The organism is Nocardia sp. NPDC055321 (assembly GCF_053645575.1).
On sequence record NZ_JBSHMS010000010.1, the window covers coordinates 126558 to 184228 of the forward strand.

Consider the following 57671-nt stretch of genomic DNA (forward strand, 5'->3'; position numbering starts at 1 on the left):
CGCCCTCATCGAGTCGTGGGTTCGCTCATATCAGACTTCCTTCCCCACCCCGTATTATGTTAAAAGCGCGGCCGTCTAATTCGACGGCACCGCTTTTCGTTGTCCGGAGGGCACCCGGGCCGGGTCATGGGCTCTCGCTCACCCGCGGGCGAGCGAGAGCCCGGGTATCAGCTACCCGCCTTCTCGTAGGCGTCGACCGCGCGCTGCAGGTTCTCCAGCGCCTTACCCAATTCGCCCAGATCGCCCGACCGCTGCGCGTTGCCCACGGTCGCGAGCGCGTCGTCGATCTGCTTGATGGCCGCTTCCTTACCGGGTGCCGGGGCCGTACCGCCGTTGTTGTTCGGCGGCGTGGTCCCCTGGTTGGGCGGGACGACCACCTGCCCCGGTTGATCGGTCGCCGCGCTGCCGCTGCCGGGCAGCACCTTGTCCAGGGCCTCCTTGACGGTCGCGCCCATGCCGACCTTGTCCTGGTAGCTGGCCAGCACCTTCACCAGCTGCGGGAAGGACGGCGCGTTCGAACCCGCCGAATTGCGTTCCAGATACCAGGGTTCGACGTAGAGGATGCCGCCGTCACCCACGGGCAGGGTCAGCAGATTGCCGAACCTGATCTTGTTGGTGTTGCCCGTGGTGAGCAGGTTCCTGGCCTGTGACACTTCGCCGTCGGTCGTCATCGAGGTCTGTGTCTGCCCCGGGCCCGGTGTCTGAGAGTCGTTGGGCAATCGCAGGATCGTGAGCTTGCCGTAGTTCTCCGGATCCGAGTTGGCCTGGATGTAGGCCGACAGGAACTGCCGCTTGTAGCCCACCATGGCACCGGTCAGCGTGAACTGCGGCTTACCGGTCTTGGTGTTGCCCAGCAGCACGTAGTACGGCGGCTGATGCGCACCCGCACCCGCGCCCTCCGCGGTCGGGTCGTTGGGAACCGACCAGAAGGCGTTGTTGGTGAAGAACTCTCGCGGATCGTTCACGTGGTACTTCGAGAGCATCTCGCGCTGGACCTTGAACAGATCCTCCGGGTAGCGGAAGTGCGACCGCAGCTCGTCGGAGATCGCGCTCTCGGGCTGAACGGCGTTGGGGAACACGCCCATCCAGGCCTTGAGCACCGGATCGTTCTTGTCCGTCTCGTACAGCGTGACGGTGCCGTCGTACGCGTCGACCGTGGCCTTCACCGAGTTCCGGATGTAGGACACCTCCTTGCGCGGCAGCAGCCGGCCGGTGGTCTGGTCGATGCTGTCCTCCACCACGCCGTCGAGCGAGGTGCGCTGGGAGTACGGGAAGTTGTCGAGCGTGGTGTAGGCGTCCACGATCCACTGGATGCGACCCTCGACCACCGCCGGGTAGATGTCGCCGTCCGTGGTGAGCCACGGCGCGACCTGCTCGACCCGCTCCTTCGGGCTGCGATTGAAGATGATCTTCGAATCGGGTCCGATGGCGCCGGAGAACAGGATGTTCCGCTCGGCGTACTTGGCCGCGAACGCGAACCGGTTGAACCAGTTGCCGATCGCCACGCCACCCTTGCCGGTGTAGGTGTTCTGCTCGGTGGGCGTGTCGTACTCGCGCGGCGCCTGACCGTTCGCGCCGACGATGGCGTAGTCGGCATCGGACTTGGCGATCAGCTCGCCGTAGTAGATGCGCGGCTCGTCGACCGGGATGGCCTGCTTCTCCTTCGGAATGAAGGTGTCGCTGACGGTGTCCAGATCGCCGACCTTGAACACCGGGTAGCCGTACCCGCCGCCGGACTCGCTCGCCCCGGCGGCCTGCTGAGCCTGCTTGTCCTCCTTGGGCGGAGCGGCGTTGACCTGGTTGGCCGGGGCCGCCACGAAACCGTTGCCGTGCGTGAAGACGGTGTGCTTGTTGATCCAGTCCGTCTGGTTGCCGGACAGGTTCTGCGGCACCAGTTCACGCGCGGTGACGATGAAGTCGCGCACCTCGCCGTTGATCGTGTACCGGTCGATGTCCAGCGGATCCGGGAAACCGTAGAAGTTCTGCAGCTGCTGGTTGCGCTGCACGAACGTCTGGGTCATGAGATTCGGATCGAGCAGGCGGATGTTCTTGATGGTCTCGGTGTCCGCGACCGCGACCTTCCCGCCGGGGGTGGTCGACTGTCCCACACCGCCGTACGGCACGTACTCGACCTTGTCGTCGGTGAGCCCGTACGCCTGCCTGGTGGCCTCTATGTTGCGCTCGATGTACGTGCTCTCCTTGGTGGCCGCGTTCGGGCGCACCGAGAACTGCTCCACCAGCAGCGGCCACACCGCGCCGACCAGCACCGAGGACAGCACCAGCAGCGCCGCCGCCATGGCCGGAACTCGCAGATCGCGCAGCACGATTCCGGCGAAGAACGCCAGCGCGCAGATGACCGCGATCGAGAGCAGGATCAGCTTGGCGGGCAGCACCGCGTTGATATCGGTGTACGAACCACCGGTGAACGTGGGCTCCTTGCGCTGACTCGACAGCAGCGCGTACCGGTCGAACCAGTACGCAACCGCCTTGAGCAGCACGAACATCCCGGCCAGGACCGCCAGCTGCACCCGGGCCGCAGTGCTCAGCGTGCCCTCGCGCCCGGCCAGGCGCAGCCCGCCGAAGACGTAGTGCGTCACCAGGTTCGCGAAGAACGCGATCACCACGGCGACGAACAGCCAGTTCAGGACCATGCGGTAGAACGGCAGATCGAAGGCGTAGAAGCCGACGTCCAGATTGAACTGCGGATCCCGCACCCCGAACGAACCACCGTGCAGGAACAACTGCACCGTGGCCCAGTTCCCCTGCGCCACCAGCCCGGACAGCAGGCCGATCAGCAGCGGTATGCCGATGCCGAACAGCCGGAGCCTGCTCATGACGGTCGTGCGATAGCGGGCGATGGGATCGCCCGGTCCGGCCACCGGCACGAAGACCGGGCGGGAACGATATGCCAGCAGCAGGGCGAGCCAGATGATCGCGGCCACGATCACCGTCACCGCCAGGAACAGCAGGACCCGGGTGAGCAGGACCCGGTGGTACACGCCCCGGAAACCCACCTCCCCGAACCAGAGCCAGTTCGTATAGGCGTCGGTGAGTCGAGGCCCGACCAGTAGTAGTGCCGCCAGCGCCAGAGCCGTCACCAACAGCACACGGCTGCGGCGTGACAGCGAAGGTAAGCCTGTCGGGGGGCGCATGCCCACGATGCCACTCTCCCAGGGTCCGGCGAGCCCGCGCCGGAAATACCGACCGGGGCAGCGCAGTCCGATGATGCGAGTCGGTCCCAGGGGACCTTTCGCGCCCCACTCTACGTAAATCGCCCGCCGCAGGGCCCGACACCTCACAGGACTGTCCGCGCGAAGCCGGAAAGATCGACTCTCGACGCCCGGACTGCGGCGAAACCCCGGTGTCGGGACGGGGTCGCGCGCTTGGGAGGATTGCCGGGTGAACCCTGAGCAGTGGGCCGCGTCCGCCCTGTACCGGTGTATTCGTGAGATCGCCGAATACGCCGACGGTGAAGGGTGGGATCGGCCGCCGCAGATGTTCGCGCTGGTGCCCACCGCCGATCTGGTGGCGGCCGAGCCGGCGCTGCTCGATCAGCTCGACGCCGAGGGCGCGCTGACCCCGATCGCGCAGGATCCGTTCCCGGAGGACATCTCCGGTGATCACCCGCGAGCGCTCGACGAATTCCTGGGCACCACCAGCTGGCCGATGGCGGTCGAGGGCTGTGTGCTGGTGCAGCAGATCGTGGTGCTGCCCCCGGCCGCCGAGCAGACCCTCGACGACGCGATCGCGCCGCTGCTCGCGGACCCCGACGCCGCCGACGACGCGGGCCGCCGCGCCGCGGTCGCGCATCCCGAGCGCCGCGACGCCCGGCTGTACGCCGGTGTCCTGCGCGACGGCACCTCGCTGTCACTGCTGCAGGTGCGGCCCGCCGAGGACGAGGAAGACCCGTTCGGGGATCTGGATCTGCGCACCGCGCCGAACCTCGCGCCCAATCTCATCGAGGCGCTCAAGCAGACGCTCGAGAACGAGCCCGAGGAGTAGGACGGGCGAACGGCCGCGCCCGCCGTCCGGGGACAGCGGGCGCGTCGCGTGCCGGATCAGCTGCAGCCGGCCGTTTCCCGGCCCGCGTTGATGTCGTCCAGGGATTGCACTGCGCCGGACAGGTTTTCGATCTTCACCAGGCGCAGGCCGTCGGGCGTGCGCTGGGCGGCCTCGTTGCAGTTGGCGGCGGGGACGAGGAAGGTTTCCGCCCCGGCCTCGCGCGCGGCCATCATCTTGTATTGGATGCCGCCGATCGGGCCGACCTTGCCCTCGGGGTCGATCGTGCCGGTGCCCGCGACGAACTTGCCGCCGGACAGTTCGCCCGGGGTGAGCTTGTCGATCAGCGCCAGGGTGAACATCAGGCCCGCCGACGGACCGCCGATCTCGGCCAGGTTGAAGTCGACCTGAATCGGCCCGGACGAGAATTCACCGGGCGTGATGCCCAGGTAGCCCTTGCTCGCGTCGTCGGGGCGCGCGCCCAGGGTGATCTCCGCGCTCTGTTGCACGCCGTCGCGGCGGAACACCACCGGGATCGCGGTGCCGGGCTTGGCCGCGGACACCGCCGCCACCACGTCCTTGGCGGTGGCGATGGGCTTGCCGTCCACGCTCACCAGTTCGTCGCCCTTGTGCAGCACGTCCTTGGCCGGGCCGTCCTCGGTCACCGCGCGCAGACGCACCACGGTCGGCATCTTCAAGTAATGCAGCGCCGCCAATTCGGCATTGTCTTCCGAATCCTTGAACTCCTGCTGATTGGATTCGTCGATCTTCTCGCGCGTCACTCCGGGCGGATACACCTCCGCGCGCGGAACCAGACCGTGTTCACCGTCGAGCCAGAGGCCGAAAGCCTCGAAAATATTCAGCTGATCGCGAACTGAGACGGTCGTCATGTTCAGATTGCCGGTGGTCGGATCGACCGGCACATCCCGCACCTCGACCACCTGTTTTCCGTTCACCTCACCCAAAGTGTTGAACGTCGGCCCAGGTCCGAGCGCCACGAACGGAACGGTGACGACGCTGCCTGCGATTCCCAGCACCAGAATGGGTATCAAGGCGGCGAGCAGGGTGAATATCCGACGGTTCACGCGGCCAAGGGTACTTGTCATGCACCCGATTGCCGCGCTCCGCTCGGCGGTTCGCGCCATCCGGGGCTCCAGTACCGTAGTGACTATGAGTGATTCTTCGTTCGGATTCTCGAACCGTGACGACGATCCGGAGCGCAAGCCGGGCGACGGGTCCGGTGGTTCCGGTGCGAACAATCCGTTCGGCTTCGGACCGGGTGGCTTCGACCCCTCGCAATTCGGGGGCGCGTTCGACCCCTCCAAGCCCGGCGGCGGGTTCGACCCCTCGCAGCTCGGTCAGATGCTCAGTCAGCTGGGTCAGATGTTCACCAGCATGAGCCAGCCCGGCGCGAACTCCGGGCCCGTCAACTACGACCTCGCCAAGCGCCTGGCCCGCCAGCAGCTCGGGGCCACCGTCGCCCCGATCTCCGCGGGCGCGCAGAGCGCGGTCACCGATGCCACGCACCTGGCCGAGCTCTGGCTCGACGCGGCCACCACGCTTCCGGCCGGCGCCACCCGGTCGGTGGCCTGGACCCCCAACGACTGGATCGAGGAGACGCTGCCGACCTGGAAGCGGCTGTGTGATCCGGTGGCCGAACAGGTTTCGGGCATGTGGACCGCGACGCTGCCCGCCGAGGCCCGCGAGTTCGCCGGCCCGATGATGGGCATGCTCTCGCAGATGGGCGGACTGGCCTTCGGCTCGCAGCTCGGCTCGGCCCTGGGTCAGCTGGCCAAGGAGGTGCTGACCTCCACCGATATCGGCCTGCCGCTCGGCCCGGACGGCACCTCGGCGCTGCTGCCCACCGCCATCGCTGAATTCAGCGCCGGGCTCGAGCAGCCCGAGAGCGAGATCCTGGTCTTCCTGGCCGCGCGCGAAGCTGCGCATCAGCGTCTGTTCGCCCACGTGCCGTGGCTGCGCCAGCAGGTGCTGGGCGCGGTGGAGGACTACGCGCGCGGTATCAAGATGGACTTCTCGGCCATCGAGCAGGCCGCGGCCGGGCTCGATCCGATGACCCTGGCGCAGGATCCGTCGAAGCTGGAGGAACTGCTCGCGCAGGGCACCTTCGAGCCGCAGACGACCCCGGAACAGAAGGCCGCGCTCGAACGGCTGGAAACCCTGCTCGCCCTCATCGAGGGCTGGGTCGAGACCGTCGTGACCGACGCGGTCGGCGACCGGCTGCCCGGTGCGGGCGCGCTCGCGGAGACCCTGCGCCGGCGCCGCGCCACCGGCGGGCCCGCCGAGCAGACCTTCGCGACCCTGGTCGGGCTGGAACTGCGCCCGCGCAAGGTGCGCGAGGCGGCCGCGCTGTGGCGGCGGCTGACCACCGACGCGGGCGTGGACAAGCGCGACGGGGTGTGGGCGCATCCGGACCTGCTGCCCGATTCCAGCGATCTGGATTCCCCGGCCGGGTTCATCGACACCATCCTGGGCGGCGGCACAACGGCTTTCGACGATCCGCTGGCTCAGTTGGCGGCGACCGAGGCGCGGGAGAAGGCCGAGCGCGAGGGGCGCGGGGACAAGCCGGAGGCCGGGACGGCGGACGACGGCAAGACCGACGGTGGCAAGACCGACGGCGATGAGCCGGAAGGTAATTCGCCGGGCGCTGCCTGACGGCGGACGCGCGGGTCGGTAGCGCGGGCGCGCCGCCGATCCGTCGACGACGCGGGTCGCTCGTGAGCGACACGGCCTGTGGATAACGCGGGCAAGCCCGATCGTGAAGTTGTGGACAACCCGGGAAAGCGCTGGTGATCAAGCGTTTCCCCGGGTTTTCGCGTTTCGCGGGGCGCGCAGACTCGGAGCCATGACCACACTCGCTCGGACCTCGGGGCCCGCATTGGATCCGCGCATCACCGTGCTGCGGCGCACCGACGGTGCGGTGCAGCTGGGCTGGGATCCCGAGCACGCGCTCGTGCTGCGCGCCCCGGGCCCGCCGCACCAGCTCTGGGAGCTGCTACGCCTGCTGGACGGCATGCACACCCGGGCGCAGATCCGTTCCGAGGCGGCGGCTTTCGGCCTGGCTCAGGAACTCACCGACGCGCTGCTAGACGAGCTGAGCGCGGCCGGGCTGCTGCACGACGCGCCGCAACCCGCGCGGCTGCGGTCGGTACGCGTGCACGGTCGCGGGCCGCTCTCGGACGCGCTACTGGCCGGGGTGCAGCGAATAGGGTTGCGGCCCAGCAGATCCCACGATGTGCACGGTGGTGGTCTACGCGACGCGCACCAGGTCGGCCAGCGTGGCGGCCCGCCCGAGCCGCCCGGCCTCGTGGTGCTCGCCGACGCGCTCGTGCCCGATCCCGCGCTGACGCAGCAGCTCGTGCGCCGCCGCATTCCGCATCTGCAGGTGCGCATCCGCGACGGGCGCGGGGTCATCGGGCCGCTGGTGCTGCCGGGTACCTCCAGCTGTCTGCGCTGCGCCGATCTGCACCGCTGTGATCGAGAGCCGCAGTGGCCGCACCTGTGCGCACAGCTGCTGGGCCGGGCCGGTTACGCCGCGCCGGCGGTGATCGCGGCCACCGCGGCGCTGGCCCTGGCGGAGATCGCGGCGATCGTGCACGGCGCGGCCGATCGCCCACCGGTGACACTGGACACGACGCTGGAGCTGGACCCGGAGATCTATCGCATCGCGCGGCGCCCGTGGCCCGCGCATCCGCGGTGCGGTTGCCGCGCGTTCCAGCCTCGCTCCCAGCCGAAATCGCAGTCCCCGACCCCGAACCGGCCGCGTGCGGCCATAGCCGGAAGGCTCGGATGTGATGGATCCCACTTACCGCTCCGACCCGCGAGAACGGTCAATTCCCATGGCGAGCCGTCTGGGACATCGGCATGATGGTGTCGTGTCAGAGATTGTGAGCAAGCGCTCCTCCCGCAATGCCAAGTTGGCCAAGATTCCGCTGGGCATCGCGGGCCGGGCCGCCGTGGGATTCGGCCGCAAACTCGCCGGGGGCGACAAATCCGAGATCAACGCCGAGCTGAATCAGAAGGCCGCCGAACAATTGTTCGCGGTACTGGGTGAGCTCAAGGGCGGCGCCATGAAATTCGGGCAGGCCCTGTCGGTCTTCGAGGCCGCGGTGCCCGAGGAGTTCGGCGAGCACTACCGCGAGGCCCTGACCAAATTGCAGGCCGCCGCGCCCCCGATGCCGACCGCCGCCGTGCATCGCCAGCTCGACCAGCAGCTGGGCACCGGCTGGCGGCAGCGCTTCAAGCACTTCGACGACGCGCCCACCGCCTCGGCCAGCATCGGCCAGGTGCACAAGGCCGTATGGTCCGACGGTCGCACCGTCGCGGTGAAGGTGCAGTACCCGGGCGCGGACGAAGCGCTGCGCTCGGACCTGAAGACCCTCAATCGCATGGCCGGCATGCTGGGCGCGCTCATCCCGGGCGCGGACGTGAAGCCGGTGCTGGCCGAGATCAGCGAGCGCACCGAGGAAGAACTCGACTACCGCATCGAAGGCGGGCATCAGCGGCAGTTCGCCAAGGCCTTCGACGGCCATCCGCGCTTCCTGGTGCCCAAGGTCGTCGCCAGTGCGCCCAAGGTCATCGTCACCGAGTGGCTGGAGAACGCCACCCCGGTCTCCAAGATCATCGCCCGGGGTATGGAGGATCCGGCCGGCACGCTGGAACTGCGCAATCGCGTCGCGGCCCAGATGGGCGAGTTCCATTTCTCGTCACCGGCCATCGCCGGTCTGCTGCACGCGGATCCGCACCCGGGCAACTTCATGGTGCTCGAAGACGGCCGGCTCGCGGTCATCGACTACGGCGCCTGCGCCCCGCTGCCCAACGGCTTTCCGCCCGAGCTGGGCCAGATGGTGGCGCTCGCGGTGGAGGAGCGCTTCGACGAACTGGTCACCCTGATGACGACCAATGGCTGGGTGATCCCCGGAAAAACGGTGACGCATCAGGAGATTCAGGACTACCTGCGCCCGTTCACCGATCCGATCAAGACCGAGACCTTCCACTTCACCCGTAAGTGGATGCAGCGCGTGGCCGGCAAGGCCACCGACATCTCCAACCAGGAAATGGTCAAAACCGCTCGCGCCCTGCAGCTCCCGGCCGAACACGTGATGATCTTCCGCGTCCTGGGCGGCTCGATCGGGATCTGCGCCCAGCTCGACGCCGAACTCCCGTTCATGAAGCTGATGCAGGACTGGGTTCCCGGCTACAAGGAATACCGCACCGCCAGCTGAAAACCCTTCAGACGCAAAACGACCCGCTTACGAAGACGTAAGCGGGTCGTATGCGTTCAACTCCCCCGGCGCTTGGGCCGATCATGCCACCGCGACCTTGCGCGGACGGCCGCGAGGCCGCTTGCGGGCGATGACGACACCCTGATCGAAGATCTCGCCGCCCCAGACACCCCAGGGCTCAGCGCGATCGATCGCGGCGGTCAGGCAGCCCTGACGGATGGGGCACTCGGCGCAGAGCGTCTTGGCCTCTTCCAGCTGGGCGGGGGACTCGGCGAACCAGAGATCGGGGTTGAGACCGTCCCGGCAGGGCAGAGTGGTGGTGACGCCCCGACGGATTCGGGGAGTGGAAGCCACGGTGTTGCGGCATGTCACGCGGTCACGGGTAACCGTGTTGGACACGTCGTGCTCCTTCAGCTCGTGCAGTGGTCGTCTTGTGGAAGACATTTGCGGTGGTCGTTCCGCGAAACCGGTGCCGGTGGCTGAGGCCGATATAAATATGGCCACGGTTTCGCGGTGTGCGATCCGTGGCCAGGGGTGTGGGGGTTGTCCCCTACCTGAGTCGACTTCGGTGTCGACTCCTGATCACGTTCGCTCGGTGGGTGTTACGGAGGCGGGCGGCCCGCAGACTAGCCGGGTTGGCGCCGGCTTCATCCGCGAAGACACCGGTGGCCGCATACGCGACTGCCGAATGCCAGCCCGCCTCGGGCTTGTCCTGATCAACGATCGTCTGCATCGCTTGGGCTTTGGTTGCAAAACCCTTGAGACCAAGATCGCCGCCGCCGGACACACGAATCCCCTGCTGCATGCCGAGGACTCCCCGGGAGGCGGACGCAACGCAGACAGCAGACGTCGCCACCAGATCGCCGGTAATCCGGACGGACAAGGTGTTCACGTAGTTGTTCATTGCTCTGCCTCCCTCCTGCACTCGAATGCCGATCAGTTACCCATGCACACCCGGGAGCCCTCCCGGTTGCATGGGAACTACCCTAGGTACATATACGCGAGCACACAACCTATTTTTGACCTGCGGTTTTATGGTCTTGCGGACAGCAAATCAGAAGCGAAGAGCCGCAACGCGGTTGGAGCGGGCGGCACGGTGCCGCGTGACGGAGATCAACACCGGCGCAAACGTGCGAATTCGGGCTCGGGCGGCGCCGGGACCGGGCCCGACGCGCATCGGGGGTACCGCGGGTTCAGTCCCGCCTTCGCTCGCGCACGATCGCGAGCACGTCGGCGCCGTAGGTTTGCAGCTTCTTCGCGCCGATGCCGGGGATGGCGACCAGCCCCCGATCATCGGTCGGGCGCTGTTCGGCGATGGCGGTCAGGGTGGTGTCGCTGAACACCACGAAATGCGGCAGGGACAGGGCGTCGGCCTTGTCCTTTCGCCATTCGTGCAGGGCCGCGAGCAGTTCGGTGTCCACGTCGGCCGGGCAGCGCGTGCAGCGGCCCAGCATGGTGGCCTGGGTGTTGAGCAGCGGTCTGCCGCAGACGCGACAGGTCGGGTGCACGCGTTTGGGGCCGCGGCGATCGGCGGCGGGCTGGGCGATGCGCGACGCCGGGGAATCGTCGGGGACCAGACCGATGAGGAAGCGGGAGCGGCGGCGCACCTTGCGCCCGCCCTCCGAACGTGCCAGCGCCCAGGACAATTGCAGGTGTTCGCGCGCGCGGGTGACGCCGACGTAGAGCAGCCGGCGTTCCTCCTCGAGCCCCGCCTCGTCCGAGACCGCGGCGTCGTGGCCGAGCACGTGCTGGATGGGCATGGTGCCGTCGGCCAGGCCGACCAGGAACACCGCGTCCCACTCGAGGCCCTTGGCCGCGTGCAGCGAAGCCAGGGTGACGCCCTGCACGGTCGGTGGGTGCCTGGCCTCGGCCCGGGCGGCGAGCTCGCGCAGCAGACCGGTCAGCTCGAGGTCGGGGTCGTGGGCCGTCAACTCCTCGGTGAGGGCGACCAGGGCCACCAGCGCGGACCAGCGTTCGCGGGCCTGCGCGCCGACGGGCTCCTCGGTGGTCAGGCCGATCCGGGCCAGGACCGCCCGGACCAGGGTCACCAGTTCGGGGCCGCGGGCGTCGGGCAGGTCGTCGCGGGCCCCGGCCTGGCGCAGGGCCTGCACGGCCTGGCGGACGTCGGGCCGGGCGAAGAACCCTTCGCCGCCGCGCACCTGGTACGCGATGCCCGCTTCGGTCAGGGCCTGCTCGTACGCCTCGGACTGGGCGTTGATGCGGAACAGCACCGCGATCCCGGCGGCGGGCACGCCCCGGCCGAGCAGGTCGGTGATGGCCTTGGCGACGGCGGCCGCTTCGGCGGGCTCGTCGTCGAATTCGGCGAAGGACGGTTCGGGACCGTCGGGGCGCTGGCCGATGAGTTGCAGGCGGGTGCCCGCGATCCGGCCGCGCGCCGCGCCGATCACGCGGTTGGCGAGCGAGACCACCTGCGGGGTGGAGCGGTAGTCGCGTTCGAGGCGGACGACGGTCGCCTCGGGGAAGCGGCGCGAGAAGTCCAGCAGGTAGGACGGACTCGCGCCGGTGAAGGAGTAGATGGTCTGGTTGGCGTCGCCGACCACTGTCAGGTCGTCGCGGTCGCCCAGCCAGGCGTCGAGGACGCGCTGCTGCAGCGGGGTGACGTCCTGGTATTCGTCGACCACGAAACTGCGGTAGCGGCCGCGGAATTCCTCGGCCACCGCGGCGTAGTCCTCGAGGGCGGCGGCGGTGTGCAGCAGCAGATCGTCGAAGTCCAGCAGCAGGCCCTCGGAGGTGGTCTTGAGCGATTCGTACGCCGCGTAGACCGCCGCCACCTTGGACGCTTCGTAGGGCGCGTCGCGTTGCAGTCGGGCGACCGCGCCCGCGTAGTCCTCGGGGGCGATGAGTGAGCCCTTGGCCCATTCGATCTCACCGGTCAGGTCGCGCAGGGTGTCGGTGTCGGTGGCCAGTCCCGAACGGCCGGCGGCCTGGGCCACCAGCGGGAACTTGCGGTCGATGAGCCGCCACGGCACGTCCCCGACGACCTGCGGCCAGAAGTATTTGAGCTGGCGCAGCGCGGCGGCGTGGAAGGTGCGGGCCTGGACCTGTCCGGCTTCGCCGCCGAGGCCGAGTGCGCGCAGCCGCCCGCGCAGCTCGCCGGCCGCGCGCGCGGTGAAGGTCACCGCGAGCACCTGGTCGGCGCGCACGTGCCCGGCCGAGACCAGGTGCGCGATGCGATGGGTGATGGTGCGCGTCTTGCCCGTTCCCGCGCCGGCCAGCACGCAGACCGGGCCGCGCGGTGCGCGTACGGCTGCCGCCTGCTCGGCGTCGAGGTCGTCGAGCCGGAGTTTGGCCTGCTGTGCGGAGGCGGCAGTCACGCGCACCATCATGACAGTGCCCGCCGACAGCGCGACGGCAGTGCCGTCCGACACCGCGCCGGCGGTGCCCGCCGGGCCGAGTCCGCGGGGGCCGCCGGACCGCGACCACCCATCCCCCACTCCACCGGAATGCGTCGGCGCAAGCCCTTTCACCAGGCCGGTCGCACACTCACCCGAGTGACATCGGAACCGCCGTCGCCCGGACCGAGCCGGGCGCCGGACTCGTTTTTGCCGACCGCGATTCGCGGTGATAGAACTCGTTCCTCTATTGCACGAACGGGGTGGGAATGAACAAGCGCGATTACTGGGGTCCCAATAGTTTTCGGGTTCGCCGCAGCAGATGGAAGGCGGCCGCGTTGCGGCCGTTCGGGATCCACACCGCGGTGTACTCCGAGATTCGGACCATCCCGTTCGAGATCGGGGACGACGGCGAGCTCGTCATGGAACCCGGCGCCCTGTTCGGACCCACCACGCCCGAGCAGAAGGCCAGGATCGACGCGCACGAGACCGGGTGGGCGGAGTTCCGTGCCGCGTTCGTCCGGACGCTGTTCACCATGCCGACGGGCAGCAAGCTGATCGTCGGCAATCTCCTCGCCGAATACGCCCGCACGCCCGGATCATTGGACCGGTACGCGTCCTTCACCGTTCTCGACGACGACATCCTCGCGGTGACCTCCTGCACTTTCGACCTCGATCACCTGCCACCGTCGAGACGCCGCGGCCTGATCGATCTGTCCATGAACGGATGGGCGCCACCCGCGCCCGAGGAAGGTATGCAGGAGTGGTTCCGCTTCGCGGACCGGGCGGCGCCCGACAGCGAACGCGCGCGGCTGGCGAGGGCGACGGAGAAGCTGTTCGTCCTCTACAGCCAGGCGTCGCTGCCGGACGAACTCGTCTTCGAGGCGCTGGTCGCGGAAACCGGTGAGCCGTTGCGGTGCCCCGAGCTGGAACTGCTGGGGATGAAGAGCGCCGGCCTCCGCGACGAGATTCCACCGCGCCGTCCGGTGCGGCAACCGGACCTGGACCTGGACGACGACGAAGACGACGAGTTCGATTGGGACGACGACGAATACGACGACGAAGACTTCTTCGACGATGATCCCCATCCGATCGTTCGAACGCTGCTGCGCGATGACGCTCATGCTGTGCGAGCCCGTCTGGGCGATGTCGACGGCCTGTCGTACCACCAGCCGATCCCGTATGTGACCTTCGCGCTGGTGGGCGTGATCGCGATGCTGTACGCGATCGGCGCCGCGCAGGCGCACAGCGTGTGGGATTCCCGCGCCTCGTGGGTGAACACCCACGCGTCGCTCTGGTTGCCGAGGGTGGCCGACGGCCAGTGGCACCGGGTGCTCACCAACGAATTCGCCCACACCCGGTGGACGGGCGCGGTGGTCGCCGCCGTACTGCTCTTCTTCGCGGGCCGTGAGCTCGAGGTGCTGATCGGCAGGTCACGTCTGCTCGCCATCCTGCTCGCCTCGACGCTGGGCAGCTCGGCCGCTCTCGTGTGGCTGATCGACTTCCCCACCCTCGGAACGATCGGCTACATCGAGGGTCTGACGGGCGCGCTCATCGTTTGTATGACAGCGATCGGCGTCTGGCGGGTACGGGTAGCGATCGCGATCGCCGCGTGCTGCGTCGCCTTCGTGTGGTGGGGGCCCTTCGATCCCGTCTTTACGGCTTCCGGTTTGGGCGGTTTCACGGCCGGCATCCTCGCCGCGATCGCCATGCTCTACCTTCCCCGGTGGCTTCGGCGCGTTTCGTGGCCGACGCTCGCCATCGGCTGGGCCGGTACCGCCGCCGTCATCATGCTCCCGTTGGCGCTGATCGGCGCGGCGGCGATATCGCACTGAACGCGCCCGTGCCCCGGCGAGCATCTTGCTCGGTGTCGCGCCGGGCACACCGGCGGCCGTGCCTACCCCGGCTCGAAGGGGGCGGGGATTAGCGTTCGAGGATGGCCGATGAGTCCGAGAGCGGGGGCGGGGCGGGGCGGCGGACCAACTGGTTGGAGTTGTTCTTCGACCTGGTGGCCGTGGCGGGGCTGGTGCAGCTCACGCATCTGCTGCGGCACGGGCCCTCGGTCGGGTACTTCGCGTTGTATCTGGTGCTCTACCTGGCATTTTGGACGGCCTGGGCGTGTATCACGCTGTACAGCGACATCGCGAACGACCGGACGCATCCGGCGCTGATGCTGGCGGCCATGCTCGGGCTCGGGGTGATGGCGGCGGCGGTCGCGGGGGTGCCCGAGCGGCACGCGACGACCTTCGCGGCGGTGTACGTGGTGTTGCGCGTCGCGACCGCGCAGGCCTGGGGGCGGGGGCTGGTCGTGGTGGACTGGCCGACCGCGCAGCTGTCCTTCGGTGTGCTGCCGTGGATCGTCTCGCTGTGGGTGGACGCGCCCTGGAAGTACTACCTGTGGGCGGCGGGGCTGGCGATCGACCTGTGGCTCATGTTCGCGATCAGCGGTGAGCGGCTGCTGGCCGAGATGCAGGACCGGCTGGACCGGCGCCTGCGGAACTCGCGGCGGTTCGAGGGCGTCAGCGCCCCGAAACTCCGTGCGGTGCACGCGAATCCCGAACATCTCGGGGAGCGCCTCGGCCTGTACGTGATCATCGTGCTCGGTGAGGGCGTCATCACGGTGATCGACGCGGTCGGCCAGGAACTGTGGACCGCCGAGATCCTGGCGCTCGGGCTGGGCGCGTTCCTCATCCTGGCCGGACTGTGGGCGCTGACGCTGATGTTCGGCCCGGTCCCCCGGCTCATGAGCGGGGTGGACGACGGCCGGGGACCGCTGCCGTGGCAGCACATCATGGCCACGCACTGCTGGGTCACCGGTGCGCTGGCCACCATCGCGGCGGGCCTGGGCCTGACGATCTCGCACGCGAACGAGCACCTGACCGCGGGCACCGGCTGGGTGCTCGGCGGCGGCGTGGCGGGCTACTTCGGGCTCGTGGGGATGAGCGGGCTGCGCAGCGGGGCGCGCTGGCAGAGCCTGTTCGCGCATCCGCTGCCGTGCATCGCGGCCGCGGTGGCGCTGGGGTGGCTGGCCCCGCACATCGGGCCGGTGGTGCTGGTCTACGGCTCGGTGCTGATCATCGCGTGGGCGCTGCTGTGGCAGGCGTACACCGACGGGAGGCTGCGCCGTGACGGCCGCGGCCCCGATCGGCCGCGCCGGGGCCCGCGCGGGGCCGCGGCATAGCCGCGCGCGCCGGCCCTGCGATCCGCATTCGGCCGGGCCGCGCGGCCCGGGGGAACACGATCGGCCGGGACCACGTTGCACATCGCGTGACTGCAACCGACCTGACCATGTACTCGACGACCTGGTGTGGCTACTGCCGCCGGCTCAAGAAGCAGCTCGACGAGTCGGGCATCACCTACACGGTGATCGACATCGAAGAGAACCCGGAGGCCGCCGAGTTCGTCGGCAGCGTCAACAACGGCAACCACGTGGTGCCCACCATCAAGTACCGCGACGGGTCCACCGCCACCAATCCCACCCTGGTTCAGGTGAAGCAGGCGCTCGCCTCGATCTCCTGACCCGGAAACACCGAAGCCGCACACCCACCTTCGCGAGTGTGCGGCTTTCGTCGTGCCCGAATCAGTCCTGGGCCGCCCAGGATTCGACGATGGTGCGGGCGATGGAGATCGAGCCGGGCAGCAGCAGGCGGGATTCGGTTGTCGCCGCGCCCCAGGCCCCGGCGGCCAGGGCCGCGCGGACCTCGGCGCGGGTGAACCAGTGCGCCTCGGCGATCTCGCCGTCGTGGAAGGTCAGTTCCTGTTCGGGGTCGGCCACTGCGGAGAAGCCCAGCATGAGCGAGCGCGGGAAGGGCCAGGGCTGGCTGCCCAGGTAGCGGATGTCGGTGACGTCGACGCCGACCTCTTCGCGCAGTTCGCGTTCGACGCAGCGTTCGAGCGACTCGCCGGTCTCGACGAATCCCGCGAGCAGCGAGAACAGGCCCTCGGGCCAGGTGTGCTGGCGGCCGAGCAGGACGCGGTCGCCGCCGTCGTGGATGAGGCAGATGACGGCCGGGTCGATGCGCGGGAATTCCTCGTGGCCGGATTCGCTGGTGCGGGACCAGCCGCCGTTCGTGGCGGCGGTCGGGGTGCCGTCGGCGGCGCTGAAGCGCGCCTTGTCGTGCCAGTTCAGCAGGGCGATGGCGGTGGAGAGCAGGCCGGTGCCGAAATCGTCGAGATCCAGGGTGGCGCCGACGGCCCGCAGGTCCGAGAGGGTGCCCTCGATGTCGTTGTCGCGCACCGCCCAGAGGTGGATGTCGCCGTCGACGCCGAGGAAGACCGCGTCGGCGGCGGGTTCGGCGGAGAGCGTGATCGCGGCCTCGAGCACGACGCTCTGCCCGTCGACGATCACCTGCCCCCGCCGGTTCATCCGCAGTAACTTCGCTTGCGCCCAGCCTTCTTTCAGGGCCTGCTCGTCACTGCGCAAGTGCTCCGCGCGATCAAGCGTCGTACGAGACAGAACCGGGACAGCATTCAGCTGAAAACCTGACACAGCTTCGACACTAGCCTCAGCGTCCGGTGTCAGGACTGCACCCTGCGGAGGTAGAGGAGTTTGTCGGCGGACTCGAGGGCGTCGACCTCCGGATCGCCGACGCGGATCAGGACGCCGTTGCGGACGACGCCGAGCACGATGTCGCGCAGATGCCGTGGGGAGCCGCCGATCTCCTCGGGTTCGGCCTCGCGTTCGGAGATGGCGAAACCGGCCTCGGGGGTGAGCAGATCCTCGATCATCTCCACCACGCTGGGGGTGGTGGTGGCGATGCCGAGCAGGCGGCCCGCGGTCTCGGAGGACACGACCACCGAGTCGGCGCCGGACTGGCGCAGCAGGTGGGTGTTCTCGGCCTCGCGGACCGCGGCGGAGATGCGGGCCTTGGGGTTGATCTCGCGGGCGGTGAGGGTGACGAGCACGGCGGTGTCGTCGCGGTTGGCGGCGACCACGATGGACGAGGCGTGCGCGACGCCGGCCAGGCGCAGCACGTCGGATTTGGTGGCCGATCCGTGCACGGTCACCAGTCCGGCGTTGGCCGCGGCCTCGAGGACCGTCGGGTCGGTGTCGACCACCACGATGTCGCCGGGCTGGGTGCCGTCGGCGAGCATGGCGTCGACCGCGGTGCGGCCCTTGGTGCCGTAGCCGACGACGACGGTGTGGTTGCGCACGGTGTGCCTCCATCGCTGAATCTTGAACGCCTGCCGGGACCGTTCGGTGAGCACCGAGAGGGTGGTGCCGACCAGGACGATGAGGAACAGGACCCGCAGCGGGGTGATGACGAGAATATTGACCAGCCGCGCGGTGGGGGTGGCCGGTGTGATGTCGCCGTAGCCGGTGGTCGAGAGCGACACCGTCGCGTAGTAGGCGCAATCGAGGAGCGACATCTTCTCGCGCGCGTTGTCGTTGTAGCCGTCGCGCCCGATGTAGACGACCATGGTCGCGGCGGCGAGCAGCAGCACGGCCAGGAGTACGCGTTTGGTCAGCGACCGCCACGGGCTGGACTCGGTGGCGGGGATGCGCAGGATGCCCACCAGCGCGAAGTCGGGGCGATCGGTGAGCCGGCCCAGACCACGTGAGTTGTCACCGAACACGCGAATCACCGGTCATTTCGGGGATGTCTTCCTGCGGCACAGGACCGGAGCGTACCCGGCGCGCATCGACTCCGTGGTGTCGAGCGGCGCGCGTCGCGACTGCCGGATCGGCGCGGGCGGGCGAGATGACCGCCCGCAGGTGGCGCGGGTGCCGAGAGCCGGGGTCGGGCGCGGTCACGATCGGGCGGGTCCGAAACCACGGCACGGAACGCGCACGGCGGCGATCCGGCGGGCCGAAACCGCTTGCGGCACTAGGACCGAGTGGGATCGGGGGGCAGCGACTCCGGGTCGGGCGGGGGCTCGAAGTCGAAGGGGAACGGTTCCTGGTCGACGGGCGGCGGCGGGGTGTCGTCCCAGTCGCGCGGCTCCTCGTCGTCGGGAAGTTCGGGTTCGGGCGGCAGTTCGGCCCGGGCGCGGCGGTCGGCGGCCGCGGCGCGCACGGCGGCGAGTTCCGCGCGTTCGGCGGCCAGCGCGGCCGCGGCGTCGAGCCGTTCGGGTGCGGCGTCGGTGATGAGGGCCGCGAGTTCGGCGGGGCCGGGCAGCTCGTCGGGGGCGATGGTGCGGCCGGTGCGGACGTAGTGGAAGGCGGCGCTGGTGCGGGCGAGCATGTCGGCTTCCGAGGCGCCGGTGCGGGCGGCTTCCAGGCGCGCCCAGGCCAGCCGGTAGACCGCGAGCTGAATGGCGACCGCGCGTTCCTCGGCCGCGGTGGGCTCGCCGCCGGTCTTCCAGTCCACGACCACCCAGGTGCCGTCGGGATTGCGGAAGACCGCGTCCATGCGGCCACGAATCACGGTGCCCGCCAACGAGGTCTCGAACGAGATCTCCACTTCGACGGCGTTGCGGTCGGCCCAGGCCGAGGCCAGGAACGCCTCCTGCAGGCGCAGCAGTCCGGCGTCGGTGTCGCCGGTGTCGGCCGCGCCGGGGAGTTCGTCGAAGGCGAGCAGGCGGCCCGCGCCGAACCAGCGCTGCAGCCAGGCGTGGAAGGCGGTGCCGCGCCGGGTGTACGGGCTGGGCGGATACGGCAGCGGACGGCGCAGGCGGGCGGCGAGCGCGGCGGGGTCACCGCGCAGATCGACCAGGGCGGTGGCGGCGAGCTGGCCGGGCAGTTCCACTTCGCGGATCGATTGTTCGGCGGCGTGATGTTCGGCGATGAGGGCGTCGACGTCGGCGCCCCAGCCTTCGGGGTCGGTGTCGTCGGGTTCGGAATCTGCTGCCGCGCCGTCGGATTCGAGGTCGTCGTCGGCGTCGGTCGCGCCGAAGTCGAAGGCGATCTGTTCGGGGCGCGCCCGCTGGTGCAGGGCGGTGAGCGCCGACTTCACCATGGCCGCACCGTGTTCCACCGACTCCCGGCGTGGGCCGAGCGGATCGCGGGGCCAGGAGGCGCTCTGCGGGTTGTCGGTGAACGGGTTCGCGGTGTCGGGCAGCGGCGGGTCGTCCCAGCGGTCGATCAGCACGGGACCTGTGGGAGCGCCCTCGGCGGCGTCGGCGCCGCGTACGAGTTCGAGCAGGAAGTCCGAGGGGCCCTTGGGTTTCGAGCCGGTCTCGCCCCAGTGGTGCGCGGAGACGAACAGCGCGCGTTCGGTGCGGGTGAGCGCGACGTAGAACAGGCGGCGGTCCTCGTCCAGCCGGCGGCGGGCCAGGGCCTTCTTGTGCGCGTCGAGGGCGCGTTCGAGGTCCGAGCGGTCGTAAATGTCGGTGAGTTCGAGGACGGGGACGCCGTCGCCCGCGTCCCGGGACTGCCGGTCGCCGCGCAGCGCGGTGGGGAGTTCGGCCAGCGCGCCCATCCAGGTGGTGGTGCCGGTGCCCGAGGGGAAGGTGCCCTCCACGATGTGCGGGACGGCGACCACCTCCCATTCCAGGCCCTTGGCGGCGTGCACGGTGAGCACCTGGACGCGGTCGTGCGCGACCTCGACTTCGCCCGGCTCCAAACCGTTCTCGACCTCTTCGGCGGCGGCGAGGAAGTCCAGGAGGCCGGTGAGCGAGGAGCGGAAGTCGGCGGAGTAGCCCGCGACCACGTCGGCGAAGGCGTCCAGGTGTTCGCGGCCCGCGGCGGCGACGGCCTTGCGGGCCTGGGTTTCCACGCCGACGCCGATGGTGCGCTCCACATCGGCGACGAGTTCGGACAGCGGCTGCCCGGTGCGTTCGCGGAGCGCCCCCAACTCCGCGCCGAGCGCGGTGATCCGCGCGAACCCCTGCGGTGAATACTGTTGCTCGTCACCGGGATCGGCGATCGCGTCGCCGAGTCCGGCGCGTTCGGCGGGTTCGGGCGCGACTTCGCGCAGGGCCTCGTCCAGGGTCGCGGTGTCGGTGATCTCGGCGGCGGGGCCGCCCGGCCGCCGGATGGACAGCTCGCGCGCACGCCGCGAGAGCGCGGCGATGTCGGCGACGCCGATCCGCCAGCGGGCGCCGGTGAGAATGCGCACCGCGGCGCTGCCCGCGGCGGGGTCGGCGATGAGCCGCAGCGTCGCGACGATATCGGCGACCTCGGGGGTGTGCAGCAGCCCGCCGAGCCCGACGATCTCGACCGGTAATCCCTGCGCCCGCAGCGCTTCCGCCAGCGGCGCGGCGTCGGCGTTGCGTCGCACCAGCACCGCGGAGGTGGGCGGCGGATCCCCGGCGTCGGCCGCCGCGACCCACTCCCCCTTGATCCGCTCGGCCAGCCATTCCCGTTCCTGCGCAACGGTTTCGGTCAGCGCGGCCGCGACCAGCCCGGCCGCCGCGCCGGGTCGCGGCCGCAGCGCGTCCACGGTGACGCCGCCGCCCTCGACGGCCTTGCGCCGCAGCGGATCCGCCACCAGGTTCGCCAGATCCAGCGCTTCGGGCGGGTTACGCCAGCTGGTCAGCAGCGGCAGGATCGGCGCGGGCACCCCCGGCTCCACGGGGAAGTCGGTCGCGAAGCGCGGCAGGTTCGCCGCCGACGCCCCACGCCAGCCGTAGATGGACTGCATGGGGTCACCCACCGCCGTAACCGCCAGCGGCTGAACGTGATTCGAACCGGGATCGACGGGCTCCCCAGACTCGTCGTCGCGGTCGGCGCGCCGCCGTCCCGGCCGACTGCCCGGCCGCACATTGGCGATCGGGGCGGTATCCGACGATCGGGTGTTCGATTGTTGCGCAACGCCATCGGAGTCGGACGTTGCGTGCGGTGCGCCGAACAGCGAGGAGAGCAGGATCCGCTGGGAGTGGCCGGTGTCCTGGTACTCGTCGAGCAGGACGAGGCGGAAGCGGGTGCGTTCGGCGGCGGACACCTCGGGGTGCAGGGCGGCCAGGCGGGCGGCGAGGGACATCTGCGCGCCGAAGTCGAGGGCGCCGCGGCGGCGGAGTTCGTCGGCGAGGCGGGCCACCAGGGGCAGCAGGGCGATGCGTTCGTGCTGGGTGTCCAGCAGGGCGAGCAGGGACTTGCTGGGGCCGCCGCGCTGGCGGGGGCCGGGCGGCAGGGTGTGGACGAGGTGTTCGAGTTCCTTGTGGGCGGTGGCCAATTGGTGCGGTTCCACCAGGTGTTCGGCGAGCTGGCCGGAGAGCGCGAGGACGGCTTCGGTGACCGACACGGGGCTGCGATCGGTGTCGAGATCGCCGTCCCAGGTGGAGACCACGCGGTAGGCCAGCTGCCAGAGCTGGGTCTGGGTGAGCAGGGTGGCGGTAGGTTCCACCGGCAGCAGCAGACCGTATTCGGTGAGCAGGCGGCCCGCGTAGGAGTGGTAGGTGCTGATCTCGGGTTCGGATCCGCCGAGCAGGGCGCGCAGGCTCCCGCCGGGGTCGATGTCGCGCAGCACGGGCGCACCCGCCAGGCGGGCCAGGCGGGTGCGAATGCGAGTGGTCAACTGCTGTGCGGCTTTTCGGGTGAAGGTCAGGCCCAGCACCTGTTCGGGTTCGACCAGCCCGTTGGCGACCATCCACACCACGCGGGCGGCCATGGTCTCGGTCTTGCCGGCCCCCGCGCCCGCCACCACCAGTGTCGGGCCGGGTGCGGCGGCGATGACCGCGGCCTGTTCGTCGGTGGGTGGGGGCAGGCCCAGGGCGTCCGCTAGTTGACGAGGAGTGACGCTCACTCGTCGGTCACCTGCCGCCCGGTGTCCTGTACCGGGCAGCTGCCCGCCACCTTGCAGTGGCGGCAGCCGTCGTTGCGCATGGCCAGATAGCTGGGGCCCTTGGAGGAGGCGGCCGCGTCGTGGATGACCCCGCGCCAGGCGTCCACGCCCTCGGCGTCGAGGGCGGGCTGTTCGCGTTCGGTGGCCGAGCCGTCGCGGGCGCTGGGTTTGGCGACGTACACCAGTCGCGCGCCGCCGGGTTCGCCGTCGCCGAGCGCGCCGCCCGCTGCGGCCACCTGGTAGGTGGCCAGCTGGGCGTGCTCCTCGGCGGCCTGTTTGGAGATCGGGGTCTTGCCGGTCTTGACGTCGACGATGACGAAGCGGCCCTGCGTGTCTCGTTCCAGCCGGTCCATGCGGCCGCTGACCCGGACCGGGAGTTCGCCGGGGCCGCGGGCGGGCAGGGTGATGTCGATCGGGACCTCGACGCCGAGGGTGGTGAGTTCGTCGCGGGTGTTGCGCAGCCAGGCCAGGAAGGTGTCGACCATGGTCTCGGTGCGCCGGTATTCCGCGCGCGAGTGCCAGTTCTCGCCGTCGCGGGCGGCGGCGGGGTCGACCTTCTTCCAGGCCTTGGCGAGCGCGATCTTGACCTGGGCCTCGGTGACCTGCCCGGCCAGCGCCTGCACCAGCGTGTGCACGAGGTTGCCCTTGAGCGCGTGCTGGTTGTCGCCGTCACCGCCGCCGTGCCGCTCGAGCGCCCAGCGCAGCGGGCAGGTCTTCAGCTGTTCCACGGTGGAGGGCGAGAGCGCGATGGACCCGTCCACCAGATCCCAGAGCGGATTGTCGGTGGACACCTCGGCGGTGCCGTACCAGTCGTCGGGGTGCGCGCCGCGCACCCCGGCCTGCGCCAGCCGGGCGAGCTGATGGGCGGCGCGGTCGCGGCGATCCCGGGTGGTCTCGGGATCGCAGGCGGCGCCGCGCAATTCGGCGATGAGGGTGTGCATGGCCAGGGCGCGCCCGGGATCGATGGCGGACGGGATCCGGCCGGGCTGCCCGGTGTCGGCGTCGGCGTCGAGTTCGGCCAGGAAGCGCGAGGGCACCAGATCCTGGTCGCCGGTGACCGATTCGACGGCGGTCACCAGGAGCGAGCGCCGCGCCCGCCCGCACGCGACGAGCAGCAGGCGCCGTTCCTCGGCGAGCATCGGGGCGGCGCGGCTCACCTTCTCGCCGGTATCGCCCACGCCGGCAAGCAGATCCACCATGTCCTCGACGCCGAGCAGGGTGCCGCGCGGGCGCAGGTTGGGCCAGATGCCCTCCTGCACCGCGGCCACCGCGACGGTGTCCCACTCCCGGCCCGCGGCCGCGTGCGCGCTGCAGATGGTCACCGCTTCGCCGGGATCGGTGTGCGGGGCGTTGTCCTGCGGAATCTCCTGCTGCTCCAGGTATTCCACGAAACCCTCGATGGTCGCGCGCGGCAGCCGGTCCACGTACGCGGCGGCCGCCTCGAAGAGCCCGACGACGGCGTCCAGGTCGCGGTCGGCCTGCATCCCGACCGCTCCCCCGCGCTCGGACTGCCCCACCCACCGGCGTTCGAGCGTCGAGCCACTCCACAGCCCCCACAGCGTGCCCTCGAGCCCGCCGCCGTCCCGCCGCGCCTTGCGGGCCCGCCCGAGCGCTTTGAGCACCCGGTTGAGGGGTGCGGCCTCGACCGGGGTGAGCCGGGCCGCGATGGCCTGGCTTCCCTTCCCCACCAATAGATCTCGCAGGATCTCCGCGGACGAACGATCCAGATCCGCGTAGCGATCCACGATCTCGTCCGAGTCGGTCGCGCCGGGACTCACCCGCGTGCCGGGTGCGGCAGCCGGGCCGCCCCGCTCCGCCGCCGCACCCGCGGCGTCGGCGTCGAATGCCGCGGCGGGAAGGTCCGCTCCGGGTTCCGCCGCAGCCGGATCGACCGCTGTCTCTCCCGAATCATGTTCCGGGACAGCGTTGTCGCTCCGAGCAGGCGACTGCTCGTCCACCGCCCCGGGCACGCGCTCGGGGTACCCGAGTTCCAGCACCGTGCGGCGGATGCCGCGGCGAAGGCGGCGCAGGCTGATCTGATCCGCGCCGCCCAGGGGTCCGGCGAGCAGGTCCAGGGCGTCGTCCGCGGTGAAGGCGATCGGGTGCGGATTCTGCGGCCCGGTCGGGTCGCCGGCGGCGATGGCGCGCAGTGCGAGCAGTGCCCAGGCCGCGCCGTGGCGGCGGGCCAGGGGCACTTCGGCGGGCGGCTGGCGGACCGGGACGCCCGCGGCCAGCAGCGCGCGCCGCAGCGGGGCCAGCGACAGCGGTACCGAGCGCACGACGACGGCCATGCGCGACCACGGCACCGCGTGGGTGAGGTGCGCGCGCCGCAGGTGGTCGGCGATGAGCGCGGCCTCCTTGGCGGGCGTGGTGAGCACCTGCACCTTGACCTCACCCGAAGGCGTTGCCGCCCGGTCGATGTCGGGCTCGGCGGCCGAAGGCGCGAACTCCGGGAACTCGAGGTCGAGCATGCCGTCCGCGCCGTCGCCCCGGGTCCGGACGTCATCGATGAATCGGGCGCCGGCTCCGGCGCCCCCCAGGTGATCGGGGACGGCGCGGTGGGCGGCGGCCCCGGGCAGGCGCGCGGCGATCCGGGCCGTCACGTCCTGGATCGCGGTGGCCGAACGGTGGTTGCGGCGCAGGATGATTCGGCGTTCGGCGGGTGCGCCGGGATCGAGGGCGAAGCGCGGGTCCGCGCCGCGGAAGGTGAACACCGCCTGGTCCGGGTCGGCGGCGACGACGGTGCCGGCCGCGCCCGAGCCGATGGCGCGAACCAGTTGGGCGGCAAGGGGATCCAGGTGCTGGGCGTCGTCGACGAGCAGGCAGTGCAGGCGGGCGCGTTCGGCGTTCAGCAACTCCGGATCCGCGGCCAGGGCGTCCAGCGCCGCGCCGACGAGTTCGGCGGCGTCCAGCGCGGGTGCGCTGGCCTCGGGCACGTCCATGCCCACCGCCCAGCGCAGCATCATGATCTGCTCGAATCGTTCGAAGAACCGGCCCGCGGCGACCCATTCCGCGTGCCTGTGGGTCCGGCCGAGTTCGATCAGATCCTCGGGTCCGAGGCCGCGTTCGGTGGCGCGGAGCATGAGGTCGCGCAACTGTTCAGCGAATCCGGCGGCGGGCAGCGCCGGATGCAGCCGCTCCGGCCACTGCTCGGCGCCGTCGGCGAGTTCACCGCGCAGCATCTCGCGAATGACCATGTCCTGCTCGGAACCGGTGAGCAGGCGCGGCGGCGGATTGTTGTGCTGGGCGGCGACCGTGCGCAGCAGCGCGAAGGCGTAGGAGTGCACGGTGCGCACCAGGGGGCCGCGGGTCGCACCGGGCACCCCGCCCAGCGCCGGATCCGCGCCGGCCACCCGCACGGTGATGGCGTTGCGCACCGCGGTGGCCGCGCGCTTGGAGTAGGTGAGCACCAGCACCGACTCGGGATTCGTCCCGCTCAGAATGCGTTCGGCGGCGATGTCGACCAGCAGCGAGGTCTTGCCCGTGCCGGGTCCGCCCAGGACCTGCCAGGGCCGCCAGCCGGGGTCGATTCCGGCGCTCTCGAACAGCGGGCGGATAGCGGCGTCCCACTCCCGGGGATGGGAGACTGCCTCGGCCCGGCGCACCAATTGCACCGAGCTATCCGATCGCATCACGCAGGCTATTTCAACAGACCGCCCCGACAGGTTGCGTTTGCCATGAGTTGGCCGCGCCGACGGCCGTGGTTCGACGGGCAGAATGGTCGGCGTGCTCGATCTTCATACGCATCGTTTCGGCCCCGCGACGGGTCCGGTCGTGCTCGCCCTGCACGGTTTGACCGGCCACGGACGGCGCTGGGCGGCGCTCGCGCGCGAACAGCTGCCCGAGGTGCGGTTCCTCGCGCCCGACCTGCGCGGGCACGGGCGCTCGCCCGGTACGCCGCCGTGGGATTTCGAGACGATCGTCGCGGATCTGGCGCGGCTGCTGGCCGCCGAGTCCGAGGGGCCGGTGGTCGTGCTCGGGCATTCGTTCGGCGCGGCGGTGGGCGTGCACCTGGCACATCGGCATCCCGAGCTGGTGCGCGCGCTGGTGCTGCTGGACCCGGCGATCGCCCTGGATCCGGATTTCCTGCTGCGGATCGCGGAGTCCGTGCTGGAGAACCCCGACTACGCCGATGCCGAGCAGGCCCGCTTCGACAAGCTGGAGACCGCGTGGGGCGAACTGGACCCGCGGGTGCTCGACGCGGAACTGGCCGAGCACCTGGTGCCCACCGGCGCGGGCCGGGTGGGCTGGCGGCTGACCATGCCCGCGATCATCTCGTACTGGGGCCAACTGGCCCGGGACTTCGTGCTGCCGCCCGCGCACGTGCCGACCACGGTGGTGCGGGCGACGAAGGTGCACCCGCCCTTCGTGACCCCGGAGTTCGGCGCGGCGCTGCGCGAGCACCTGGGCGAGCGGCTCACGATGCTCGAGTTCGACTGCGACCACATGGTGGCGCAGGCCCGCCCCGAGCAGACCGCGGCGCTGGTCCGGGCGGCTCTAGCCGGTCCGCCCGCCTAGAGTCGGGACATGCCCACCTCCGACGCCGACATCGAACGGGTGCGCGCCCTCGTCGCGGCCGTTCCGCCCGGCCGGGTCGCCACCTACGGCGATATCGCGGCCGCGGCCGGACTGTCCACCCCGCGCACGGTCGGCTGGATCATGCGCACCGATTCCGCCGATCTGCCGTGGCATCGCATTCTGCGCGCAAATGGCACGCCCGCACCGCATTTGGCGCATAGGCAGTTGCGCGAACTCGCGGCCGAGGGCTGCCCGATGCTCGATGACCGCGTCGACTTGCGCCGGGCGCGTCACGTCTTCGAACCGCCTGTGACCGGGGCGAATCCACTCGACTGAGGCGCGGCGCGGGGCCGCTGCCCGGCCGCGGATACGCAGAACCCGCCACACGGAGTTCCCGACGACGGCTACCGTTGAAGCATGTCCACCCGGCTGGCGTGCGTGGTGTTCGATGCGATGGAGCCCCGAAGCGTGGCCCGCTTCTGGGCCGAACTGCTCAGTTGGGAGGTCACGGTGGAGCGGCCGGATTCGGTCGATGTCGCCGCGCCCGACCCGGACGGCCTGGACGTGGCCCTGACGTTCCTACCGGCCCAGCAGGCCAAGTCGGCGAAGAATCGCATCCATCTGGATCTGGCCAGCCGATCGCTCGATCATCAACGCGTACAGGTGGATAGGGCGCTCTCGCTCGGCGCCCGCCGGCTCGACATCGGCCAGGGCGCGGTGCCGTGGGTGGTGCTCGCCGATCCCGAGGGCAACGAGTTCTGTGTCCTCGAGCCGCGCGAGCACTACGTGGACACCGGTTCGGTGGCGGCGATCGTCGTCGATACCGAGAATCCGCTGCGGCTCGCCGAGTTCTGGTCGGCGGCGGCCGGGTGGCCCGTCACCCACGACAGTGATCGCTACGCCGGAATCCGTTCGGCTACCGGCCAGGGCCCGTGGCTGGAGTTCCTGCGCACGCCCGAGGCGCAGGGTGAACGCAGCCGTCTTCATCTGGATCTCATCGCTTTCCCCTCCGATGACCCCGTCGAAGAGGCCGCCCGCCTGCGGGCCGCGGGTGCGCTCCCGATCAGTCCGAGCACCCGGCTCGTCCCGCCCGCCGCGGCGCCGGTCACCATCCTGGCCGATCCGGAGACCAACGAATTCTGCTTGCTCCCAGCCGCTTCGGAATGATCACCGCGCCGGTGCGGCGATGCGCCGGCGCATATCCCGCTCGCGCGCGAATATTCGGTCAGGCGGCGCTGTAGCGACGGCGCTCGCGCGGGGAGAGCCCGCCCCAGATACCGAAACGCTGATCGTGGGCGAGCGCGTAATCCAGGCATTCGCGCCGCACCTCGCAGGCCGAGCACACCCGTTTGGCTTCCCGGGTGGATCCGCCTTTGTCCGGAAAGAAGGCCTCCGGATCGGTTTGTGTGCACAGCGCCTGCTGATGCCAGGACGCGGGCTCCAATTCCTGCGGGCGCGAGATCGATTCGAACATTGCGTCGAAATTGGTAAAGAGCATTTTCACGACGTCCACCCTCTTCGATAGTTTTTCCGCCAGGTGCCGAAGCGAAATCAGATGCGGCCCATCATGGAGCAATCCCCACCGCCGACCGCCGTCAAACGTGCCTGTTCGCCGCTGAGGAAGATGCGCCGCGCGTGCACCGCCGCCGGGGCCGATGACCAGGGCGCGAGCGCCGTGGTGAACATGAGCTCGCACCAGGACAGCGCGGGCACGTCGCCGCCGGACAGGGTGTTGAGCATCGAGAGCTCGCTGTCGCACTCGTTCCAGGCGGCGAAGAGCCAGCCGGCGTCGAGGCGCCCGAGAAACTCGTCGGCGTCCTCCGGCGGGCCCAGCGGCGTATCGACCGCGAGGTGTACGACCGCGGTGATCGCATGGCGCATTCGGGCGTCCAATCCGGTGCCGTCGTGCAGGAGCAAACCCTCGAGCGAATCGCGCAGTCCGGCCCCCTTATCGACGTGGAAGTCGTTATGGCGAGCAGCGGTGGTGACGTCGAACATTGTGATTTCCTCCCTTGGAATTGGCGCTTGTCCCAAAAGCGCCACGGCCTGATTTAAATGGCCGCACGCCGATGTTGTCCAGTTTTGGCGGCATCTGGGGCAAACCCCTAGCAGTACTGACACTGGCCAGTGTTGGTACCGGTCGGGAAGAGTACTGAAGGGTGCCTGGCACCGAGCGGGCAAACATTAGGCCCGGAACACTTCCTGCCTTTACGGTCTGACCATGCCTTATGTGCGATCAGGTTCAGCCACAGTTCATTTCGTTGCCAGCAACATCCCGGGTCCGGCGCTTCTGCTCACCCACGGTTTTCTCATGGACGAAACGATGTTCGAACCCATGCGCGAACCTCTGGCAGCGGCCGGAATCAATCTCGTGACCGTTGACGCCCGATGCCATGGGCGTACCCAGACACCCGAGGGCGAACCCTTCACCTATTGGGATATGGCCGCCGACGTCCTCGCCGTTCTCGATGAACTGGAAATCCGCAGAGCGGTAATCGGCGGAATGAGTCAGGGCGGATTCATCGCGATGCGCGCGGCGCTGCTGGCGCCGGAGCGGGTGCGCGGGCTCGCGCTGATGTCGACCGAGGGCGATGCCTGCACGCCGGCCGAGCTCGCCTTCTACCGCACCTTCTTCGAACGCTGGTGCGGCACAGAGCCGATGGCCCCGCTGGTCGCGGAGTTGGCGCCGCAGCTGATCGGCGGCTCCGATCCGCGCCAGTGGCGGGCCTGGACCAGCCGCTGGTACGCCGCGGACCGGCGGGCGATCGCGCCGGCCGCGGACTGCCTGATGCAGCGCCGTTCGGTGCTGCACCGGCTCGACGAGATCGGCGCGCCCGCCCTGGTCGTGCGCGGCAGCCACGACGGCACCAGCACCGCGCAGAAGTCGGAACTGCTCGCCGCCGGCCTGACCGGCGCCGACGGCGTGGTCACCATTCCGGGCGCGGGACACGGCGCGGTGTGGACCCATCCGGAAGTGGTGGCGCCGTTGCTGATTCGGCTGGTCCAGCGGGCACAGGCCGAGCAGCCGCCCATGAGACCGCGGGCCAATCCGTGGTTCACCGCTCGCGGCGCGGACGGCATGAATATCGCGCAGTAGGCGCACCGGACCACCCGGCCACGGCGCGCGCCGCGTCAATCCTCTTGCGACAGACTCCGCACGTGGCCGGGGTCGAGTATTTCGCCGGTGTCCGAGCACCAGGTCGGAATGCCGAGGAAGATTTGGATCTGGGTCGGATAGGCCGCGGAGAAGACGCTGAACAACTGCACCGCGATGGCCCGGCAACGGCCGGTCGCAGCGTCGTTCAGATGCATGATCGCCCGGGGCCTGCCGTAGGCGGCGATACCCTCGTCCCACATCTCGCGGAACAGGCCGAAGCGGCCGAGTTCGGCCAGGAAATCCACCGACCACGCGGTGTCACCGGAGCTGGCGATGAGTCCGCGCAGCCAGTGCACGGTGAGTCTGACCTCGTCCTCCCACTCCAGCATCACTTCGCGGGCGCGCTCGTTTCCCAGCAGCCAGCGCAGGATATTGACATCCTGTTCCAGTCCGGGGAACGCACGGGAGTAACTGGCGTTGCAGGCCAGCACATTCCATCGGGTATCGACGTACGCGGCGAGATTGGGTTCGTGCAGATCGAGTGCGCGGCGCATGTCGTCGGTGATTTCCGCGCGCAGTTGTTGCACCGTGGGGAATTCGCTCACGCCCAGACCGGCGAGATCGAGCAGATGCCGGCGTTCGACCGCGGAGAGCTGCTCTATTCGGTCCAGATAGCGGACGAGCGCGTCCACGACCTCGCGGGTGGGATGGCCGCGATCGCCCTTCTCCAAATGGCTGATGTAGCTGGCGCTGACCCCGGCGTTGAACGCGAGTCTTTCGCGCGATACCCCCCGTGCGTCGCGCAGCTTTCGCAGCAGCAGACCGAAGGTCGGGGGTTTCAGCTCTTCGAAGTCTCTAGGCGGTTTCACGCTCAACACCACGCCGTTCCCTCTCCACAAACATTCAGCAAACCAACCTTCATCGATCCGGTAACCACCCGGTTCCGGACAGCGGGACCCGCTGTAACGCCTGTCGTGAACTGTGACGAATCGCCAGGAACGCCGTCAGCTCTGGCCTCGGATACTGCCATATGCGATTGTGCAGAAGTTCAAAACATGATCATTTCTACTATGTGTCGCAGCACTTCGCATAACGATGAAGAGATGAGCAATTGCTTAGCAAGCGAGAGAATCGGGCGCGGCGCAGGCCGGGATCGCGGTCCGGAATCGACCGGCAACTACCATCTTCAACCATGATCATCCCCACCCCCGGCGGCCCCTCGTGACGACCGTCGACGCCATCGTGCTCGCCGGCGGCCGGGCCAGCCGGATGGGCGGTGTCGACAAGCCGGCTATCGTGGTCGGCGGCCGATCCATGCTGGATGCGGCCCTGCGAGCGGTCACGGCGTGCACCCGCGTCGTGGTGGTGGGACCGCATCGTCCCGAACTCGCGCCGGAGATTCTGCAGACCCAGGAGGTGCCCGCCGGAGCCGGTCCGGTGGCGGCCGTCGCGGCCGGGATCGGCGCCCTGGCCGGGTGCGAATTCCCGGCCGGATCGATCGTCGTGCTCGCCGCGGACATGCCATTTCTCACAGCGGCCGCGGTCGACGAACTCCTGCTGCACGCAAGGGAATCCGGTAGCGACGCGGTCTTCGCGGCCGACGCCGCGGGGCGCCCGCAATACCTGGTCGGCGTGTGGCGGCGCGCCGCGCTGCTGGCGGCACTGCGCGAGCTCGAATCGCCGGTCAACCGGCCGATGAAGGCGCTGGTGCCGGTCGACACCGTCACGGTCCAGCTGTCCGGCATCGAGGATTGCGACACCCCCGACGACGTCCAGCAGGCCCGGGCGGCCGCGGGCCGCGCCGCGACCCCACTGACCCTGGACGAGGCGCGGGACACCCTGCGCCGGAACATCTCCCGGCTGCCGGTGCGCGACGCCGTGATTCGCACGGCCAAGGGCGCGGCGCTGGCCGCGCCGATGCCCGCCGCCGGCGCGCTGCCCCGATTCGACGTCTCCGCCATGGACGGGTACGCGGTCAGCGGTGCGGGCCCCTGGCAGGTGCGCCGCGATATCGGTTTCGCGGGCGGGCAGCGTCCGGTGGGCCTGCTGGACGGCGAAGCGGTGCGCATCGCCACCGGCGCGCACGTTCCGGACGGAACCGGTTCGGTGGTGCGCGACGAATTCGTCACCCTGGGCCCGGACGGGCTGCTGCATCGCCTGCCGGACACCCCGATTCGCGACGACGTGCGCTATCGCGGCGAGGAATGGCAGCCCGGCGACGAGGTCGCGCCCGCGGGCGCGCCGGTCACCACCGCGCTGATCTCGGTGGCCGCCAGCGCCGAAGTGCACACGGTCGCCGTGCGCGGACCGGTACGGGCGCGAATCGTCATGACCGGGGACGAGATTCGCAGCGAGGGCCCGCTGCACGCCGGGCAGACCCGCGACTCCATCGGCCCGGTGCTGCCCGATCTGCTCGCCGCCTCCGGTGTCACCGTCGTGGACCGAGTTCATCTGCGCGACACCGCCAATGCCTTCGACGAGGTCTTCGACGCGGCGGTCGACTGCGACCTGCTGGTCATCGTGGGCGCGACCGGCGGCGGCGCGGCCGACCAGCTGCGGGCCGCGCTGGACCGGGCCCGGGCGCGCGTGCTGGTGAACCGGCTGCGGCTGCGCCCCGGCGGATCCACCGTGGTGGCCCAACTCGACACCGGCCCGGCCGTTCTCGGCCTGCCGGGCAACCCCTACGCCGCGGTGTCCACGCTGCTGGGGCTGATCTCGGCGCTGCGGGACGGGCTGACCGGCGCCACGCCCGCGCCCGCGTTCTCCGCGCCGCTGGCGAACGCCGCCGAAATAGCCGGGCCCGCACCGCGTATCGTGCCCGTCCGGCTGGGACCCGCCGGTGAGCTGATCGGTGACGTGCGCCTGCGCACCGCGCACCTGGCCAATCTGCTCGGCCGGGACGCGCTCGCGGTGGTGCCCGCCGACGCCGTGGACGGGCAAGCGGTGGAGTTCATTCCGCTGCCCCGCTGACGGATTCGGCCGCGTTCGACACGGGGCCACCGTCCCGCTGATTCGGGTGACGGTGGCCGGTTCGGGGCTCAGCCCGGCAGTCCGAGTACGGCGAGCAGGTGGCCCGGGTAGGCGCCGCTGTCCAGGCGGCCGGTCTGGGCGTACAGCCGGCGGCGCACGCCGGTGACCGGGTTGCGCAGGTGCAGCGACCAGACGTGCGGGGCGAAGGCCACCCCGCCCTCGGCCCAGACCTGGCGGAACTTCGGATACGCGCCGAGGTCGCGGATGAGATCGCTGAATCCGGCGACATTGCCCGAGCGGCCGATCAATCCGCGCAGCCAGCGCACCACCAGCCGGGCGTCGGCCTCCCAGTTCACCATGACCCGGGTGGCCAGTTCGTTGTTGAAGAACCAGTGCAGCATGTTGCCGTCGTCGACGAGCCCCGGAAACGCCTCGGCCCATCCCTCGTTCCAGGCGATGACGTTGGTGCGGCTGTCCATGAACGCCGCCGGACCCGGCCGATGCCCGGTGAGGATGCGGTGCAGGTCCGGGGTGAGGGCGGCGCGCAGCTGCTCGACGGTCGGGAACTCACCGGCGGGCAGCCCGGCCAGATCGGTGAGCTGGCGCCGGTCCGAGTCCGACAGTGGCTCCAGGCGATCCAGATACCTGGTGAGCGCCTGGACGACCTCGCGGGTCGGATTTCCGCGATCGCCCTTCTCCAAATGCGTTATGTAGCTGGCGCTCACACCGGCGTTGAAGGCCAGTCGCTCCCGCGACACTCCCCGATCATCACGCAATTTGCGGAGCAGATTCCCGAGCGTGGGGGCTTCCAGGGCGTCGTAATCACGTCCGCATGTCATATTGGCGACCACCGATCCTCCTTCATCAGCCGCCGGCAATCACCGCACCTCCCCGTTGAAGCGGGCCCCGCCGGAATTCACCCTGAAAGGGGATGTTTCCACAGTTCCGGACCGAATCGCGCACACGCGAGTTGCCCAATCTGTATCACCGAGCGCCCCCGCCGGTATCGGTGTGCGAACGCGTCCGCCCGATCATCGTGCCGCGCTGGAATTTCCGCCCATCGGACGCGTATTCCGGTGTCGTGGACGACCATTGCGTGCTGCCGCGCGAACACGCCGGGCCCCTCGTCCCCCACTATTGGGGGCTCGACGCGGTTATCCGTGAATGGCCTAATGAAACCATTTGGTCTGTATTGGAAAAGGGCCGGGCGGCCCTTCCCAACAGCGTGACTACGCGAAAGAACGGCGTAGCGCTCAGGCTCCGATCGCGAATGGCGCGGCGGCGGCAGGCGCGTCCTGCGGGCCGGACGAACGCGGGCGCGGCGTCGCCGCCGGCACCGCCGCCAGGAGTTCGCGGGTGTACTCCGCACCGGGCCGGCGAAACACCTGCTCGACCGGTCCGGTCTCGACGATGCCGCCCCGGCGCAGCACCACCACGCGGTCCGCGATCTGATTGACCACCGCCAGGTCGTGGCTGATGAACAGGCAGGCGAAGCCGTATTCGGCCCGCAGATCGGCGAACAGGTCCAGCACCTGCGCCTGCACCGACACATCGAGGGCGCTGGTCGGCTCGTCGGCGATGAGCAGGCGCGGCGCCAGGGCCAGCGCCCGCGCCAGGGCGACGCGCTGGCGCTGCCCGCCCGAAAGCTCGCCCGGGCGGCGGGTGGCGTAATCGCGGGGCAGGCGTACCGAATCCAGCAGATCACCCACTCGCGCGCGCAGCAGCGCGCCGGAGGCGGCGCGGTGCACGAGCAGGGGTTCGCCGATGGAATCCTCCAGTGTGCGGCGCGGATCCAGCGACGCGGTCACGTCCTGGTGCACCAGCGCGACGTTCTTGCGCAGCCCGCGCAACTCGCGGGCGGAGCGGCCGGTCAGCGAAACACCCTGCAGCACCACCTCCCCCGCCGTCGCGGGCACCAGTCCCAGCGCGGTGCGGCCGAGAGTGCTCTTGCCGGAACCGGATTCGCCGACCAGCCCGATCACCTCGCGGGGCGCCACCGTGAGCGAGACCCCGTCCAGCGCCCGGAAACGCTTGCGGCCGCGGCGATAGACGACGGTGAGATCGGCGACGCGCAGCACGGGTTCGGCCCGCTCGGCCGAGTCGCGGGCGTCCGCGGGCACGGCGACGGTGTCCGCCGGCGGCGCGGGCGATCGCGCCGGCCCGATCGCGATCGGCGATACGGCACCGGTCGCCGCGACCGGATCGGCTACCGGTTCGCCCGGCTCGACCGCCGCTGCCCGCTCCGGCAGCGCGGGCACCGCCGCGAGCAGGGTACGGGTGTACTCCTCGCGCGGATTCGCGAAAAGCTCGTGCACGTCCCGGGTTTCGACGACCTGCCCGGCACGCATGACGACCACGCGATCGGCGATGGCCGCGACCACGCCCAGATTGTGCGTGATGAACAGGATCGCGGTACCGGTGCGGCGCTGCAAAGCCCGCAGCAGATCCAGGATCTCGGCCTGCACGGTCACGTCCAGGGCGGTGGTGGGTTCGTCGGCGATGAGCAGGTCCGGTTCCCCGGACAGCGCCAGCGCGATGACCACGCGCTGCTTCTGACCGCCGGAGAGCTGGTGCGGATACCAGTCCACGCGCTTGTCCGGCTCGGGGATGTCGACCAGGGCGAGCAGCTCGATCGCGCGGGTCCTGGCTTCCGCCTTGCCGATCGATCGCCCGCCGGCCGCGCCCGCGGCGTGCGCGCGCAGCGCCTGGGCGATCTGGGTGCCGATCTTCTGCACCGGGTTCAGCGCGGTCTGCGGTTCCTGGAACACCATCGCGGCCCGGGTGCCGCGCAGCGCGCGCAGCTCCGAGTCGGGCGTGCCGATGATCTCGGTGTCGCCCAGCCGGATCGAGCCGGTCGCCCGGGCGCCCTCGGGCAGCAGCCCGAGCACCGCCCGCGCGGTCAGGGACTTGCCGGAGCCGGATTCGCCGACCAGCGCGACGGTTTCGCCGCGGTCCACGTGCACATGCACCCGGTCCACGACCACGCGCTCGCCGAACCGCACGGCGAGATCGCGGATCTCGAGCAGCGTGTTCGCGGTGGGACGTTGTTCGTTGTCGCTCATCCGATCCTCCGGGCGCGGCCCAATGCCTGGGCGATCAACAGGAATCCGAGGGTCAGGCCGGAGACCACGACGAGCGGGCCGACCGCGAACGCCGGATTGGCGTCGAGATTGTCGATGGACGCGGAGATGAGCGAGCCCAGCGAGGGCTCGGGCGGGCGGACGCCGATGCCGATGAAGCTCATGGCCCCCTCGATGAAGACCGCGATCGACAGCGACAGCGCCAGCTGCACCGAGACGGGCTCGATCACGTTGGGCAGCACGTGTTTGCGCAGCGTCCACCAGGTGCTCGCGCCGATCACCTCGGACGCCTCGACGTAGGGCTGCTCGCGCACGGCCAGGATGGCGGTGCGGATCTGCCTGCCGAAGATGGGGATCTCGGCGGCCACGATGACGATGATCACCGCGTGCGCGCCGGGTCCGGTGACCGCGGCCAGCGCGATGGCGAAGATGAGCGCCGGGAAGGCCAGTATCAGGTCGAAGACGCGCTGGGTGATGACATCCGCGACCGTGTTCACGCTGGCCAGCAGGCCCGCGAGCGCCCCGATGACCGCGCCGATCGGCACCGCGACCAGGGCGATGATCAGATCGATGCGGATGCCGTACAGCACCCGGGTGAAGATGTCGCGGTTGAGGTTGTCGGTGCCGAACCAGTGTTCGGAGCTGGGCCCGACCAGGTTCGCGCCCGGAATCTGTTCCAGCGGGCCGTAGTTCGTGAGCAGCCCGGCCGCGAGACCGGCGAGGGCGATGACGCCGACCAGCAGCACCCCGGCCAGGCCCTGCCCCCTGCGCAGGGCCCGCAGCAGCGGGCGCGCCGCATCCGGCCGGCGATCGGCGGTGCCGGTCGCGGGATCGAGGTCGCCCGAATCGGGTTCCGGCGCGGCGATTTTCGTGAGAGACGGTCCGGTCACGATCGGCCTCCGATGCGGATGCGGGGGTCGAGGTAGGCGTGCACGATGTCGGTGGTGAGCTGAATGGCCACGAAGACCGCCACAGAGAACAGCAGCAGCGCCTGCACCACCGGGTAGTCGCGGCGATTGATGCCCTGTTCGATGAGCTGGCCGATACCGGGCCAGGCGAAGGCGGCCTCCACCAGCACCGCGCCGCCCAGCAGCTGCCCGGTCTGGATGCCGAGCACGGTCAGCATGGTGGGCAGGGCGTTGCGCAGCGCGCCGCGGGTGACGATCTCGCGATGCGAGATGCCCAGGGCCCGTGCGGTCAGCACGTAGGGCTTGCGCAGTTCGGTGCGCAGCGACTCGGTGAGGAATCGGGTCAGGGCCGCGGTCACCGGCAGCGCCAGGCAGATTCCGGGCAGCAGCAGGTACTGCACGGCGATGTCGGGGTGGGCGATGAACCCGTCCGGGGGTACGCCGCCGGCGGGCAGGATCGGGATGGCGACCGCGAACACCAGCACCAGGAGCACGCCGGTGACGAAGACCGGCACCGCCACCGCGACCGTGTTGGCCGCGGCGACGAGGGCGTTGAGCCACTTGCGATCCCACAGCACCGAGGCGACGCTGACGGCCAGCGAGATGGTGACCGCCAGCAGCAGGGCGAACGCGGTGAGCACCAGGGTGTTGGTGAGCCCGCGCCCGACCAGATCGGCGATCTGCCCGCCGATGATGTAGGAGCGGCCGAGATCGCCGGTGAGCACATCGCTCACCCAGGTCAGGTATTGCGCCGGAATGGATTTGTCGAGCCCGAGCTGGCGGCGGATGGCCTCGATGGACTCCGGATCGGCGTCGGGCCCGGCCAGCGTGGTGGCCGGATCTCCGGGGACCAGGCGCAGCAGCAGGAAGATCAGCACCGACGCGCCGAAGAGCACCGCCACCGCCGACGGCACGCGGCGCAGCAGATACCCGGTCATGCGAGGAAGGTCTCGCGCAGATCGAGCTCGCGGCGCTTGGTCCAGTTGACCGCGTGCAGTTTCCGGGTGCTGGTGCCCTGCGGGTGGTGGACGCCGATCTCGATGAGGAACAGCGCCTCCAGCAGCTGATCGCTCAGTGCCTGGTACGCCTTGGTGGCCTCGGGGCCGGTGCCCTGCGGCAGCTTCCAGGCCGCGTCGGCCGCGGCGGTGTAGGCCGGGGACTCGAAACGCGAGGCGTTCTTGCGGGCGTTGAAGGGGTAGGCGCTGACGGTGAGCGTGGAGGGCACGAACTGCGCCCAGGAGTGATCGGTGATCCACAGGCCCGGGAACTGCGCGCCGATCAGCTGTTTGACGAAGGTGGCGTTGTCGATCGGCAGCAACTCGACCTCGACACCGACCTCGGCGAGGTTGGCCTGCACGATCTGCGCGGCGGCCTCGTACGCGGCGATGCCCGCGACGAAGGTCAGCGGCAGCTTCGGCGGCTTGGGCAGGCCGGACAGAATCTGCTTCGCCTTGGCCACGTCTCGCGCATAGCGCGTGTTGCGCCCGGCGTCGAAGGCCGGGGATCCCGTGGGCCACGGCACGTTCAGCGGGTAGCCCGCGCCGCGGTAGACCTCGGCGATGATGCGCTCGCGATCGAGCGCGTAGGCGATCACCTGGCGCAGCTTCACATCGGCGAGGGCGGGGTCGGAGACGTTCGCGCCCACGTACAGCTGCAGTTCGGCGCCCTCGTAGGCGATGACCTTGAATTCGTCGTTCTTGGCCAGGGTCTCGTTGTCGCGGTAGCTGATGGCGTCCGCGAAGTGGATCTGCCCGGACTTGAGCGCGTTGAGCTGCGCCTGGTTGTCGGCGATGACGGTGAACTCGACCCGGTCCAGGTACGGCCGCTCCGGGACGCGGTAGTCGGGGTTGCGCTCGAACACCAACTGCTGATTGGGGATTCGCGAGACGAAGCGGAACGGGCCGGTGCCGACGAGCTTCTCGCCGGTGGCGACCTGGTCGATGCTCTCGCTGTCCAGGATGGGCACGGTGTCGAGCAGGTCGAAGATGTTGCCCAGCGGATGGGCGAAGTTCAGCGTGATCCGGTACGGGTCGATGATGTCGAAGCCGGTGATGGCGGCGGCGGTGCTCTTGAGCTGCGCGGTCCACTTGGGATCGGCGTAGGTGCGCAGCGCGAACTCCACGTCCTTGGCGGTGAAGCCGCGGCCGCTGTGGAACTTCACGTCCTTGCGCAGGTCCAGGGTGATGGACTTACCGTCCGGGGCCAGCGCCCACTTCTCCGCCAGCAGCGGCTGCGGCTCCAGCTTGTCGTGCGGGTAGCGCACCAGCGATTCGTAGACCAGGCCGACCACGGCCGGGGTGGTGCCGGTGTTGGTGAGCAGGTTCGAGGGGATCAGGTCGAACTGCACGCCGTACTTCAGCGTGCCGCCGCGCACGGGCTCCGCGTTGTCGTCGCCGCCACCTTTGCTCTGGTTCACGGCCGAGGTGCAGGCCGCCAGCGCGCCGCCGCCGAAGATGGCGAGCGCGGCGATGCCGGAGTTACGCAGGAAATGACGGCGATCCAGTCCACGGGGGGACGTATTCATCTGAAGATCCTCGAGATATGAGCCGCTGGACAGGCGGCGGGGTGCGCTGAACACACCTGGGGGACTTGAGAAAACGGAGAATTACGCGCGGGGCCGGCGCGTCAGGCACAGTGCGGACAGCCCTGTGCCCGCGGGGACCGGAGCGATCCGGTGCGGGGCGCGCGGGGGTGGCCGATGTGCATGGCGGCGACGCTAACAGCGGGTCCGCACGCGATCACCGGTTGCGCGCAGCACGAATGAAACCCTGGCGAGCGGCGGTGCCCGGAACTTTGCTGGGCGGATGCCTGTTCCCCCGCATGCCCGTGGCTATGAGAACTTCGCCGGCGAGATCGGCCGCACCACCGCCGAGTCGACGCCCGAATGGGTCTACCCGCCCGCCGCCCCCGCCGGCGCGCCCAACATCATCGTGGTCCTGGTCGACGATATGGGCTTCAGCGATATCGGGCCCTTCGGCTCGGAGATCGAGACCCCCACCCTGGACCGCCTGGCCGCCACGGGCCTGCGGCTCACCAACTTTCACACCACCCCGCTGTGCTCGCCGTCCCGGGCGGCGCTGCTGACCGGAGTGAATTCCCATCGCGCGGGCTTCGGTTTCGTCGCCAACGCCGATCCGGGATATCCGGGACTGCGCCTGGAACTCGCCGACGACGTGCTCACGCTGCCGGAGATCCTGCGCGCCAACGGATATGCCACCTACGCGGTCGGAAAGTGGCATCTGGTGCGTGATGCCACGCTGCATCCGGGCTCGCATCGCGATTCCTGGCCGACCCAGCGCGGATTCGACAGGTACTACGGGTCTCTGGAGGGCCTGAACTCCTTCTACCATCCGAATCAGCTGATCTCGGACAGCTCGGCGGTCGAGGTCGAGGAATTCCCCGAGGACTACTACCTGACCGACGATTACACCGATCGCGCCATCGGCTATCTCAAGGATCTGCGCGCGCACGACGCCGACAAGCCGTTCTTCCTCTACTTCGCGCACACCGCCATGCACGGGCCGTTGCAGGCCAAGCCCGCGGATCAGGCCAAGTACCGGGGCAGATACAAGGAGGGCTGGGATCGCCTGCGGCAGAGCCGATTCGCCGAGCAGCTCGCCCAGGGCCTGTTCCCGCCCGGGACACAGCAGAAGCCGCGCAACACCGAACCGGGATACGAAGCGCAGGAGTGGGATTCGCTGACCCCGGAGCAGCAGTCGCGTTTCGAGCGGTACATGGAGGTGTACGCGGGCATGGTCGACAGCATCGACCAGAGCCTGGGGCGCATCGTGGACACCCTCGAGCAGTTCGGCGAGCTGGACAACACGATCATCGTCTTCACCTCCGACAACGGCGGCACCGCCGAGGGCGGCCCGGAGGGCACCCGCACCTACTTCGCGCAGTTCGCCCAGGTGGACGAGCCCGACTGGGAACGCGACGTGCCGCACGACGACGAACTCATCGGCACGGCCCGGCTGGGCGTGCACTATCCGCGCGGCTGGGGGCAGGCGTCCAACACCCCGTTCCGCTTCTACAAGGGGCAGACGTTCGCGGGCGGCGTGCGGGTGCCGTTCGTGCTGTCCTGGCCCAAGGGCCTGCCGCGCACCGCGGGTGACGCGGGGGTGCGCCAGGAATACACCTACGTCACCGACCTGGCTCCCACGCTGCTGGAGCTGGCCGGACTAGAACGGCCGTCGGTGCGTAACGGCTTGCCCGCCAAGGATTTCGACGGCGTCTCCGCGGTGGATGTGCTGCGCGATCCGGGCGCGGTGTCCCGGCACGTGGAGCAGTACTCGGAGATGACCGGGCATCGCGGCTTCTACCGGGACGGCTGGAAACTGCTGGCGCTGCTGGAGCCCGCGCGCGGCATCGACGATCCGCGCTGGCAACTCTTCGACGTCCGCACCGATCCCACCGAGCTGCACGATCTGTCCGAGCGGTTCCCGGAGAAGGTGGCCGAGCTGGCCGCCGCCTGGGACGAGGCCGCGTGGAACAACACGGTGTTCCCGCTGCTCACCCGTCAGGATCTGGCGCGCCGGCGGCCCGAGGAGGCCAGGCTCACCGAGCGGGTCCGCATTCTGCCCGGCACCGCGACGCTCGAGCGGTACCGCTCGCAGCGCCTGATCGCGTACCGGGACTTCACCATCGCCGCCGAACTCGCCGGCTTCGAACCGGGTGACGAGGGCGTGCTGGTCTCGCACGGCGATCCGCTCGGCGGCTACGTGCTCTACGTGGAGAACGATCGCCTGACGTTCACCTACAACGCCTACGGCCGCGAGCACACCGTGGACGCCGGTCCCATCCCGGCGGGCAGCCGCCACCTGACCGTGTCGGCGACGGTTCGGCCGCACCTGCGCTGGGACTTCTCCCTCGGGATCGACGGGGTGCAGGCGGCCGTGCTGCCGGATCAGGTGCAGTTGGTCGGGATGGCCCCGTGGACGGGCATCACCGTCGGGCTCGATGCCCGCGGCCCGGTCTCCTGGGAGCTGCGCGAACGCCGCGGTGTCTTCCGCTACACGGGCGCGCTGCGCTCGATCACCTACCTGCCGGGCGCGGTCGGTGTACCGGAGGAGACCCAGCAGGCCCTGGACTCGGAGGCCGAGTTGATCGCCGAGTAGCGACCGGCGCCGAAAAGCTCAGCCGGACAGACGAACACCCGCCGGACACATGTGTCCGGCGGGTGTTTCGCTGTCGAATCGGATCCGGCCGAGGTCCGGTCGCGTTCCGTAATTTCCGGTTCCGCGCCGTGCGGGGTTCCGCCGGGCGGGAGTGGGCTGTGCTCCCGCCCGGCCGCCGGTCAGTCCGCGAGCTGGGCCTGGAACATCCAGCGATGCTCCTCGATCTTGGCCGTGATGGAGATGAACAGGTCCTGGGTCACCGGGTCGGCGGTCTCGGTGGCGGCGATGTGGCCGCGCAGGCGCTGGGTCAGCTTGTCGAGTACCTCGACGATGGCCGATACCGCTTCGTGCGTGCGCAGGTAGCCCGCGGGCAGCTGCGGCAGTCCCTTGGCCTCGGTCACCGTGGCGGTGCGGCCGTCGGGGGAAATACCCAGGGCCGCAGCGCGTTCGGCGACGGCGTCGGAGAACTCGCGGGCGCTGTCGACGACCTCGTCGAGGTGCAGGTGCACGGTCTTGAAGTCGCGCCCGACCACGTTCCAGTGCGCCTGCTTGGCCAGCAGCGACAGATCGATGAGATCGGTCAGCGCCGACTGCAGGGCCAGGCCGACCGCCTTCTGCTCGGCCTTACCCAGCGGGCTGGTGATCGGGGTCCGGGACAGTGTGGTGGTCATATCGCACTCCTTCTGAACGATGGTCGTTTTCTGGAATGACTCCAATCTAGCCCGTGATGGGCCGGGACGCCACCGATTCGTCCCACGACTTCGGTCACCTTCTGAAGGATGTGTGATCCAGACCGCGCCGCTGTGTCGGGGACCACTGCTAGCGTGCGGAGCGAAGTACCCGGCGGGACGGAGGCCGGGCGCACAACTGCAGAGGATGTACCGGTGGAACTGGGGAAAGACCCGCGCGACGGCGAGCATACGAACGCGGGCGCGACAGCCGATCACGCGCCGGGCAGGCGCTCACCGCACGGCACGGCCGAACTGCCCGCGGTGTGGGGACAACCGGCCCCGGCGGCCGCGGCACCGCCGCCCGCGAGCGAGCAGACCCCGAATTACCCACCGACGACACCGTTTCCGGCGCTGGGCAACGCCCCGGCCGCGAGCTCGACACCGACGCAGGGCGCCTACCCACCACCGCCCGCCGGCGGCTACGACCCCATGCCGCCGTTCCCGGCGGGCGGGGACGCGGGCTACGACTATCCCCCGAATCCGCACGGCTACAACCCCTATGGGCCGTACACGCCGGTTACGGTCATGCCCTCGGCGGTGAAGGCGGCGCGGGTGATCGCCTTCCTGTTCGGCGGATTGGGCATCGCGGTGATCGTCGCGGCGACGACCCTGGGCAACGCCTACCTCGCGGGTGCGGCGGTCGGCGGCTTCTTCGCCCCCATCGTGCTGGCCGGCCTGGCGTTCGCCTACGGTTCGGGCGGCAACGGACTGCGGGTGACCTCGATCGTCTTCGCGGTCATCACCGCGTTCATGGGACTCGGCGGGGCGGCGAGCCAGTCACCGCCCGGACCGCTGGGCTTCATCGTCGGAGTGGCCCTGGTGATCCTGCTGTCCGGGCGCAACGCCTCGGCCTGGTTCAAGCGGCCCAGGGACACCACGCCCGCGGCCTGAACCGCGCACACCGGCGGCGCGGGCGGCGACGGAGCACCTCCCCGCGCCGCGCGCCGCGACCGCGTGTCCCGACCGGATGGAATGGGGATTTACGGGCGCCCCGCGCCGCGGACGCGGTTCGAATGTCTGATTCGGGATGTCACACTCCGCATTTCGTACCGCGCGCCCGGTGCCGCCGAATTCAGTGGCGATTATTCAGCAAACGCGAATACCGACGAGTAATCCACGCCACTCCGAAGCGGCGACACGGTAGCCGGGTTGGCGGAAAATCGCGTACAGGTCCCCTTCCGAAACGTGTTAACAAATGTAAACCGCCGGAGAACCAGCCGTTTCCAAAGCATCACCGTGACACCTCCGGAACCCCTGGAACGGGCCGCATTTCAGCGGTTCACCCTCGGTAACCGCAGGTCACGCGCGATCACCGGGGGTATTGCCGCTATCGCGCAGTGACCGTGAGGTTGCGGCGATCTCACAACTCACCGGTGGCCGTCGCGCACTGTGAGAACATGGTTTTGATGCCCGCAATGTCGTCCCTACAGTCGAGCCAGCAGCCCGGTTTTTCTCACTCGATGGGGGCGTCATGGCTAACTCGCATACCGGAACTTCCTCCGCGGATGCACTTCTTCGACTGGGAAAGTACTTCAATCGCGGCGAGGTTTCCGGCGATCTGCGCACCCTGCATCGGGTGGGCGGGCGCGAGGCCGACGAGTTCTATCGTGATCGCTGGTCCCACGACAAGGTGGTGCGCTCCACGCACGGTGTGAACTGCACCGGTTCGTGCTCCTGGAAGATCTACGTCAAGGACGGCGTGATCACCTGGGAATCCCAGCAGACCGACTACCCCTCGGTGGGTTCGGACAAGCCCGAGTACGAGCCCCGCGGCTGCCCGCGCGGCGCGTCGTTCTCCTGGTACACCTACTCCCCCGCGCGCATCCGCTACCCGTACGTGCGCGGCGTGCTGCTGGAGCTGTACCGCGAGGCCAAGACCCGGCTCAAGGATCCGGTGCTGGCGTGGGAGTCCATCGTCGAGGATCCCGCGAAGGCCAAGTCCTACAAGTCCGCTCGCGGTCGCGGCGGCTTCGTGCGCGCCGAATGGTGGGAGGCCGCGGAGATGGCCGCCGCCGCCCACGTGCACACCATCAAGAAGTACGGCCCGGACCGCGTCGCCGGCTTCTCCCCGATTCCGGCCATGTCCATGGTCAGCCACGCCGTCGGCGCGCGCTTCATCTCGCTGATCGGCGGCTCCATGCTGTCGTTCTACGACTGGTACGCCGACCTGCCGGTGGCCTCGCCGCAGGTCTTCGGCGATCAGACCGACGTGCCCGAGTCCGCGGACTGGTTCGACGCCGGCTACCTCATCATGTGGGGCTCCAACGTCCCGGTGACCCGAACCCCGGACGCGCACTACATGACCGAGGCCCGCTACCGCGGCCAGAAGGTCGTGGTGGTCTCCCCGGACTACGCCGACAACACCAAGTTCGCCGACGAGTGGATGCCCGCGCGCCCCGGCACCGACGCCGCGCTGGCCATGGCCATGGGCCACGTCGTGCTCAACGAGTTCTTCGTCGCCAAGCGCACCGAGCGCTTCGACAACTACATCAAGCGCTACACCGACCTGCCGTACCTCATCACCTTGGAGGACAAGGACGGTGTCGCGGTACCGGGCAAGTTCCTCACCGCCGCCGATCTCGGAGAGACCGGCGAGGGCGTGGAATTCAAGCCGGTACTGCTGGACGGCGACGGAAATCCCCAGGTGCCCAACGGATCCCTCGGCGACCGCTTCACCGAAGCGGGCAAGGGCAAATGGAACCTGGACCTCGGGGACGTCGATCCCCTCCTGACTCTGCACGGTCGCACCGACGACGCTGCGGCCGTGCAGTTCCCCCGCTTCGACGAGCCCACCGCGGGCGTCCTCACCCGCGGTGTGCCGACCACCGTCGTGGCGGGTAAGCGGGTGACGACGGTGTTCGACCTGTTGCTGGCCCAGTACGGGGTAGCGCGATCGGGGCTGCCCGGCAGCTGGCCTACCGGCTACGACGATCCCAGCGAGCCGTACACACCGGCCTGGCAGGAACAGATCACCGGCGTCCCCGCCGTACAGGCGGCGCGTATCGCCCGCGAATTCGCCGACAACGCCGATAAATCCGGCGGGCGCTCGATGATCCTCATGGGCGCGGGCACCAACCACTGGTTCCACTCGGATCAGATCTACCGCGCCTTCTTCACCCTGACGCTGCTCACCGGCTGCCAGGGCGTGAACGGCGGCGGCTGGGCGCACTACGTGGGCCAGGAGAAGTGCCGGCCGGTAACCGGCTGGGCCACACTGGCTTTCGGGCTGGACTGGCAGCGGCCGCCGCGCCAGATGCAGGGCACCGTGTTCTGGTACCTGACCAACGACCAGTGGCGCTACGACCCCTTCACCTCCGAGGCGTTCGCCTCGCCGCTGGCCAAGGGCGAGTTCGCCGGGCGCACCGCCGCCGACAACATCGCGCTCGCAACGCGTTTGGGCTGGATGCCGTCCTACCCGACGCTCAATCGCAATCCCCTGGATCTGGCCGACGAGGCCGAGGCCGCGGGCACGAGCGCGGCCGACTACGTGGTCGAGGGACTGAAGTCCGGCGAGCTGCGCTTCGCCTGCGAGGATCCCGACGCCCCGGAGAACTTCCCGCGCGTGCTCACCGTGTGGCGCGCGAACCTGCTCGGCTCCTCGGGCAAGGGCAACGAGTACTTCCACAAGCATCTGCTGGGCGCGGACTCCAACCTGCAGACCGGCGAGGCCACCGGCGTGCGGCCGCAGGAGCTGGTCTGGCGCGAGGAGGGCGCGACCGGCAAGCTGGATCTGCTGCTGTCGCTGGACTTCCGCATGACCAGCACCACCATGTACTCCGACATCGTGCTGCCCGCCGCCACCTGGTACGAGAAGCACGATCTGTCCTCCACCGACATGCACCCCTTCGTGCACGCGTTCACCCCGGCCATCTCCCCGCCGTGGGAGACCCGCACCGACTTCGACGCCTTCCACCGCATCGCGCGCGGCTTCTCCTGGCTGGCCGAGAAGCACCTCGGCGTCCGCAAGGACATCGTGGCGGTGCCGCTGCAGCACGACACCGCCGACGCGCTGGCCCAGGCCGGTGGGCGCGTGCTGGATTGGAAGAAGGGCGAATGCGAGCCCGTTCCGGGTAAGACCATGCCCAAACTCGTGGTGGTGGAACGGAACTACCCCGCCGTGGCCGAGAAGATGGCGGCGCTGGGACCGCTGGTCGAGACGCTGGGGCTCACCACCAAGGGCGTGGTCACCCATCCGACCGAGGAGGTCGAGTACCTCAGGGGCCAGAACGGAACCGTCGTTTCCGGTGTGGCACAGGGGCGTCCGTCGCTGGCCAAGGACATCCACGCCGCCGAGACGATCCTCGCGCTGTCCGGCACCACCAACGGCCGCCTCGCCGTGGAGGGCTTCGAGGATCTCGAGGAGCGCACCGGCACCCAGCTGGCGGACCTGGCGGCCGAGCACGAGGGCAAGCGCATCACCTTCGCGGACACCCAGGCCCGGCCGGTGCCCGTCATCACCTCGCCCGAATGGTCGGGCAGCGAGACCGGCGGCCGCCGCTACTCGCCCTTCACGATCAACACCGAGCGACTCAAGCCCTGGCACACCCTCACCGGGCGCCAGCACTTCTACCTCGATCACGACTGGATGATCGAACTCGGCGAACAGCTGCCGATCTACCGGCCGCCGCTGGACATGACGGCGCTGTTCAGCGAGCCCGGCATCGGCTCGGTCAACGAGCACGGCGGGGTGACGGTGCGCTACCTGACCCCGCACTCCAAGTGGTCGATCCACTCGGCGTACCAGGACAACCTGCACATGCTCACGCTCTCGCGCGGCGGTCAGGCCATCTGGATGTCGAACGTCGACGCCGCGAAGATCGGTGTGTCGGACAACGATTGGATCGAGGCCGTCAACCGCAACGGCGTGGTGGTGGCCCGGGCGATCGTGTCGCACCGCATGCCCGAGGGCACGGTGTTCATGTACCACGCCCAGGACCGCACGGTGAACGTGCCGCGCATCGAGGGGCCGCCGACCACGGCGAACGGTAAGGGCGCCAACGGTTCCAACGGCAACGGCGCCGACAAGCCCGACGACTTCAAGGGTCGCGGCAAACGCGGCGGCATTCACAATGCGCTCACCCGCATCATGATCAAGCCCTCGCATCTCATCGGTGGTTACGCCCAGCAGTCCTTCGCGCTGAACTACCACGGCCCCACCGGAAATCAGCGCGACGAAGTGACGACGATTCGTAAGCGCTCGCAGGAAGTGGAGTACTGACATGCGCGTCATGGCACAGCTCGCGATGGTCATGAACCTCGACAAGTGCATCGGCTGCCACACCTGCTCGGTCACCTGCAAGCAGGCGTGGACCAACCGCGGCGGCACCGAGTACGTCTGGTTCAACAACGTGGAAACCCGTCCCGGACAGGGCTATCCGCGCCGGTACGAGGACCAGGAGAAGTGGAAGGGCGGGTGGACCCTCAACAAGAAGGGCAAACTCACCCTCAAGTCCGGCTCGCGGATGAAGCGACTGCTCAACATCTTCGCCAACCCGGATCTGCCCACGGTGTCGGACTACTACGACCCGTGGAGCTACGACTACGAGAACCTGCTCTCGGCGCCCGCCATGGACACCAGCCCGGTGGCCAAGCCCAAGTCGCTCATCACCGGTGAGGACGCCAAGGTCACCTGGGGCGCGAACTGGGACGACTCGCTGGGCTCGGGCCCCGAGCAGGTCGCCAAGGATCCGCTGCTCGGCAAGCTGGAGGACAAGGTCAAACTCGAATTCGAGGAGACCTTCATGTTCTACCTGCCGCGCATCTGCGAGCACTGCCTCAACCCCTCGTGCGCGGCGGCGTGCCCCTCGGGCGCCATCTACAAGCGCTCCGAGGACGGCATCGTGCTCGTCGACCAGGACAAGTGCCGCGGCTGGCGGCAGTGCGTGAGCAGCTGCCCGTACAAGAAGATCTACTTCAACCACAAGACGGGCAAGGCGGAGAAGTGCACCTTCTGCTACCCGCGCGTGGAGGTCGGCATCCCGACCGTGTGCTCGGAAACCTGTGTCGGGCGACTGCGGTACATCGGCGTCATGCTGTACGACGCCGATGCCGTACAGGCCGCGTGCGAGGTCAAGGACGACAAGGATCTGTACCCCGCGCAGCTGGGCGTCTTCCTCAATCCGCATGATCCGCGCGTGATCGCCGAGGCCGAACGGGCCGGGATCTCGCCGGAATGGATTCAGGCGGCCCAGGATTCGCCGTGCTACAAGCTCATCGTCGACTACCAGATCGCACTGCCGCTGCATCCGGAATACCGCACCATGCCGATGGTCTGGTACGTGCCGCCGCTGTCGCCGGTGGTGGACGTGCTGTCCGAGACCGGGCACGACGGCGAGAACGTCGACAATCTCTTCGGCGCCATCGACGCCCTGCGGATTCCGCTGGAATACCTGGCCGAACTCTTCACCGCCGGTGAACTCGGCCCGGTGCGCTCCTCGCTGCAACGGCTCGCGGGCATGCGCTCGTTCATGCGCTCGATCAACCTCGGCCAGGAACCCGATCTCACCATTCCGGATTCGGTGGGACTCGAGCCGGAGGAGATCGAGGCCATGTACCGGCTGCTGGCCATCGCCAAATACGAGCACCGGTACGTGATTCCGCAGGGCGCGACCTCGCGGGCGCACGAACTGGATTCGCTGGCCACCGGCTGCAGCCTCGACACCGACGGCGGGCCCGGCATGACGGCCTTCGACGTGATGGCGGAGAAGTTCCACCTCACCGATACCAACGGGGCCGCGCCGGAGGAGAAGTCCACGCGGATCAACCTGCTCAACTGGGACGGCAAGAACGCCTCGGGACTGCTGCCGGGACGCAACGGCTCGAACGGCAACGGCTCGAACGGCAACGGGCACAACGGGTCCGGAGCCAACGGCAACGGCAACGGTCATGGCGCCAACGGCAACGGCGGCACCGCGAACGAGCCCGGAGCCACCCTCCCGGCGGGAGCGACCCGATGAAGCTGTTCACCCTGCGCCGCCGGCCCGCACCGGCCGTCCCCGCCGTCGAGCACGACGCCCGGCTGGCCTGGCGGCTCGGCGCACTCCCGCTGGACTACCCGAACGCCCGGGCCGATCGTCGCCTCCCGGACGGCCCCGGGGCGGCGGCCGCCGAATCCACCGGAGTCACGCCATGAACCTGCTGAAACTGCGCAGGCGGCCCGAACCCGCCGTCGAGCTCTCGGACCGCGACCGGCGACTCGTCTGGCGGCTCGGCGCGCTGCTGCTGGACTATCCGAGCGTCACCGCCCTGGAGATGATCGGCGAACTGGCCGCAGCCGTGAGCGAGCTGCCGAATTCGGTACGCGTGCACCTGGACCCGATCATCGAGCACCTGCGCGCGGGCACGCCCATCGCGCTGGCGCGGGAGTACGTCGAGACCTTCGACATGCGCCGCCGGGCCAGCCTGCACCTGAGCTACTACGCGTACGGCGACACCCGCAAGCGCGGCATGGCGCTGCTGCGGTTCAAGCACGCCTACCGGCACGCGGGCATGGAACTCGGTGACGAGGAACTGCCCGACTTCCTGCCGGTACTGCTGGAATTCGCGGCCACCGTCGACCCGGTGGGCGGCGAACGCCTGCTCGGCGAACACGTCCCCGTGCTGGAACTCCTGCGACTCTCGCTGTCCGACAGCGGATCACCGTACGCCGGCGTTCTGGCCGCCGTCACCGCGACGCTGCCGCCGGTCACCACCGCCGACCGCAGGCGCATCGCCGAACTCGCCGCACAGGGACCGCCCGAGGAAGAAGTCGGCCTGGAGCCGTTCGCCATGGACCCCCTGTCCTTCACCGGAGCGGAAGGCCGCCGATGACCAGCACCCTGTGGATGACACTGCCCTACGTCGCCTTCACCTCGTTCGTGCTGGGCCACCTGTGGCGGTATCGCAACGACCAATTCGGCTGGACCACACGGTCTTCGCAGATCTACGAATCCCGGCTGCTGCGCCTGGGCAGTCCGCTGTTCCACTTCGGCATGCTCGGCGTCTTCGGCGGACACGTGCTGGGCGTACTGATCCCGGCCTCCTGGACCGCCGCCATCGGCATCTCCGATCACCTGTACCACGTGGTCGCGGTGTCGGCGGGCACCGTCGCGGGCGTCGCGGTCATCCTCGGCATCGCCATTCTGCTCTACCGGCGCTTCACGGTCTCGGCCGTGCGGCAGGCGACCACGACCAACGACAAGTTCATGTACGCCCTGCTGGCGGGTGCGCTCATCACGGGTCTGCTCAACACCGTGGGCAGCAACCTGCTGTGGGGCACGTACAACTACCGCGAGACCGTATCGCCCTGGTTCCGCAGTCTTTTCACCGCGCATCCGCAGCCGGAACTCATGGTGGGCACACCGTGGACCTTCCAGGCGCACGGGCTCATCGTGATCACCCTCATCGGGGTCTGGCCGTACACCCGGCTCGTGCACATGTTCAGCGCGCCGGTCGGCTACCTGGTGCGACCGTACGTGGTGTACCGCAGCCGGGAGACCAACGCGGTCGACAAGCGGCGCTTCGCCCGGGCCTGGGACTCCCCGGTGATCCCGCCCGAGCGCTGAGGATCGGCGCGCTACCAGCGTGCGGCGCGGGCCAGGCGGTGTGCCTCCTCGTTGAGGGGGTGGCCGTCGTGGCCCGCTATCCATTTGGCGCTGAAGGGAATCGCGCGGCCTATCGCGCGGTGCACGTAGTCCTGGACCGCGGCGGACACGGTGAACGGGAGCGTGTTGGCGGTCCGGTTGCGCAACGCCGCGTTCACGGCCTCCACCGCCTGATCGCAGTCGGACAGTATGCGCAGGCGGCGATCCGAGAGTTCGGGCGCGAGAGCGGCTTCGCAGATGGCGATGAGCTCGGACTCGACCGAGGACTTGCCGTCCACACACTTGCCGCCGCCACTGCGGCCGTCGGCGGTCACCCAGGCGTAGCCGCCCACCGGGCCGAACCCGGAGGCGTCGGTGGCCACCGCGAGCACGCCGGGGGCGGCGGGCGATACTCGCGGCAGCGCGCCGGAGGAGACCTCGCTGATCGACTGCCGGGAGGGATGCTCGCGCACCGCCAGGCGCAGGCGATCGGCGAGCGCGCTGCCGTCGACGGTGAAGGTGAATCCCTCGCGTTCCCAGGTACTCCGGTGTTCCCACACCACCGTGCGCACCCGATCCCACAGCTCGGCGTGCTCCTCGGCGATGCGGTCGGCGGCCGCGGCGCAGCACCATTCGCGGACCGAATCGGTGGCCGCGTTCACGCGGCCGGCGACCTCGTCCTTCATGGCGATGCAGCGGCGTACCGCCGCCCGGCGTTGCACCCGCAGGTCGGCGAGTTCCTCGTAGAGTTCTGCGACCCAGGTGAGCGCGAGTTCGAAGGAGGCGCCGCGCGCCTCACGCGCCACGGCCAGGGCGGCCTCGAGATCGGCGCGCAATTCCTCCTCGATGCCCTTGAACGCGCGTTCCCAGCGCTCCACCACCGCCGGGTCGTCCGAGCCCGCGACGTGCGCGCCGGAGATGACGCGGCGGATTCGCTCGACGAAGGCGTTCTGGTCGAGCGAAAGCAGCTGTTTCCCAGCGGGACTCGTCGTATCGACGAGCCAGCCGTAGCGCACCGCCCAGGCCCACCAGTCGTGCGAGGGCAGGCGCGTGCGTTCGGGGGCCAATCCGCATTCCAGGGACGCTTCCCCGAAGGCCGCCTCGTATTCGCGCGGCAGCAGCAGCCCCACCAGCCACCCGCACACCTGCTCGAATCCCTTGGGGCCCTCGCGGCGCAGCGGATGCTCCTCCGCGCGCACCTGTGCCATGGCCGTCAGCCGCAAACTCTCGGTGCGGTGCCACATGTCGGCCAGTTCCGCGCGCTCGGCCCGGCCCGCTTCACGCAGTTTGGCCAGGCTCAAATCCCGCATGAGCAGTGTCTCGAGATAGTGCAGCGCGTCGATGCGCCGTTCCCGCATCCCCGGATCGTGCAGCGCCGCCAGCAACTCCCCCGAGGCGGTCCCCTCCACCTCCTCCCAGCACGCATCCAACATGACATCGAAATCTCTTCGTAGAGAACCGATCCGCCCTGAGTCATCCCCGCCGTGTCCCACCTCCTTGACGTTAGCGTCCGAGCACGACACTTTTCGGCGCTTACACGAAAAAGCGCGAGACGCGACGGGGGTTCACACACCGCACCGCCGTGTCCCGCGCGCCGGGATTCGCCCGGTTCTCAGGTCATGCTCTCCCGCAGCCTCTTTCGGGCGATGCGCTCGGCGAGCAGCGGAAGGAAGGCTTCCACCTTCGCTTCCCGGGCGATGTACTCGTACGCCGACTGGACCGTGGCGTCCACGGTGTCGGCGGCCACCAGCTCGGTGAATTCGGTGTTCAGGCGGGTGGTGACCCGCTGCAGGGCGACCTGAACATCGGGGCTGAGCCCCGAGGACGGGTTCGAGGCATGTGCGACAGGCGTTTCAGTCATCGCGAACTCCGGCCGATTCGATCGGTAGAGATGTGCGATGGGGCCCGCACACCCATCAGTAGAGATTGCCTCCCCCACCTTGCGCCAACACGAACGCTCGGTGAACGACTGGTGAGCCGGGCCCCGCCTACCCGAAGCTCCCGGCGCGCAGAGCGGCGGTGAACGCGTCCCAGGCTCGCGGACCGAAGGTCAACGCCGGACCGCCACGGTCCTTCGAGTCACGCACGCCTACTTCGCCACCGGGATGGAAGGCGACTTCGACGCATTCCTGACCTCCGGCACTGTGGGTGGACTTGAACCACTCGGCGCGGTCCGACTCAACGCTCAAAGCCTCACTCCCCTGCCAACTCCCCCGCCCAGATACTCGCGGTGAATGCCTCCCACTGTCCGGGCGTGAAGGTCAGGGACGGACCGGAGGGACACTTGGAGTCACGCACACCAACCTCGCCATTTGCCAGGAAGGCGACTTCGACGCAGTCCGAGCCTCCCTGACTGAAGCTGGATTTGAACCACCGAGCATGGGCCACATCATCGTTCACTCTCGTGTCTCCTCGCTATTTCTCGCACCAGGTCGCGACTCGAACGAGCGTCCAGGCTTCTCTCTTGGAGCTTCTGGAATGCCTGGCGAAACAACAGAACATCCGTTCGCTTCTCCAAGTAGGCACTACCCGCGTAGCCCTCGCAATAGACCTGGGAGGGTTCCTGCTGCCGCTTGCCAGGGGTGACACGGCCGAAATCCATGATCGTGAACGGCGGCACCGCCGCGCCGAGTGGCGCACCCGCTCGGAACGGCATCACCCGAAGGTCGATGTTGTCGTGCGTTGAGATATCGGCGACGTGCCGACACTGCGCCGACATGATGTGCGGGTCTCCCACAACCGTTCTCAGCACGCTCTCGTGGAGAACCACGAGCGTCCGTGTCGGCTCGTGGGCCCGAGTCAGCGCATGCTGCCGCTGACTTCGGATTTGAATGCGTCGGTCGAGTTCGGCTTCTGTGTGATCCCGAAAGAAGAGCCGGTCGAGAGACCGCGCATAGTCGGTGGTTTGCAGCAGTCCGTGCATTATCAGTGGTTGGAAGATCGTCAATACGGTTGCGCTGGATTCCAACCCGACGTAGACATTGGCCCACACCGGAATCAGGTCGCCGTAGCCGTGCCACCACGTCTTGGCCGGTACCTGCTCCGCGTACCCCCTCGCGACGGCCGTCGTCTCGGCAGACACGCCGTACGCCTCGCACAGCGCCAGCACGTCCGTGAGTCTGATTCTCGCGGTCTCACCCCGCTCGAGTCGGCTCAGCGTAGGCCGACTCCATTGAACCAGCGCGGCGGCCTGCTCCAAATTCATTCCGGTAGCCGAGCGTTCCTCGCGCAGCAATCTGCCCAACTGCCGACGTGGCAACGTAGTCCCCGTGTCCTCTGACTCGCCGTCCCCCATCTCCCTGTCCTCTCACCAGGTCCGACAATTCTTCTCGATCCAAGAAAAACGGTAGGCCTAAATGGGAAGTCTGCTGGGCATTCACATCAATTTCGCGAACTCGCCACTCCCGGGGTCAGAGTGTCGGTGCGCGACTCACCGTTTACCCATGACATTCACCAGCAGGCTCGACAAGGCACAGATCGCGGTACTCGAATCGCTCGACCCGGGTGGGCTTCTCACCGTCGAGAGTCTTGCGGACGCGGCAACGCTGACCGCCTGGCGGACGCGCAACGCGGTGTCCAAGCTCAGCGCGCGAGGGCTCATTCTCGGACGGATGCAGCGTGGGGTGGGGGTGTGGCAGATCACCGAGCGGGGGCGGCGGACGTTGGCCGCGCGGGGGCGGTTCTACCGGTAGACGGCGGCCCGAGGCAGGGAGGGATGCGCATGGCGGGCGTGGTCGAGTTTGTTGTCATCGGAATATGCTGTGCTGCGGTGACATTCGCCGCTTGGCTGGGTACGGCTGACACCCGGGGGCCGGCGGGCGGGGGTGTGGAGGCGCCCTCGGTTCTCGCGAACGGGCGAGAGTTTCGGCGGGTGCCGGTGGGCAACCTTCATCGATTGCGGGGGCGGCACCGAGCGTGAGGCGGTGCGTCGCGGGGAACGGCATACGCCCCCGCGACGACTCCGATCAGCTCCCGGCGAGCTTCGCCAGGTTCGGGAAATTGCTGATCTCCCAGCCGCCGTCCACCACCAGCTCGGTACCGGTGATGTAGGACGCGTCATCGGAGGCCAGGAACAGGCAGGGGGCGGTGATCTGCTCGGGGGTCGCGGCCGCGCCCAGGGGAATCCGGTCCAGGAACATCTGTTTCGCGGGCTCGTAGGCCATCACCGCCGCAACCAGCGGGGTGTCCACCAGGCCGGGCAGGACCGAGTTCACCCGGATGCGGTGGGGCGCCAACTCCAGGGCGGCGTTCTTGGAGAACATCACCACGCCCGCCTTGCCGGTGGCGTAGGGGCTGCCGCCGGGCATCGGGATGCGGCCGTCCAGGGACGAGATGTTCACGATCGCACCGCCGTTGCCGCTGTCACGCATCAGGCGAGCCTCGTGCTTGGTGCACAGGAACACGCTCTTCTGCACCAGGTCGACGGTGAAATCCCAATCGGCCTCGGCCATGTCGGTGATCGCGCCGATCCGGGATCCGCCCGCGACGTTGAACGCCGCGTCCAGGCGCCCGAAGCGTTCGGCCGCGACGCCTATCGCGGCGGCCACCTGTGCCTCGGCCGTGACGTCGGCGGTCACCGGAACGAACGCGTCGCCGAGTTCGGCCGCCTTCTTCGCCAATCCGGGCTCGTCGATGTCCAGGCCGATCACGGACGCGCCCTCGGCGACCAGGGCGGTGGCCAGGGACGAACCGATGCCGGAGGCGGCGCCGGTCACGACGGCAACCTTGCCGCCGAATCTCGCAGTACTCATTGCGCTCTCTTCCTTGGGTCCGGGCATGCGCCGAACGCACATCCGGACCGGAAACTGCTGCTGGTCAGTGGATTTCGCTGCCCGCGCGGGGACCGGATCAGCGCCGGCCCGCGCGCAGGAACCGGCCGGTGCGCCGCTCGCCCAGGTGCGGCGACTTCTCTCCGCGGCCGAACACGTACTCGCCGTTGACGAGCACCGCGGTGACGGTGGCGTCGTTGCGATTGACCATGCGGGAGAGGTTGTCGTACTCGGGCACCACGCTCTCGGCATAGGCCTCGAGCGAGTCGTCGAGCCGGGCGGGATCCACGATCACCACGTCTGCCCGGTCGCCCGCGCGCAGATGCCCGGCATCCAGGTCGTACCAGTCCGCGAGTTCACCGGTGAGGCGGTGCACGGCGTGCTCGACGGTCATGAACGGCTTGCCGTCCCGCTGGGCCCGGTGCACGCGCCCGAGCAGGCGCAACCCGAAGTTGTAGAAGGCCATGTTGCGCAGATGCGCGCCGGCGTCCGAGAAGCCCAGTTGCACACCGGGATCCGCGGCCAGCCGATCCAGTACCTCGGGACGGTGATTGGAGATGGTGGTGTGCCAGCGCACCTTGGAACCGTGCTCCACCACCAGATCCAGGAAGGCGTCCACCGGGTGCAGACCGCCCCGGTCCAGGCCCACCTGCCCGAAGGTCTTCCCGATGACGCTCGCGTCGGGGCATTCGGTGATCTCGGCGTCGAAGAAGTCGCGGTGCCACACGCGCGGGCCGTACTTCTTGTCGTAATCCTTGCGGAACCAGCGCCGGTACTCCGGATCGGCCAGCAGGTCGCGTCGCTCGTCGAGCTGGTTGGACAGGTGCAGGGCCGCCGCACCGGAACCGAACTCCTCGAAGACGGGCAGGTCGATGCCGTCGGAGTAGACCTCGAACGGAACCGGCAGATGCTGCCAGCGGAAGTTGCCGCCGAGCCGGTTCACGATCTTGGCCAGCAGCGGGAAGATGTGCACCACACCCGGAATCGCCTTGATGTCGGCGGCCGAGAGCAGACTGACCTTGAGGTTCGGCCGCCCGATACCCAGCGAACTGGCCACCATGGCGATCAGACTCTGCGGGCGCGGCACATCGGGACCGCCCTGGAGCGCCCGATTACGCTCGCGCAGAATACGATTGAGCCGCCGCCGCTCCTTGGCCGTGGCGTAGGTCGACGGCAGGGTGCGCGAACGGCACACCTCACCGTCCAGCTTGTCGAACAGCAACTGCTGCGACGACATCCCCACGAATCCGGCGTCGAGAGCCTCGGACAGCTTGTGCTCCATGGCTTTCAGTTCGGCCTCGGTGGGCCGCACATCGGGCCGGGTGGCCCGATCCAGACCCAGCTGCGCGGCGCGAATATCCGAATGCCCGATGAACGCGGCGAGATTCGCGCCCAGCGGCAGCGACTCGAGCGCCGCCACGTAGCCGTGCGCGCTCCGCCAGGTCTTGAGCCCGTCCATCGCCGCCACCACGTGCTTGCGCGGGATGGCCTCCACCCGGCCGAACAGATCGCCGGCGTCGGGACCGTCCACGTGCACGGTGGACAGCGAGCACGAGCCGAGCAGGATCGTGGTCACGCCGTGCCGCACCGACTCCGACAGCGACGGGTCCAGCAGCACCTCCACGTCGTAGTGGGTGTGGATGTCCAGCATTCCGGGCAT

45 protein-coding genes (1 of these 45 only partly in view) are annotated in these 57671 nt (G+C 69.4%); 20 read left to right on the forward strand and 25 right to left on the reverse strand.

Annotated elements, in window-relative coordinates; genetic code table 11:
• Positions 1–167 precede the first annotated feature (167 nt).
• Positions 168–3158, reverse strand: a complete 2991-nt coding sequence (locus ACWIGI_RS17945; protein ID WP_454203514.1) for a UPF0182 family protein — start codon at positions 3156–3158, stop codon at positions 168–170.
• A gap of 241 nt (positions 3159–3399) precedes the next feature.
• On the opposite strand from ACWIGI_RS17945, the gene ACWIGI_RS17950 reads away from it, so the two are divergent.
• On the forward strand, positions 3400–4002 hold the full coding sequence (locus tag ACWIGI_RS17950) for a PPA1309 family protein (RefSeq protein WP_454203515.1): 603 nt from the start codon (positions 3400–3402) through the stop codon (positions 4000–4002).
• Positions 4003–4058: 56 nt separating this feature from the next.
• On the opposite strand, the gene ACWIGI_RS17955 is transcribed toward ACWIGI_RS17950, so the two are convergent.
• Complete coding sequence (locus ACWIGI_RS17955; RefSeq protein ID WP_454203516.1) at positions 4059–5084, reverse strand: YlbL family protein; 1026 nt, start codon at positions 5082–5084, stop codon at positions 4059–4061.
• 85 nt (positions 5085–5169) lie between these two features.
• Between ACWIGI_RS17955 and ACWIGI_RS17960 the strand changes: the two genes are divergently transcribed.
• The 3 genes from ACWIGI_RS17960 to ACWIGI_RS17970 all read left to right on the forward strand — a co-directional run bounded on the left by ACWIGI_RS17960 (position 5170) and on the right by ACWIGI_RS17970 (position 9242).
• Positions 5170–6672: a zinc-dependent metalloprotease gene (locus tag ACWIGI_RS17960; protein ID WP_454203517.1), complete on the forward strand. Its 1503-nt coding sequence runs from the start codon at positions 5170–5172 to the stop codon at positions 6670–6672.
• Between the two features lie 190 nt (positions 6673–6862).
• Positions 6863–7885, forward strand: coding sequence for a hypothetical protein (locus ACWIGI_RS17965; RefSeq protein ID WP_454203518.1), 1023 nt, complete (start codon positions 6863–6865; stop codon positions 7883–7885).
• The gene (locus tag ACWIGI_RS17970; RefSeq protein ID WP_454203519.1) at positions 7857–9242 is read left to right on the forward strand and encodes an ABC1 kinase family protein; all 1386 of its coding nucleotides are present in this window, start codon (positions 7857–7859) and stop codon (positions 9240–9242) included. Before ACWIGI_RS17965 ends, ACWIGI_RS17970 begins: the two co-directional genes overlap by 29 nt.
• A gap of 81 nt (positions 9243–9323) precedes the next feature.
• On the opposite strand, the gene ACWIGI_RS17975 is transcribed toward ACWIGI_RS17970, so the two are convergent.
• The 3 genes from ACWIGI_RS17975 to ACWIGI_RS17985 all read right to left on the reverse strand — a co-directional run bounded on the left by ACWIGI_RS17975 (position 9324) and on the right by ACWIGI_RS17985 (position 12589).
• Positions 9324–9686: a WhiB family transcriptional regulator gene (locus tag ACWIGI_RS17975; RefSeq protein ID WP_379001999.1), complete on the reverse strand. Its 363-nt coding sequence runs from the start codon at positions 9684–9686 to the stop codon at positions 9324–9326.
• A gap of 106 nt (positions 9687–9792) precedes the next feature.
• Positions 9793–10146, reverse strand: a complete 354-nt coding sequence (locus ACWIGI_RS17980) for a hypothetical protein (RefSeq protein WP_454203520.1) — start codon at positions 10144–10146, stop codon at positions 9793–9795.
• Positions 10147–10435: 289 nt separating this feature from the next.
• Positions 10436–12589 carry an ATP-dependent DNA helicase UvrD2 gene (locus ACWIGI_RS17985; protein ID WP_454203662.1) on the reverse strand — a complete coding sequence of 718 codons (2154 nt, stop codon included), beginning with the start codon at positions 12587–12589 and terminating at the stop codon, positions 10436–10438.
• Between the two features lie 275 nt (positions 12590–12864).
• Between ACWIGI_RS17985 and ACWIGI_RS17990 the strand changes: the two genes are divergently transcribed.
• The 3 genes from ACWIGI_RS17990 (at position 12865) to ACWIGI_RS18000 (ending at position 16114) form a co-directional block, all read left to right on the forward strand.
• Positions 12865–14430: a rhomboid family intramembrane serine protease gene (locus tag ACWIGI_RS17990; protein WP_454203521.1), complete on the forward strand. Its 1566-nt coding sequence runs from the start codon at positions 12865–12867 to the stop codon at positions 14428–14430.
• A gap of 101 nt (positions 14431–14531) precedes the next feature.
• On the forward strand, positions 14532–15776 hold the full coding sequence (locus ACWIGI_RS17995; protein WP_454203522.1) for a low temperature requirement protein A: 1245 nt from the start codon (positions 14532–14534) through the stop codon (positions 15774–15776).
• 86 nt (positions 15777–15862) lie between these two features.
• Positions 15863–16114: a mycoredoxin gene (locus ACWIGI_RS18000; RefSeq protein WP_454203523.1), complete on the forward strand. Its 252-nt coding sequence runs from the start codon at positions 15863–15865 to the stop codon at positions 16112–16114.
• Between the two features lie 61 nt (positions 16115–16175).
• On the opposite strand, the gene nudC is transcribed toward ACWIGI_RS18000, so the two are convergent.
• From nudC to ACWIGI_RS18020, 4 genes are all read right to left on the reverse strand, one after another.
• Entirely contained in the window at positions 16176–17084 is a 909-nt protein-coding gene (gene nudC / locus ACWIGI_RS18005) for an NAD(+) diphosphatase (protein WP_454203524.1), read from the reverse strand.
• A 29-nt stretch (positions 17085–17113) separates the two neighbouring features.
• The gene (locus ACWIGI_RS18010; RefSeq protein ID WP_454203525.1) at positions 17114–18172 is read right to left on the reverse strand and encodes a potassium channel family protein; all 1059 of its coding nucleotides are present in this window, start codon (positions 18170–18172) and stop codon (positions 17114–17116) included.
• Positions 18173–18423: 251 nt separating this feature from the next.
• Entirely contained in the window at positions 18424–22221 is a 3798-nt protein-coding gene (locus ACWIGI_RS18015; RefSeq protein WP_454203526.1) for an ATP-dependent helicase, read from the reverse strand.
• On the reverse strand, positions 22218–25892 hold the full coding sequence (locus tag ACWIGI_RS18020; protein ID WP_454203527.1) for an ATP-dependent helicase: 3675 nt from the start codon (positions 25890–25892) through the stop codon (positions 22218–22220). The genes ACWIGI_RS18015 and ACWIGI_RS18020 overlap by 4 nt, the downstream gene beginning before the upstream one ends.
• Before the next feature lie 85 nt (positions 25893–25977).
• Between ACWIGI_RS18020 and ACWIGI_RS18025 the strand changes: the two genes are divergently transcribed.
• The 3 genes from ACWIGI_RS18025 (at position 25978) to ACWIGI_RS18035 (ending at position 27945) form a co-directional block, all read left to right on the forward strand.
• Entirely contained in the window at positions 25978–26778 is an 801-nt protein-coding gene (locus tag ACWIGI_RS18025) for an alpha/beta fold hydrolase (protein ID WP_454203528.1), read from the forward strand.
• 9 nt (positions 26779–26787) lie between these two features.
• Positions 26788–27114 (forward strand): MGMT family protein, encoded by a 327-nt coding sequence (locus tag ACWIGI_RS18030; RefSeq protein WP_454203529.1) that lies wholly within the window; start codon positions 26788–26790, stop codon positions 27112–27114.
• An 81-nt stretch (positions 27115–27195) separates the two neighbouring features.
• Positions 27196–27945, forward strand: a complete 750-nt coding sequence (locus ACWIGI_RS18035) for a VOC family protein (protein ID WP_454203530.1) — start codon at positions 27196–27198, stop codon at positions 27943–27945.
• A gap of 58 nt (positions 27946–28003) precedes the next feature.
• Here the strand turns inward: ACWIGI_RS18035 and ACWIGI_RS18040 are convergent, their stop codons facing one another.
• Both ACWIGI_RS18040 and ACWIGI_RS18045 read right to left on the reverse strand, forming a co-directional pair.
• Positions 28004–28252 carry a WhiB family transcriptional regulator gene (locus tag ACWIGI_RS18040; protein WP_454203531.1) on the reverse strand — a complete coding sequence of 83 codons (249 nt, stop codon included), beginning with the start codon at positions 28250–28252 and terminating at the stop codon, positions 28004–28006.
• 77 nt (positions 28253–28329) lie between these two features.
• The gene (locus tag ACWIGI_RS18045) at positions 28330–28776 is read right to left on the reverse strand and encodes a hypothetical protein (RefSeq protein ID WP_454203532.1); all 447 of its coding nucleotides are present in this window, start codon (positions 28774–28776) and stop codon (positions 28330–28332) included.
• Positions 28777–28999: 223 nt separating this feature from the next.
• On the opposite strand from ACWIGI_RS18045, the gene ACWIGI_RS18050 reads away from it, so the two are divergent.
• Positions 29000–29875 (forward strand): alpha/beta fold hydrolase, encoded by an 876-nt coding sequence (locus ACWIGI_RS18050; protein ID WP_454203533.1) that lies wholly within the window; start codon positions 29000–29002, stop codon positions 29873–29875.
• Between the two features lie 35 nt (positions 29876–29910).
• On the opposite strand, the gene ACWIGI_RS18055 is transcribed toward ACWIGI_RS18050, so the two are convergent.
• A complete protein-coding gene (locus tag ACWIGI_RS18055) occupies positions 29911–30744 on the reverse strand; it encodes a helix-turn-helix transcriptional regulator (protein ID WP_454203534.1) in 834 nt (277 codons plus the stop codon).
• 352 nt (positions 30745–31096) lie between these two features.
• Between ACWIGI_RS18055 and ACWIGI_RS18060 the strand changes: the two genes are divergently transcribed.
• The gene (locus tag ACWIGI_RS18060) at positions 31097–32845 is read left to right on the forward strand and encodes an NTP transferase domain-containing protein (RefSeq protein ID WP_454203535.1); all 1749 of its coding nucleotides are present in this window, start codon (positions 31097–31099) and stop codon (positions 32843–32845) included.
• Between the two features lie 68 nt (positions 32846–32913).
• On the opposite strand, the gene ACWIGI_RS18065 is transcribed toward ACWIGI_RS18060, so the two are convergent.
• The 5 genes from ACWIGI_RS18065 to ACWIGI_RS18085 all read right to left on the reverse strand — a co-directional run bounded on the left by ACWIGI_RS18065 (position 32914) and on the right by ACWIGI_RS18085 (position 39357).
• Positions 32914–33696 (reverse strand): helix-turn-helix domain-containing protein, encoded by a 783-nt coding sequence (locus ACWIGI_RS18065; RefSeq protein WP_454203536.1) that lies wholly within the window; start codon positions 33694–33696, stop codon positions 32914–32916.
• A gap of 402 nt (positions 33697–34098) precedes the next feature.
• Positions 34099–35907, reverse strand: coding sequence for a dipeptide ABC transporter ATP-binding protein (locus ACWIGI_RS18070; protein WP_454203537.1), 1809 nt, complete (start codon positions 35905–35907; stop codon positions 34099–34101).
• Positions 35904–36815 carry an ABC transporter permease gene (locus ACWIGI_RS18075; RefSeq protein ID WP_454203538.1) on the reverse strand — a complete coding sequence of 304 codons (912 nt, stop codon included), beginning with the start codon at positions 36813–36815 and terminating at the stop codon, positions 35904–35906. Before ACWIGI_RS18075 ends, ACWIGI_RS18070 begins: the two co-directional genes overlap by 4 nt.
• The gene (locus tag ACWIGI_RS18080) at positions 36812–37771 is read right to left on the reverse strand and encodes an ABC transporter permease (RefSeq protein WP_454203539.1); all 960 of its coding nucleotides are present in this window, start codon (positions 37769–37771) and stop codon (positions 36812–36814) included. The genes ACWIGI_RS18075 and ACWIGI_RS18080 overlap by 4 nt, the downstream gene beginning before the upstream one ends.
• A complete protein-coding gene (locus ACWIGI_RS18085) occupies positions 37768–39357 on the reverse strand; it encodes an ABC transporter substrate-binding protein (RefSeq protein WP_454203540.1) in 1590 nt (529 codons plus the stop codon). Before ACWIGI_RS18085 ends, ACWIGI_RS18080 begins: the two co-directional genes overlap by 4 nt.
• 280 nt (positions 39358–39637) lie before the next feature.
• Between ACWIGI_RS18085 and ACWIGI_RS18090 the strand changes: the two genes are divergently transcribed.
• Positions 39638–41950, forward strand: a complete 2313-nt coding sequence (locus tag ACWIGI_RS18090; protein ID WP_454203541.1) for an arylsulfatase — start codon at positions 39638–39640, stop codon at positions 41948–41950.
• A 179-nt stretch (positions 41951–42129) separates the two neighbouring features.
• On the opposite strand, the gene ACWIGI_RS18095 is transcribed toward ACWIGI_RS18090, so the two are convergent.
• Positions 42130–42621: a Dps family protein gene (locus tag ACWIGI_RS18095; RefSeq protein ID WP_454203542.1), complete on the reverse strand. Its 492-nt coding sequence runs from the start codon at positions 42619–42621 to the stop codon at positions 42130–42132.
• A 213-nt stretch (positions 42622–42834) separates the two neighbouring features.
• Between ACWIGI_RS18095 and ACWIGI_RS18100 the strand changes: the two genes are divergently transcribed.
• The 6 genes from ACWIGI_RS18100 (at position 42835) to narI (ending at position 51224) form a co-directional block, all read left to right on the forward strand.
• A complete protein-coding gene (locus ACWIGI_RS18100) occupies positions 42835–43572 on the forward strand; it encodes a hypothetical protein (protein ID WP_454203543.1) in 738 nt (245 codons plus the stop codon).
• A 580-nt stretch (positions 43573–44152) separates the two neighbouring features.
• A complete protein-coding gene (locus ACWIGI_RS18105; RefSeq protein WP_454203544.1) occupies positions 44153–47899 on the forward strand; it encodes a nitrate reductase subunit alpha in 3747 nt (1248 codons plus the stop codon).
• 10 nt (positions 47900–47909) lie between these two features.
• Positions 47910–49637 carry a nitrate reductase subunit beta gene (gene narH, locus ACWIGI_RS18110; RefSeq protein WP_454203663.1) on the forward strand — a complete coding sequence of 576 codons (1728 nt, stop codon included), beginning with the start codon at positions 47910–47912 and terminating at the stop codon, positions 49635–49637.
• Positions 49634–49813 carry a hypothetical protein gene (locus ACWIGI_RS18115; protein WP_454203545.1) on the forward strand — a complete coding sequence of 60 codons (180 nt, stop codon included), beginning with the start codon at positions 49634–49636 and terminating at the stop codon, positions 49811–49813. The genes narH and ACWIGI_RS18115 overlap by 4 nt, the downstream gene beginning before the upstream one ends.
• Positions 49810–50490: a nitrate reductase molybdenum cofactor assembly chaperone gene (gene narJ, locus ACWIGI_RS18120; protein WP_454203546.1), complete on the forward strand. Its 681-nt coding sequence runs from the start codon at positions 49810–49812 to the stop codon at positions 50488–50490. Before ACWIGI_RS18115 ends, narJ begins: the two co-directional genes overlap by 4 nt.
• Positions 50487–51224 (forward strand): respiratory nitrate reductase subunit gamma, encoded by a 738-nt coding sequence (narI, locus tag ACWIGI_RS18125; RefSeq protein ID WP_454203547.1) that lies wholly within the window; start codon positions 50487–50489, stop codon positions 51222–51224. Before narJ ends, narI begins: the two co-directional genes overlap by 4 nt.
• A gap of 11 nt (positions 51225–51235) precedes the next feature.
• On the opposite strand, the gene ACWIGI_RS18130 is transcribed toward narI, so the two are convergent.
• The 5 genes from ACWIGI_RS18130 to ACWIGI_RS18150 all read right to left on the reverse strand — a co-directional run bounded on the left by ACWIGI_RS18130 (position 51236) and on the right by ACWIGI_RS18150 (position 54537).
• A complete protein-coding gene (locus ACWIGI_RS18130; RefSeq protein WP_454203548.1) occupies positions 51236–52675 on the reverse strand; it encodes an RNase H family protein in 1440 nt (479 codons plus the stop codon).
• A gap of 179 nt (positions 52676–52854) precedes the next feature.
• Entirely contained in the window at positions 52855–53103 is a 249-nt protein-coding gene (locus ACWIGI_RS18135; RefSeq protein ID WP_454203549.1) for a three-helix bundle dimerization domain-containing protein, read from the reverse strand.
• 127 nt (positions 53104–53230) lie between these two features.
• Positions 53231–53431, reverse strand: coding sequence for a DUF397 domain-containing protein (locus ACWIGI_RS18140; RefSeq protein WP_454203550.1), 201 nt, complete (start codon positions 53429–53431; stop codon positions 53231–53233).
• 4 nt (positions 53432–53435) lie between these two features.
• The gene (locus ACWIGI_RS18145; RefSeq protein ID WP_454203551.1) at positions 53436–53642 is read right to left on the reverse strand and encodes a DUF397 domain-containing protein; all 207 of its coding nucleotides are present in this window, start codon (positions 53640–53642) and stop codon (positions 53436–53438) included.
• Entirely contained in the window at positions 53632–54537 is a 906-nt protein-coding gene (locus ACWIGI_RS18150; protein WP_454203552.1) for a helix-turn-helix domain-containing protein, read from the reverse strand. The genes ACWIGI_RS18145 and ACWIGI_RS18150 overlap by 11 nt, the downstream gene beginning before the upstream one ends.
• A 148-nt stretch (positions 54538–54685) precedes the next feature.
• On the opposite strand from ACWIGI_RS18150, the gene ACWIGI_RS18155 reads away from it, so the two are divergent.
• Positions 54686–54934, forward strand: coding sequence for a hypothetical protein (locus tag ACWIGI_RS18155; RefSeq protein ID WP_454203553.1), 249 nt, complete (start codon positions 54686–54688; stop codon positions 54932–54934).
• A gap of 273 nt (positions 54935–55207) precedes the next feature.
• Here ACWIGI_RS18155 and ACWIGI_RS18160 read toward each other — a convergent pair whose 3' ends face one another.
• Together ACWIGI_RS18160 and ACWIGI_RS18165 are read right to left on the reverse strand one after the other, a co-directional pair.
• Complete coding sequence (locus ACWIGI_RS18160; RefSeq protein ID WP_454203554.1) at positions 55208–55993, reverse strand: SDR family NAD(P)-dependent oxidoreductase; 786 nt, start codon at positions 55991–55993, stop codon at positions 55208–55210.
• A gap of 97 nt (positions 55994–56090) precedes the next feature.
• Positions 56091–57671, reverse strand: partial view of an N-acyl-D-amino-acid deacylase family protein gene (locus ACWIGI_RS18165; RefSeq protein ID WP_454203555.1) — the 3' portion only. It continues 162 nt past the right edge of the window; only the last 1581 of its 1743 coding nucleotides appear in the window; its start codon lies off the right edge, out of view; the stop codon is at positions 56091–56093.

Excerpts from the sequence above, each read along its gene's own strand:
- ACWIGI_RS17960 (WP_454203517.1), top strand. The coding sequence starts at position 5,170 with ATGAGTGATTCTTCGTTCGGATTCTCGAACCGTGACGACGATCCGGAG.
- ACWIGI_RS17965 (WP_454203518.1), top strand. The coding sequence starts at position 6,863 with ATGACCACACTCGCTCGGACCTCGGGGCCCGCATTGGATCCGCGCATC.
- ACWIGI_RS17970 (WP_454203519.1), top strand. The coding sequence starts at position 7,857 with ATGGCGAGCCGTCTGGGACATCGGCATGATGGTGTCGTGTCAGAGATT.
- ACWIGI_RS17975 (WP_379001999.1), bottom strand. The coding sequence starts at position 9,686 with ATGTCTTCCACAAGACGACCACTGCACGAGCTGAAGGAGCACGACGTG.
- ACWIGI_RS17980 (WP_454203520.1), bottom strand. The coding sequence starts at position 10,146 with ATGAACAACTACGTGAACACCTTGTCCGTCCGGATTACCGGCGATCTG.
- ACWIGI_RS17985 (WP_454203662.1), bottom strand. The coding sequence starts at position 12,589 with ATGATGGTGCGCGTGACTGCCGCCTCCGCACAGCAGGCCAAACTCCGG.
- ACWIGI_RS17990 (WP_454203521.1), top strand. The coding sequence starts at position 12,865 with ATGAACAAGCGCGATTACTGGGGTCCCAATAGTTTTCGGGTTCGCCGC.
- ACWIGI_RS17995 (WP_454203522.1), top strand. The coding sequence starts at position 14,532 with ATGGCCGATGAGTCCGAGAGCGGGGGCGGGGCGGGGCGGCGGACCAAC.
- ACWIGI_RS18020 (WP_454203527.1), bottom strand. The coding sequence starts at position 25,892 with ATGCGATCGGATAGCTCGGTGCAATTGGTGCGCCGGGCCGAGGCAGTC.
- ACWIGI_RS18025 (WP_454203528.1), top strand. The coding sequence starts at position 25,978 with ATGGTCGGCGTGCTCGATCTTCATACGCATCGTTTCGGCCCCGCGACG.
- ACWIGI_RS18030 (WP_454203529.1), top strand. The coding sequence starts at position 26,788 with ATGCCCACCTCCGACGCCGACATCGAACGGGTGCGCGCCCTCGTCGCG.
- ACWIGI_RS18035 (WP_454203530.1), top strand. The coding sequence starts at position 27,196 with ATGTCCACCCGGCTGGCGTGCGTGGTGTTCGATGCGATGGAGCCCCGA.
- ACWIGI_RS18040 (WP_454203531.1), bottom strand. The coding sequence starts at position 28,252 with ATGTTCGAATCGATCTCGCGCCCGCAGGAATTGGAGCCCGCGTCCTGG.
- ACWIGI_RS18045 (WP_454203532.1), bottom strand. The coding sequence starts at position 28,776 with ATGTTCGACGTCACCACCGCTGCTCGCCATAACGACTTCCACGTCGAT.
- ACWIGI_RS18050 (WP_454203533.1), top strand. The coding sequence starts at position 29,000 with ATGCCTTATGTGCGATCAGGTTCAGCCACAGTTCATTTCGTTGCCAGC.
- ACWIGI_RS18070 (WP_454203537.1), bottom strand. The coding sequence starts at position 35,907 with ATGAGCGACAACGAACAACGTCCCACCGCGAACACGCTGCTCGAGATC.
- ACWIGI_RS18080 (WP_454203539.1), bottom strand. The coding sequence starts at position 37,771 with ATGACCGGGTATCTGCTGCGCCGCGTGCCGTCGGCGGTGGCGGTGCTC.
- ACWIGI_RS18085 (WP_454203540.1), bottom strand. The coding sequence starts at position 39,357 with ATGAATACGTCCCCCCGTGGACTGGATCGCCGTCATTTCCTGCGTAAC.
- ACWIGI_RS18090 (WP_454203541.1), top strand. The coding sequence starts at position 39,638 with ATGCCTGTTCCCCCGCATGCCCGTGGCTATGAGAACTTCGCCGGCGAG.
- ACWIGI_RS18095 (WP_454203542.1), bottom strand. The coding sequence starts at position 42,621 with ATGACCACCACACTGTCCCGGACCCCGATCACCAGCCCGCTGGGTAAG.
- ACWIGI_RS18105 (WP_454203544.1), top strand. The coding sequence starts at position 44,153 with ATGGCTAACTCGCATACCGGAACTTCCTCCGCGGATGCACTTCTTCGA.
- narH (WP_454203663.1), top strand. The coding sequence starts at position 47,910 with ATGGCACAGCTCGCGATGGTCATGAACCTCGACAAGTGCATCGGCTGC.
- ACWIGI_RS18115 (WP_454203545.1), top strand. The coding sequence starts at position 49,634 with ATGAAGCTGTTCACCCTGCGCCGCCGGCCCGCACCGGCCGTCCCCGCC.
- narJ (WP_454203546.1), top strand. The coding sequence starts at position 49,810 with ATGAACCTGCTGAAACTGCGCAGGCGGCCCGAACCCGCCGTCGAGCTC.
- narI (WP_454203547.1), top strand. The coding sequence starts at position 50,487 with ATGACCAGCACCCTGTGGATGACACTGCCCTACGTCGCCTTCACCTCG.
- ACWIGI_RS18130 (WP_454203548.1), bottom strand. The coding sequence starts at position 52,675 with ATGTTGGATGCGTGCTGGGAGGAGGTGGAGGGGACCGCCTCGGGGGAG.
- ACWIGI_RS18135 (WP_454203549.1), bottom strand. The coding sequence starts at position 53,103 with ATGACTGAAACGCCTGTCGCACATGCCTCGAACCCGTCCTCGGGGCTC.
- ACWIGI_RS18150 (WP_454203552.1), bottom strand. The coding sequence starts at position 54,537 with ATGGGGGACGGCGAGTCAGAGGACACGGGGACTACGTTGCCACGTCGG.
- ACWIGI_RS18155 (WP_454203553.1), top strand. The coding sequence starts at position 54,686 with ATGACATTCACCAGCAGGCTCGACAAGGCACAGATCGCGGTACTCGAA.
- ACWIGI_RS18160 (WP_454203554.1), bottom strand. The coding sequence starts at position 55,993 with ATGAGTACTGCGAGATTCGGCGGCAAGGTTGCCGTCGTGACCGGCGCC.